Consider the following 55011-nt stretch of genomic DNA (forward strand, 5'->3'; position numbering starts at 1 on the left):
CCACCTGGATATGGATCGAGGCACCGACTCCGCAGGGCGCGGCTTCGGACCGGAACTCGCGCAGTAGATAATTCCGTTGAATCGGCGTCGGGTCGCCAAAGAACCTTTCCACCCCGCGCGCCATCAGCCAGGGGTAGTTTACAGCTTCAAGGTCCCAAAGGTGGTGATGGGCATCGATCCAGCCGGTCATGTTCGCGGTACTTTCGCCATGCGCCCCAATACATCGACACCCTGTTGTTTCCAGAAATGCAGCAGATCGATGAAAACCCAGTTCTCGGCCAGCTTGTCACCCTCGCGACGATAGATGTCGATCACGCGGAAATCACCGGCCTTGTCGGTGGCGGGCATACCCATGAACCCGCCGGTGGGCCGCGCCGTGAAATTCGGCCAGCCGAAAAAGCCACCATAGTGACCCTCAGCCAAGCGGCAAATGTGCTTGGTCTTCGAACGGTCCGTTAAGGATGCGCGGAACGGGCCTGAGTGCTGCTTTGCATAACGCTCAATCGTATAGGTCGCGCCGATCCCGGCGGGTCCCCACCAGATCATGTCTTCGCTCCATGTCTGGCGCAATTCTTCCTCAAGGCTCAGGCCGCTGTTCCATTGGCCGAGATCGGAAATCATAGCATTGATCGTGCCGAGAGTTTTCTCGCCTTCTTCGGCAGGCTGCGGGTTGAACATCAACCCGTCATGCGTCATTGGTCCGGGTTGCACCAGGTGGGCTGCGGTTTGGGGCGGGAAGGGCTGCAACCCGACTTGCATCATGAAATGCGGGATGTCGAAATACATCGCCGTTTCGGCGATCTTGCCATTCTCGATCCTGTTGAACTCACAATAGCGCAAAAACGCCATCTTGCCCGTAGGGGCGATGCCCAGCCACGCATTGTCGAACAGGCCCATAAGGTGCCCCATTGAAACAACCCAGACCGAGGTGAATCCGTCCATCTCGTTTTTTCCGGCCATGAACACGTCCATCCGGCGCTGCATATTCCCTAGGCTTTGCTTCAGGGGATGCCAGAATGCCTGCGCTACGTCATGGGTGCCCCGAAGCTCATCAAACGGGTGGAAACCGCGCCAGAGGTAGTCTTCTGCGCAGAACTCAGACAACATGTTGGCGATATCCGATTCTTTTACGCTGCTGAGCGCCGAGTAGTAATCCAAGATGATCGCTTTTGGGATTTCATAGGACATTATTACTTTCTTTCAGTTCTTTAGTCGCTGTCATGGGGCGAATTGCGAAGAAGATGAAGTCGACGTTTGCACACGCATGCAAAAAAAGCTTGCCAGATGTTTCTTTTGTTGTCTATGGTTTTGCAAGCGTATGCACGATGCGTGCAGCAGGGAGGACAGAATGGCCGAAATTCAACTTCGCAATGTTGGAAAGCGTTGGGGATCGTTTGTTGGAGTTGACAATTTTGACCTGACAATAGCCGACAAGGAATTTCTGGTACTTCTTGGGCCGTCAGGTTGCGGAAAGACCACGACAATGCGCATGATTGCTGGTCTCGAGGACGCGTCTGAGGGCGATATCCTGATCGATGGCGCCCGAGTAAATGACATGGAGCCCAAAGACCGCGATGTCGCGATGGTGTTCCAGTCATACGCGCTCTATCCGAATATGAATGTATATGAGAACATTCGCTTCCCGCTGAAAGTTCGCGGTATTGACCCTGCTACCCATGACGAAAAAGTGCGGCGCGCTTCGGCGATGGTCGAGCTGGATGATTTCCTGCACCGCAAACCGGCGGAACTGTCTGGCGGTCAGCGTCAGAGGGTTGCCCTGGCTCGTGCCATTGTGCGCGAGCCCAACGTGTTCCTGATGGACGAGCCACTATCCAACCTTGACGCAAAACTGCGCGTTTCCACCCGCGCGCAGATCAAGAACCTGAGCCACGAATTGGCGGTCACCACGATCTATGTGACCCACGACCAGATCGAGGCAATGACCTTGGCTGATCGGGTGGTGATCATGAAACAAGGTGTGGTTCAGCAGGTTGGCTCCCCAACCGATATTTACGATGAACCTGCAAATACATTTGTGGCCAGCTTCATCGGCAACCCGGCAATGAACCTTGTCGATGGCGAGGTTCAGGGTGGCGTGTTCCGCGCCCAAAGCACAGAGGTGCACGGGTTGAACGCGCCGGACGGTCCTATCACGCTGGGGTTTCGCGCCGAGGACGCCAATGTTGTAGAAAGCGGCGGCGAGATCAATGCACTGATCTATACACAAGAGCTGTTGGGCGACAGCACCATGGTTTCGGTTCGGATCGGTGGAGCGCTGGTCTCTGTCAAGGCCGACAAAACCTATCGGGCCGAAATCGACGATCAGGTCTCGATTCATATCCATACCGATCACTGCCATCTGTTTGATGCGAAAACCGGGGCTCGCCTGGAAGGCTGAGAACCGCAAACAACACCCGTTGGGACGGGGTAACTAGGGTGCAGACTTCGAAGATGCACCCATCCATCTAGGGAGGAATATTGATGTTTCTGAAGAAAATTGCATTGGCCGGCTCGGTAGCCGCCTTTGCCGCAAGCGCGGGATATGCCTGCGAAATCGGCGCACGTGTCAACATAGTCGGCAATGAATTTGCGGCCATCCAGGCCGTCGCAGCCGGAGCGAAGGAATGCACCGGGGCGTCGGTAGAATCCAACCTGACATCCGAGCACCAGACCATCAACGTGGCTGGCCTGTCGGGCAATCCGTCGGAATATACGACCGCAATCATCGCCAATAGTTCGGTTGTGGCACTGATGAACGAAGACGTTATTCGTCCGCTCAATGATCTGGTGGAAAAGTATGGCCAGGACCTGCAGCCTGGGCAGCTGATCAAGATTGGCGACAACATCATGGCTATCGCCTTTATGGCGAACGCGCAGCATCTGATGTTCCGCAAGGACATCCTTGAGCAAGCCGGTGTGGAAGTCCCGACTACCTATGAGGAAATGCTCGAGGTGGCCGAGGCCATTCGTGCGCAGGGCATCATGCAAAACCCGGTTGGTGGGGCCTATGCATCGGGTTGGAACCTGGCGCAGGAATTCAACAATATGTTCCTTGGTTATGGCGGCAGCCATTTTAAACCCGGTACGGCCGAACCCAACGTGAATTCTGAGGCCGGTGTCAACGCCCTGAACATGATGAAGGCTTTGTCGGAATACATGAACCCCGACTTCCTGACTCATGACTCCAACGCCACCAATGCCGAATACCGTGCTGGCAACGTTGCAATCATGAATATGTGGGGTTCGCGCGCATCGCAGCAAACCACCACCGAAGGTGTGTTGCAGGAGGTAATCGACGGCCATGCGATTGGCGCGCCGCTGACAGTTGGTGGCGGAGATATCCCTGCAACGACCCTGTGGTGGGACGGTTGGACAGTCGGAAAGAACATCTCAGATGAAGAGGCCGAGGCCACCTTCATCGCAATGAAACATGGCATCCGTCCTGACATGCTGAACGATGAAACCACTCCGTTGGCGGTCTGGCTGATTGAAGGCTACCAGCCGGGAAAAGATGCCGAGGGCGTGTTTGCTGCGGCCAAAATGGGCACACCACCCTATCCGATGCTACCCTACATGGGGCTCATGCACAGCGCACTTGGCAACGAACTTGCTGATTTCATGCAGGGCAAGGAAAGCGCGGAACAAGCGTTGGCTGATGTAGAAGCCGCCTATCGTGCCGCCGCCATCGAGCAAGGCTATCTGCAATAAGAAGCCCATTGCGCGGGTGCCTTTGATACCCACCCGCGCAATCCTACTCACGCGAGGATTGCAACATGCGCCATAAGACATTCCTTTGGTTCTTCCTGCCCACAGGACTCGCGATGCTGCTGTTCATTGCAATGCCAATTGTCTCGGTGGTGACTCAATCGATCTTCGCGCCCCACCCGGCCGTTCTGTTAGAGGTCGAAAACTGCACCCCGCTTATCGGATGCACAACTGAGACCACTGTTGATCAAGAGGCCACTGCAGCACTTCGCGCCGAGAAACCTCTGGGCCGATTTGTGGGATTGGACATTTACTTTAACCGAGGCCATCTGGCGATACAGGAAATTGGTCAAATCTGGGCCGCGAATGAAACATGGGGCGGCTTCTTCACCGAGCTTGGTAATCTACCCTTCTACCGGGCGATGGCATTCACGCTGACCTTCGTTGCTGTCGTGACACCGCTCACAATTGTATTGGGGCTGTTGATTGCGTTGGCGGTCAACTCCTTGCACCGGCAACTCAAGGGTCTGATGATCTTTTTCTCTCTTCTGCCCATGATTGTGACCCCGCTGATCGGTTCGCTCATCCTGTTTTGGATGATTGACAGTCGCGGGGTGATCGGCAACGCCCTCGTATATCTTGCTGGAGATCCGGATTTCAGCCTGAAAGCATCAACAGGGCTGATGTGGGTAGCGCTGATGGTCTATGGTGTTTGGCACGCTGCGCCTTTTGCCTTTGTCGTGTTCTATGCTGGCCTGCAAACCTTGCCCCAAGACCAGATTGAGGCCGCACAGATAGACGGGGCGACGCGCTGGCAGCAGGTCAAATTCGTGGTTGTTCCCCATCTCATGCCCCTGGTCACATTTGTTGCGCTGATCCAGTTGATGGACAATTTCAAGGTGTTCGAACCTATCATCGGCTTCAGTGCACAAGCGCATGCGCAATCACTCAGCACCTTCATCTTCTACGATCTCGGTGGCGAGACTCGGCAACTGTCTTCCGCTGCTGCTACCTCTGTGATGACGATTTTCGGGGTCGCCATTCTTCTGTCGCCCGTGCTTGTCCGCACCTGGCGCGATTTCAAAGGAGCAAGATAATATGGCCAGCCGCGCGCAAAGAATGCCTACAAGCCTTCGGATCGCCTCATCCCTGTTTGTGCTCCTATGGTTTATCCTGGCCGCCTTTCCGTTCCTCTGGACGGTTTGGGGCTCGTTCAAGGTCGAACTGGATTTCTTCTCGATCGCTGACTGGACCAATGCCCTGACTGGTGCCCGAACCGAAGCGGTTTATGGCTCGCCGTTCACCACCACCGGATATGAGGGTGCTTGGATTCAGGAAGAGTTCTGGCGCAATGTTCTGAACACCGGGATCGTCTGTTTCTTTGTTGTTACCATCTCACTGACTATCGGGACTTTAGGGGGCTATGCCCTTTCGCGGTCTACTTACAACTACACATTCTGGCTTTTGATCACAGCGTTGATTTTCCGTGCAATGCCGCCAATCACTCTGGTCTCAGGATATCTTCTGCCCTTCTTTGAATGGAATGTTTGGGGGATTCTTCCGACCACCATTATCGTGCTGGTGGCAATCAACCAGCCGTTCACCCTGTGGATGCTGCATTCCTTCTTCAAGAACATCCCAAGCGAGTTGGATGAAAGTGCTAAGGTCGACGGATGCAACCAGTTTCAGGCTTTCCGACGCGTGATCATTCCGGTGATGTGGCCGGGTGTCATTACCACCGGGCTGTTCTCCTTCCTGTTGGCCTATAACGATTTTGCTGTGGGCGCGATGCTGCTGTCCGAAAGCAACCGCACCATGGTGCCTGCCATCGCCGCCTTCCTCGGTACAACACAGACTGAGGGCAACGTGATGTTTGCTGTTGCGGCGGTGGTTTCAGCCACAGTTCCACTGTTCCTCCTGGTGATGTTCTTCCAGCGTCAGATCGTGGGCGGCCTAACCGCCGGGGCTGTGAAAGGCTGACACAAATGGGGCGCACTCATCCTCAGTCCGTATCTGCCCACGCGCACGCAGCCAGCCTGAACTTGGCTGCGCGCCGGGCCCGTCGGCCGGGACGAATTCCATTTGCTTTGATGCGCGCAGGTCCTCGTGCCAGCACACCGTCACAGCGAATAGGAACACGTTCTAAAAAGGAAAGCGCCATGAACAAGCGCGCAAATCGCCCAGCGATGGGTATTGCTACCGGAACCACGTTTGAAAACAAACAGCTTTATCGTCAGTTTCTCGAAAGCTTTGATAAGGGCCTCGGCGAGACCATTGAGACGGCCGCCAGCGAGATTTTCGCCGCAACGGCCACTACCGAAGCGAGCCATCCGATCAATGCAGCCCCCGATGGCAACGGCTACGTCAGCTCTGTCATCTTTGCGATATCAGAGGCGTTCGAGGGGCTCACCCGTCAGAACTATGTGGTCACGGGTGGCGAATACCTGGGAAGCGAGTGGGTCACCTCAACCGGGTATTTCCATGGTCATTTCACGCGACCGCTTTGTGGTATTCCACCCAGTGGCAAACTGGCATTTCTGCGGTTTGGTGAGTTCCACCGAATGGAAGATGGCAAGATCGTCGAATCCTATGTCTTCCTCGGCTTTGCAGAACTGATCATCGCACTCGGCCTCTGGCCTTTGAACCTACAGGGCTATGAAGGTGTCGTGCCAGGTCCGGCAACTCATGACGGCATCGTCATTGGGCCATCAGACCCAGCGCAGTCACGCGCCACAGCAGATCTGGTCGAGGACATGCTAATACAGCTGACGACCGAAGACCAAAGCTGGCGACCTTATTGGGATGACCGAATGGTGTGGTACGGTCCCGGCGGGCTAGGCTCTTATGCGACAGTGGATGCGTTTGCCGGCTTCCAGTCCCCTTTCGAAAACACGTTCGAGGGCTGGGGCGACGGCACGGATGCAGGCGTCACCGGCGTTGGTTCGAATTGCAAGGCCGGGGATGGCGACTATGCGTTCCTGTGCGGCTGGCCGCAGATCACCGGCGTCCACGTCAAACCCTTCCTGGACCTGGAGCCAACGGGAAAGCGCGTTTTTATGCGTGACTGCGACTGGTGGCGCTGCGCAGACGGCAAGATCATCGAGAACTGGTGCATGCTCGATATTCCACATCTGCTGTTGCAACTGGGTTACGACCTTTTTGCCGAAATTTCTGAACAGACCCAATGAGCTGTTCTGCCAGACATAACGCCATTGCGCGCCACCCGGCGCTCAACCGGATGCCAAGGGATTTTCTGACAGCAGGCTGACCTTCCCAGTCGACACAGAAAACCCCTTGGTAACCATAAAAGGAAAAAACACATGAAGGGCTCCCGCCCCGAACAGGCCGTGCTGACACGTGACACGGACATGAGAAAAACCGACGAGACCCGCGCCGTGATCGAGGGGATGGTCGATGGTTTGAACGATCACCGCATCGACGATATCGGCGAATTCTTCGCAGAAGGGTTCCGCTGGATCGGCAACCGGGGCTGCGGCACCAAAACTGGGCTCAAGGAGTTTCAGGAAAACTGGCAACGCCCGTTTCAGGCGGCGTTCTCGGACAAGACCTGCATTGATGAGGCCCGGCTTTATATGGGCGAATGGGCTGCGGCCTTTGGCCGACAGGAGGCAACTCATTCGGGCGAGTTCCTGGGCATCGCTCCGACGGGAAAGCGGGTCGAGATCCGGTACATGGATTTCTGGAAAGTCGTCGATGGCAAGATCGTTGACAACTGGGTGAACGTCGATTTCGCCCATGTCGCCGCGCAGCTTGGCGTTGATCTGTTCAATGGCGAAGGCTGGGAAGCATTTGACCGGGGAGAAAAAACTCCACCCCGGCCCGAAAACTGAGGATAGAGACAATGGCTATTGAATACCTGAAACGCGGCAAACCTGAAGCTGATCGGGCGGAAGACGATGCCAAAACCCGAGCTGTTGTCGAAGCAACGCTGGCGGATATCGAAACCCGCGGCGATACCGCTGTGCGCGAGCTGTCAGAGAAGTTCGACAACTACTCGCCGGAAAGCTTCCGCCTGAGCCAGGATCAGATCGACGAGTTGATCAACTCGCTGACTGAACGCGAACTGGCCGATATCAAATTCGCGCAGAAGCAAGTGACGAACTTTGCGCAGGCACAACGCGACTCGATGCTGGATATCGAGGTTGAAACTCTGCCAGGAGTGATTTTGGGTCACAAGAACATCCCTGTGCAGTCGGTTGGCTGCTACGTGCCGGGCGGCAAGTTCCCGATGGTGGCATCGGCGCATATGTCGGTCGCAACAGCAAAGGTTGCGGGTGTTCCGCGCATCATCGCATGTACCCCGCCGTTTCAGGGCAAACCCAATGCGGCCGTAATCGCAGCGATGCATCTGGGCGGTGCCCACGAGATCTACGTGATGGGTGGGATCCAGGCTATCGGCGCCATGGCGATCGGGACTGAGACCATTGATCCGGTTCACATGCTGGTTGGCCCCGGCAACGCCTTTGTGGCCGAAGCCAAGCGCCAATTGTTTGGCCGGGTAGGTATCGATCTTTTTGCCGGGCCGACCGAAACCATGGTGATCGCAGACAAAACTGCTGCGGACGCCGAGCTTTGTGCGACCGATTTGCTGGGACAGGCCGAGCATGGCTATAACAGCCCCTGCATTCTCGTCACCAACTCGCACAAGCTGGCCCAAGAAACACTGAGCGAGATCGACCGTATCCTCGGAATCCTGCCCACCGCAGGTACCGCCAAAGTCAGCTGGGAAGAATATGGCGAGGTCATCGTCTGCGACACCTATGACGAGATGCTGCAAATGGCCGAAGACATTGCCTCCGAGCACGTTCAGGTCATGACCGACCGCGACGACTGGTTTCTGGAAAACATGACCTGTTATGGCGCGCTGTTCCTGGGGCCGCGCACCAACGTGGCCAACGGCGACAAGGTGATCGGAACCAATCATACACTGCCGACCAAGAAGGCCGGGCGCTATACTGGCGGGCTCTGGGTCGGCAAATTCATGAAAACCCACAGCTATCAGAAAGTTGTCACTGATGAGGCCGCGGCGATGATCGGCGAATACGGCTCGCGCCTGTGCATGCTGGAAGGCTTTGTCGGCCATGCCGAACAATGCAACATCCGCCTCCGGCGTTACGGGGGCATCAACGTGCCCTATGGTGAAGGCGCACCATATCGCGAGACGGCCGAGGCGTCCTCGTAAGCGGGACGAATCTTGCGCCCGGAATCGACCGTGGCGCTACAGAATTTTTTGGATAAGAAGTTAACACGATGCGAGATTTCGCAATGGATACTCACTCTACCCACAAGGCCCTGATCGCGCCCCTGCGCGAGGCTATGTATAAATTCGACGAAGCCGGGGTACGAGATGCGCTGGAGGCGGTAATCGCGCCCGATGCTGCCATCCACATGATGTATCCATTCGGAGATCTGACCGGCCCGCAGGAACTCTATGACACCTGTTATACGCCGATACTAAAATCCATACCCGATCTTGAGCGTCGCGACTGGATCGTCATGGGTGGTCGGACAGAACAGGGCAGCGACTGGGTCGGCTGCGGCGGCCACTACTTCGGCACCTTTGTCGCCCCCTGGCTGGACATCCCGCCGACCGGGCATTTGGTCCATATGCGGTTCCACGAATTCTACCGTTTCGAAGAAGGCAAGGTTGTCGAGATCCAGACACTCTGGGATATTCCCGAAGTCATGATGCAGGCGAATGCCTGGCCAATGGCCCCGTCTCTGGGGCTGGAGTTCTGCATTCCCGGCCCGGCGTCTCTGGATGGCGTTGTATCGGGACCGTGGGATGAGGTGAAATCTCTGGCCTCGTGCAATCATATCGTCGACATGCTGAAACATCTTGAGAAACACCCCAGCCAGGGTGGGCCCGAAGTGATGGAGATGGAGCGGTTCTGGCATCCGCGCATGAACTGGTACGGCCCCGCCGGGATCGGGACAGCGCGCGGTATCGCGGGATTCCGAAACTGGCACCAGATTCCCTTCCTCAACGGAATGCCCGATCGTGGCCAGCACGCTGACGAGATTACCTTTCACTTTTTTGGTGATGGAGACTATGCCGCTGTGACCGGCTGGCCGAACATGATCCAGACCGTCACCCATGACGGCTGGATGGGGATTGCGCCTTCGGGCAAACGGATCACTTTGAAGTCACTTGATTTCTGGCGTCTGGAAGGTGGGCTGATCCGCGAGAATTGGGTGTTGGTCGATCTGCTGGACGCGTATCGGCAATTGGGCGTAGATGTTTTTGCCCGACTGCGTGAGTTCAATAAGGCGCGTGTACCGGGCACCATCCCATTCCCGGTCGGCGAGGTCTGATATGCCACATTTTCCCAGCACCCCCAGTTTCGACCTGAGCGGCAAGCGAGCTTTGGTCGCCGGAGCCTCGTCGGGCATAGGCATGGCCTGCGCTGTGGCGCTGGCGGAACATGGTGCTGAGGTCACTTTGGCGGCGCGCCGTGCTGGTGCGCTGCAGGATATTGCAAAAGATATGTCGGCGCAGGGATGGTCTGCCAGGGTTCTGGAACTGGATGTTTCGGACGTGGCGGCAACCGCTGAATCTGTAGCGCAAAATGGGCCGTTCGATATTCTGCTGAACTCAGCCGGGCTTGCCCGACACGGCAAGGCCGTGGAAACACAGCCTGAAGATTTCGATGCGGTGATAGGCGTCAATGTCAAAGGTGCATATTTCCTGACCCAGGCTGTTGCCAAAGGCCTGCTCGACGTCGGCCGTCCCGGTTCACTGATCAATATCTCTAGCCAGATGGGCCATGTTGGTGGTCGCGAACGCGCGGTTTATTGTGCGTCGAAATTCGCGGTTGAAGGCTTCACCAAGGCGATGGCGCTTGAGTTCGGACCGTCAAAGATCCGGGTTAACACGATTTGCCCCACCTTCATTCTGACGGATCTGACAAAGTCGACTTTCGACGATCCGGATAAGCGGGCCTGGATTCTGGACAAGATAAAACTGGGTCGCCCGGGAGAGATTGAGGACATCATGGGGGCGGTGGTTTATCTGGCCTCGGACGCGTCGGCGCTGGTGACGGGCACGGCATTGATAGTTGACGGAGGTTGGACGGCAGACTGATGGCGACACAAAAAGTTACATCACTGGAAGTTGCCCGTCTCGCCGGGGTCAGCCAATCTGCGGTCAGCCGTGTGTTCACCCCCGGCGCGTCGGCGTCGAAAAAAACCGTCGAAAAGGTGCGCAAGGCGGCCAAGGAACTGGGCTATCGCCCGAACGTTCTGGCCCGCGCTGTGGTGTCCGGGAAAAGCCGGATCATCGGGCTTGTCGTGGCCTATCTGAACAACCAGTTCTATCCCGAGGCGCTGGAGAAGCTGACAAACACGTTACAGGAACGTGGATACCACGTGCTGATATTCATGGCTTCGCATGAGTCTGGAAACATCGACAATGTGGTCGAAGAAATACTCGACTTTCAGGTCGAAGGGATCATCGCCGCTTCGGTGGCTTTGTCCTCAGATTTGTCAGACCGCTGCCGAACGGCCGGTATACCGATGGTATTGTTCAATCGGGCACAAGACGACACGGCGATGTCGTCAGTTACATCTGACAACGTTGCCGGTGGTCGAAAGGCGGCTGAGTTCCTGTTGGCAGCTGGGCACCAAAAGATCGGATATATCGCCGGGTGGGAAGGAGCTTCGACCCAGCGTGACCGCGAAACAGGGTTTGTTGCCGCCTTGCAGAAAGCCGGGGTTACGCTGCACGCCCGTGAGGTAGGAAATTTTTCGACGGAAGAAGCCCGGCAAGCCACGCTGAGGATGTTCGAAGCCGATCCGCCTGATGCTGTGTTTGTCGCCAACGATCACATGGCCATTTCCGTGATGGACACGCTGCGGTTCGAATTAGGGCTGAATGTTCCGGGCGACGTTTCGGTCATCGGGTACGACGATGTCACTGTCGCCTCATGGCCAGCCTACAACCTGACCACCATTCGACAGCCTGCCAATCGCATGGTCACCGAAACTGTCGATATTCTGCTTGGCAAGATTGAGGACCCCGATGCCGGCCCGCGTCGGGTCGAGATTGACGGGCCGCTGATTGTTCGAGGCTCCGCCCGCATACCTGAAGGATGGAAGACATGAAGGGATTTAATCCCAAATTCAAAGACTTTCCCGATTACATAATAGGAATCACCAAAGAAATCTGGGAAGATCGCGGCATTGCGACGCTGCACGACTATTATGCCCCGGACATCGTCGTGCGTTCGCCTGGGTCGGTGGTTGTCGGAAATCAGAATGTCATTGCTGCCACTATGGCGACCCTTGCAGAGTTCCCTGATCGTACACTGTTGGGCGAGGATGTGATCTGGTCGGGAACGCCAGAAGAGGGCATGCTGTCGTCGCATCGCCTTTTATCCACCGCGAGCCATCTCGGTGACGGTGTTTATGGCAAGGCGACTGGCAAGAAACTGATCTACCGCATTCTTGCCGACTGCCACGCAATAAACAACCAGATCAACGATGAGTGGCTCATCCGCGACCAGAGCGCGATCGTGCAGCAGATGGGCTGGGATCTCAAGGAATACGCCCGCGATCTGATCGTGCGCGAGGGTGGGCCAGACGCCTGCGTGCAGCCCCTCACGCCCGCGAACGATAGGCCCGGCCCCTATAAAGGCCGTGGCAATGACAGTGAATGGGGCCAGAAATACGCGGATATCCTGACCCGGATCATGAATGCCGATATGAGGGTGATCGAGGCTGAATACGACCGCGCTGTTCTGTCAGAATATCCCGGCGGCACGACCGGCCACAGTTGGGGGCCGGTTGATAGGTTCTGGATGGGTCTGCGCGCAGCGTTCCCACGTGCCGAATTCAAGATCCACCATCAGATCGGCCGTGACGACCCGATGATGCCGCCGCGCGCCGCGATCCGCTGGTCTTTGCACGGCAAGCATGACGGCTGGGGCGTGTTCGGCGTGCCCACAGGGGCCGAGGTCTTTGTTCTGGGCATCAGCCAGGCCGAGTTCGGTCCGTGGGGTCTGCGAAAAGAATACACCTTGTTTGACGAAACCTCGATCTGGAAACAGATTCTGCTGAAGACCGGTGATCTCTAGAATGTCGCACCGTATCTCAAATCTGGATGCCGGGCAGGCGTTGCGGCGGTACCACGCCCATCGCGCCAGCCTGCGCGCCCGGCGGCTGAACAATCGCCCGCCGGGTGGTTTGGATTGATTTCATCAAACCCAAATCAAAAGGAGAAAAGATATGAGTACCATCGAAAGCCGCATCGTCCGTTATGGCGAACTGAAGCCTTGTAAAACCGCGTTCATCGACGCCCACACGCCAGGTTCAGACCAGAAAGAGAACTTTACAATCATTGGCGGCGGCGTCAGCGAAAGCCCGGATCAGCACGTCCACATCACCGACAAGATCGGGTTCAACATCGGCGCAGCGGGGCAACCGCCGAAATGCCGCAACTCACTGCACAGTCACACTACCGCCGAGGTGTTCTTTGTTGCTAAAGGTCGATGGCGGTTCTTCTGGGGTCGTTATGGCACGGCGGGCGAGTTCATCGCTGAAGAAGGTGACATCTTCAACATCCCGACCGGCATCTTCCGCGGGTTCGAGAATGTCGGCCAGGACTATGGCATGATCATGTCGATGTTGGGGGGCGACGATGCCGGTGGCGGCGTGACCTGGGCGCCTCAGGTGATCGAGGACGCGCAGGCCCATGGCCTGGTGCTGGGCAACAATGGCGTTCTCTATGACAGCAAGAAGGGCGAGGAACTGCCGCACAATGTGCAGCCCATGCCATTGCTGACCGAGGAAGAACTGAAAGCCTATCCCGAGGTTCCCGTTGAGGCGGTGATCGGCAAATATGTCGCCCGCTACTGGGACCTGATGGCGCTGGCAGCGGACAAGCCTGCGGTTGTGATCGGTGAAAACGGCCTGATCAAGGACAAGCCAGGGTTCGAGGTTGATTTCCTGGCCCGTGGCTCGGCCGTGGCCGAACAGATCAAGGCGGACAAACCCGTGGTTCTGATGCCGGCCAGCGGCCATTGGCGCATCAGGATCAATGAGGTCGAGACCACCCTGTCTAACGGCGACACCGCACTGGTTCTGCCCGGCGAAAGCTACAGCGCCGAGCCGTCGATGACCGGAGAAGCGGGGCTGTATCGTATCACCGCAACCGACGATCCGGCAGGCGCGACCTGGACGGGTGCATAAAGCCAAAATTGCGTGTCCCGGTTTCATTCGGGGCGCGCTTAGCGCATCCAGCGCCGGGTTTCCGGCCCGGTGCTGGATCAAGATTTGGAAGGAGATGAAGACATGACCCGCGTTTCAACCACCCATGTGGGAAGTCTGCCACGAAATCAGAAGGTCGTTGATTTCATCTTTGCTCGCGAGCGAGAGGAACCGTTCGATCAGGCTGCATTTGACGCCTGCATGACCGCTGCCGTGTCCGAGACCGTGCGGAAACAAGCCAAGGCTGGGGTAGATATCGTCTCGGACGGTGAGACCTCAAAGATTTCTTACGCCACTTACGTCAAGGACCGGTATACCGGTTTTGCAGGTGACAGCCCGCGCAATGCGCCTGCGGACCTCAAAATGTTTCCCGGATATCTGCAACGTCTGGCGGATGATGGCGGCACGCCCCAATATGCACGGCCCATGTGCGTGGGCGAGGTGCGCTCAATAGGGCAAGTTGAGCTGCAGAAGGACATAGACAATCTCAAGGCGGCGATGACCGAACACGGGGTCGCGCGCGGTTTTATGAACGCCGCCAGCCCAGGGGTAATTTCCCTTTTTCTGCAGAATGACTTCTACCCAACGCGCGAGGCCTATCTGGCCGCGCTGGCCGACGCGATGAAAGAAGAATATGAGACCATCATTGGTGCGGGTCTGGATTTGCAGCTGGATTGCCCGGATCTGGCCCTGTCGCGGCATATGCTGTTCACCGATCTGTCCGACGACGAGTTCGTGAAAATCGCCAACATGCATGTTGAGGCATTGAACCACGCATTGCTAAATGTCCCAGCCGACAAGGTGCGCGTCCATATCTGCTGGGGCAATTACGAGGGGCCACATTGCTGCGACATCGGCATGGACAAGGTGTTTTCGACGCTGATGTCCACCAAATCTCGCTATGTACTGTTCGAAACCTCGAACCCGCGCCACGCGCATGAATGGACGGTATTCCGTGACCGCAAGGGTGAAATTCCGGATGACAAGGTTCTTGTGCCCGGTGTGGTGGACACCACGACCAATTTTGTCGAACACCCGGAACTGATTGCTCAGCGTATCGAGCGGTTTACGAAAATCGTTGGACTTGAGCGTGTAATCGCCGGATCGGACTGCGGCTTTGGCACCTTTGCCGGCTTTGGTGCGGTAGATCCGGATATCGCCTACGCCAAGTTGGGCGCACTTGCCGAAGGGGCTGCCCTGGTCAAATGACGCCACTTGTCCTCCTGCCCGGAATGATGTGCGATGCGCGGTTGTTCGCTCCGCAGATTGACGCTTTATCAGGCAAATACCCGATCCTGTGCCCACCAATCGGAGGCCATGAAACGATGCAGGCGCTGGCCGCCGATGTGTTAGTCTATGCACCCAAACGCTTTGCTCTGGCGGGGCTCTCGATGGGCGGCATCGTGGGAATGGAAATCCTGCGTCAGGCACCGGACCGTGTGGCTGGTCTGGCATTGATGGACACGAACCCACTTGCTGAATTGGACGAGGTCAAAGCCACGCGCGGCCCTCAGATTGAGGCCGTCGGACGTGGCAACCTGCGCAAGGTTATGGCCGAAGAGATGAAACCGAACTACCTGACGGACGGTCCGCGCCGCGCCGCCATTCTGGATTTGTGCATGGACATGGCCATGGATCTTGGCCCGGACGTTTTCGTCAATCAATCCAAAGCCCTGCGTGATCGCCCTGACCAGAGCAACACTCTGCGCAACTTCACCGACACAGCACTCATTCTCTGTGGGCGCGACGATGGCCTGTGCCCCGTCTCAAGGCATGAGTTGATGCACGAGCTGATGCCACAAAGCCGGTTGGAGATCATCGAAAACGCCGGCCACCTGCCGACATTGGAACAACCGCAACAAACAACGGCGGCCCTGATCCGCTGGCTGGAGATGATATGAACCAATCCTTGCTGGACCTGCTGAAAAAGGTCGACACTCCGACTGTTTGTAACGCCATCGAAGTGGCGCAGGGCAAGCGCGGATTCAGTGAATTTACCTGGGGCACGATGTTGTGTTCTGATCCCGATGCGGGGGCGATGGTGGGATATGCCCGTACAGCGAAGATCGCTGCTGTGAGCCCGCCGTCAGAACCGCCTGAGGTGATCCGCCAACTTCGGAAGGACTATTACAGGCATATGGCAAGTGGGAGTGGCCCGGCTGTCACCGTGGTTGAGGATCTTGATTATCCAGATTGCGTCGGCGCCTTTTGGGGCGAGATCAATACGACGGTCCACAAAGGCTTTGGCATCAGCGGCGCTCTGACCAACGGCGTGATGCGGGACCTCGGCGACCTGCCGGATGGATTCCCGGTAGTTGCAGGGTCTGTCGGGCCAAGCCACGGGTTTGTGCACGTAAAAGAGATTGGCACACCGGTGACAGTTTTCGGCCTTGTGATCAAGGATGGCGATCTCGTGCACGCGGACCGGCATGGCGCGCTGGTGATCCCGCCCGAAGAGGTAGGCAAGCTTGAACAGGCGATTATCAAATTGCTTGAAACCGAAAAACTGATTCTGGATCCCGCCCGCGCAGCCGGGTTCGATTTCGACGCGTTCGAAAAAGCATGGGAGGCGTTTGAAGCCTCTCGGACTTAAACTTGGGACCGTCTGGTTCCTCCGCAAGTATCTTCGAGAACTGAAAGGATGGAACTGGAGAGGCGATTATCCTACCAGTTGGTTAAACTGCTGAAACGGGCGGAGCCCAGGCGTGAATTGACCTTTGCGGATTATGTTGACCGGCATTGCCAAGTCATCAGAAGTGGATTGGAATAAGCGTGAGACCGCGCAATCAAGCCGATAGCCCGGTAGCATAACCTTGCCACAGCTTGAACGCGTCGGCTCTGACATGGCGGTAGGAGAGAGTGGAAAGGCGATAGCGGCGGGGACGAAAGATCGTATTGATTTGGTTATGGGCGACGAGAAATCGTTGCTCTTAGGTTAGTGATTTGAACCGACCCATCATCTTTTCCCGCTTTCGCGTCGGCCGGTGTGACCCATCGATCCGGTTGTTGAGCCCCTTGTGCGCCCGATGGTCGGCGCCCGGCGCGATGACCTTGAACGGCTTGGTATATAGCTACGCAGCTTGTCCGTGATAACGACACGTGGTTCGCCATAGGCAGCAACCAATCGACCGAAAAAACGCTTTGCGGCTTTGGCATTGCGGCGAGGCTGGATCAGAATGTCGAGTACATCTCCATTGCCATCGATTGCACGCCACAGCCAATGTTTCACGCCGTTGATCGGGACGACCACTTCGTCCATATGCCATTTGTCGTGCGGCTGGGGCCGGTCTCGTCGGATTCAATCCGCAAACTGAGACCCTAAACGGTTCACCCAAAGGCGAATGGCTTCGCGGCTGACGATCACGCCGCGCTCCCCCAACAAACCCTCCACATCTGCCGAGCTGAGCGCAAACCGATGATATGCCCACGCCGCATAAGCGATGATTTCGCGAGGAAAACGGAAGCCTTTCAGCCGCAGCAATGAAGTCGGTATGGTCATGTTACGCGCTATCCGAAAAGGACAGCGCGATCAACTTGGCAATGCCTGCTGCTCAATTCCTAGTTTGTGGGCCACGAGAATTGTTGACAAGGCCCTTATGAAAATGCTGTTTTCGTCAAAACCAAAAAGGTCATCATCCCCAGCGGTGGCAGGGTTCTTTGCTCTCCGACGGTCAGTGCGTCCTCTTGCAATACTTTGTCGATTTCGAAATCAGAATGCCAACCAATTGTGTTTGCGAGCGGGGCAAAAAACCGTTCAAGGGACGCAATCAATCCCCGCTTTCGTTGGAAGTGGTTGGTGATTACCACTCTGCCGCCCGGTTTGCAGACCCTCGCTATTTCTGCCATCACCCTTTCCGGTTCGGGAACGACGGACAGCACATGCATCGCCGCAACCGTATCGAAGTGGTTGTCCGGAAAATCAAGCGAGCGGGCATCCATTTGCCGCAGCTCCTCGACGTGACTCAGTGATTGGGCTTCCACTTTGTCGCGGGCCTTTTTCAGCATCTCCTCGCTGAAATCGATCCCTGTCACCTGCATCTCGGGCTTGTAGTGTTCCAGTGACAGACCAGTGCCCACGCCGACCTCCAGTACTTTGCCCGGGTGTCTATTGATATAGTCAACCGCGTGCTGCCGCCCAACACAGGTGATGGCTCCAAACGTCTTGTCATAGACGGGCGCCCATCGAGCATAGGAGTTTTGAACGGCTTTTATGTCCATATCAGGTCCTTAACGGTTAGAAGAGACTTCCTTGCCACGCCAGGCCCAGGCAACCGTTCCCACATATCCAATGCAAAGCGCGATCAGCGTGACCCAGGGATAGGTCAGCAGCGCCGCGCCAACAACAGCGACCCCGATGAGAAAGTATTTTGCATTCTCGCGCGAGATCCGCGTCGTCTTGAATGACCAGGTTGGTATCCGGCTGATGAGCAGCAGACCGATGACCACCATGTAAAGACAAATCAATATGCCGGGCAGCAGCGGGGCATCTGCAAAAGCGAAGGAAACATACATTGGCAGCATCACCAACAGCGCCCCCGCAGGGGCCGGGACCCCTTTAAAATAGGCATCGTTCTGATCACAGGCTTCGGATTTGCTACCCACGTTGAAACGGGCAAGGCGCATCACGCAGCATACCGCATAAAACAGGACGGCAAGCCACGCTGCGTTTTGAATATCCTGCAAGGCCCAAAAATGAAGAACGAGCGGCGGGGCCACTCCGAAGTTCAGAAAATCTGCGAGTGAATCTAGTTCCGCTCCGATTTTGCTGTCACTGCTGAGCAGGCGCGCAATACGCCCGTCCAACCCATCCAGCACGCAAGCAGCAATAATGAGCTGCACCGCAAGCACGTAATTGCCCTGTACACCAAATCTGATCGCCGTCAGGCCCGCGCATATAGCTGTTATGGTCAGCGCATTGGGCAACAAATGGATCAGCGCGAACCCGGTCTCTTCCTGCTTAGATGGTTTTGCCACAGATCCCACCACCTATTTTTGTTCAGGTGTGCGCAAACTAGCTAGGACGGTTTCGCCCGCAATCATCGTTTGCCCGACACGCACCTGTGGCACGACACCATCAGGAAGATAAACATCCAACCGAGATCCGAACCGGATCAATCCAAACCGTTCTCCGGTTTGCAGCTTGTCACCGGGTTTTACGAAGCAGACGATCCGTCTGGCAACTAGGCCCGCAATTTGGACAACAGCCAGATCCTGACCGTTTGCCATACGAATACGCAAGCTGTTGCGTTCGTTGTCGGCACTCGCCTTGTCCAGGGATGCGTTGAAAAACTTGCCGGGGCGATAGGCAACAGCGGCAATCTCACCTTCAACTGGCGTTCGGTTTACATGGCAGTTGAAGACGCTCATGAACACGCTGACACGGGTAAGCGGCGCGTCGGGCATCCCAAGTTCGCTTGGAGGTACCGCTGCTTCGATCAGCGAAACCACCCCGTCCGCCGGGCTGACGATCAATCCCTCTTCCGTCGGCGGCACCCGTTCCGGGTCGCGAAAGAAATAGTAACACCAGATCGTGAGACCGACGCCAATCCAACCCAGAATGTCAGAAAGTAAAAACAGGCCGACAGCTATTGCGGCAAAGATTGCGACAAACCGAATACCTTCAGGATGCATCGGTTTGATGAACGTATCGCGCATGCGCATCGCAAGCCTTCCCCCGATCAATTTATTGCACTTTCATAGGAGGATTGGTGAGGAACGCAAGTGTGACGAGCGCAGTCAGATCATCCGTTGACGATATCTGATGCACAAACCTGTTTCGGCCAGTGCCGTCGCTTCTGGCCGACGATGCGTCCCTTGTTCCAGGTTGGTCGAAATGTGCAGACGCCTGGTAAGTTTGGGGTCGTTTTCTCTGATCCACCAATCCGCCATCCTGTTCCAAGTGGCAATCCAATTTTACTGAACGCAGTGAGCCTCCCCTACTGAACTGGTCCACCGTTATGTTTAGGAAACGGAGGACCACGAATGGCAAACAAGAGACGAAAGCCTGAAGAGATTGTCTTAAAGTTACCGCAGGTTGAAGTTCTGATGGGGCAAGGGATGTCCCGTCTTGATGCGATCAGGCAGATTGGTGTTGTTGAGCAAACCTACTACCGCTGGCGGAAGAAATGAGCCGTTGAACGCGCCGTGGGTTCGAGCCCAACGGCGAATGCGGAATGGGTGTAGATCCGTTGAAAGAACTGAAGCGGCTTCAGAAAGTGAACGAGCGGCTGAGGCGCGCAGTTTCAGATCTGACGCTGGACAAATTGATCCTGACGGAAGCCGCAAAGGGAAACTACTGAGCCCCTCTCGTCGTCGTACATGCATCGATCATGTCCGCTGCCAGCTCAAAGTATCTGAGCGACGCGCCTGCCGCGAGCTTGGACAAAACCAGTCTGCGAAACGGTGTGTCCCATAAGGTCGCGCAGACGAAGACCGACTGGTGGCCGACATGATCGAGCTTGCCCGACAGTACGGCCGATACGGCTATCGCCGGATCGCTGCGCTGCAGAGAGAGGCTGGATGGTCTATCAGCGATGGGTGGATTGAACGGAGAGCCATTGATGCGCCATTGTTTCGAGCACAATGGCGAGCGGCGACGAGAAGGGCTGAAAGTGCCAGTGAAACAACCGAAGAAAGGGCGGCTCTGGCTGAACCCTCTCGGGACATTTCTGCGCAAGGTTCTGTCGCAAGTTCCTTGGCAGGCTGAGGAGATGGCGCAGGTGGATCTATTATCCCGCCAGTTTAACAAACTGCGGAAACGGAGAGAGTCTGGGCGTGAACTGACCATTGCGGATCATGTTGACCAGTTCGATACCTGCTAGAGCAGACGCAGCTGACGAGAAAGACTTGAAACCCAATATGGGCCTGATCCGACATTTGATGAAGCGATGGTCTTGTTCAATGATGTTGTTGAGTTACTTCCGTCTGACCGTCTCAATCGGTACCGAGCAACCAAAGCCTTTCAGCATCTTGTTTATTGCTTTGACGCCAGCAGTGTTGGCCCCGCTTTAGTCGATGACAATCTTCCGTGGCAATCCGTTTACCTCAAGCGCACGAGCGAAGAACTTTGTTGCAGCAGCTTTGTTCCGGCGTTTGGATAGCATGAAGTCCAGGGTCTTGCCGTATTTATCGATGGCCCGATAGGGTGTTGTCACGTTAACTTCTGACTCACGAAGAAATCCTGATGCTTGGGTGTCAAGTTGCTCGGGTGGCAGCATTCCAGGCGTCAAATGCTTCGAGGCGGTGATATCGGATTGTTAAGGCGGAGCGACGGCGCACAGGAACACAAAAGCAATTCCGAATGGCTGAATGAGTGGCCACAAACCGCTGCAAGCCTCCTGGAGATCGATGTCCTTGCATCGTCCTTTCCCGCTTTCGGAATGGGAGATGGCTGTTTTCGGCACGGTTGTTCAGCCCTTTGTGCGACCAATGATCCAGACCCGGCGCAACCTCTCGTTTTGCAGCACCATACGACCGCAGCTTGTCCGTGATGATCCGCTTGGGAATGAAACCAAGACGCTTTATCAGGCTGCGCAACAACCGTTTTGCGGCCCGTTTGTCGCGCTTCGGTTGGAGTATTTCGTCCAGCACGACGCCATGCTGATCGACCGCGCGCCAAAGCCAATACCTGCGAGCAGCGATTTTCACGACAACTTCATCGAGATGCCAGACATCACCAGGACGGTCCTGACTTAGTCGCAAGTTTCGAGCCATCATCGGTCCGAACTTGATCACCCAACGCCAGATAGTCTCGTAAGAAACGTCGATCCCGCGCGCAAGCAGCATCTCTTCAACTTCGCGAAGGCTCAAATTGAATCGGAAATACAGCCACACAGCGTGGGCAATGATCTGAGGAGGAAATCGGTGACGCTTGTAGCTGATGGACGACGAATTCATCAATGCGATCTATGTCCAAATCCAGACACGAGCAACCGATCTAGGGTTAACGTGACAACACCGTCCTTTTTCCTCCTAGTGCACTTCCCGTACCTCCAGGCCTTTGCCGACGTCAACAAGCGAACCTCGCGCGTGGCCTCGAACATCCCACTTCTGAAGTCGGACCTTGCGCCGATGTCGTTCACGACGATGGACGACAGCGGCTATAACGACGGGCTCATCGGGATCTATGAATTGAACAACGTCGCGCTGCTGCGCGAGGTCTACATGGACGCGTACATGGCGTCCGCGGAAAAGTACCAAATTCTTCGCGCTGAGGTGGATAGCCCGGAAAAGGCTGCGCTTGCCTATCGGGAATTCGTTCGCGCCGCGGTCCGGCGTTGCGTTCTCGAATTCAAGGAGTTCCGAAACGATGCGGTTGATGAGATGGCTTTGGCTGCTGGCGTGCCCGATGCTGATCGAGCGAATGTTGTCGCTTACGTTCGTGAGCAGATCGCGGGGCTCCATGAAGGCAACGTAATCCGCTATCGGCTGAAACCAGACGACCTGAAAGGAGTGAACCTGCGCTAGATCGTCGATCGAACCGGACCGAAGAACGTCTCGCATCAAAAGCGCATTCAATCATTGCGATAGTCGTTGAAATGATGGGCATCCAAAATAGTGTGGTTCGGAGAGGGCTCTGTTGCACAAATCCGGTGAGGGATTCATCTCGTGAATCCAGCGTGGTAGCTGGGGCACATGAGCAGACCGACACCGCCCGCCTACAAGACCAGGAACTGGCCCGTCTACAACATAGCGCTCAAGCGCCGCAGCTCGCTGACGATCTGGTTCGACCCCTCGATGACCTGGGAAGCCACGCCGACCGGGAAGCGCGGGCGGCAGCCCGACTACAGCGACGCCGCCATCCAGACCTGCCTGACCATGAAGGTGCTGTTCGGCATGGCCCTGCGCCAGACAACCGGGTTCGTCGAGAGCCTGTTGCGTCTGATCGGCCTGGACTGGGCTGTGCCCGACTTCAGCACGCTGTCGCGGCGCCAGAAGACCCTGAAGGTCAACATCCCCTACCGCGGCTCGGACGGCCCGTTGCATCTGCTGGTCGACAGCACCGGGATCAAGGTGGAAGGCGAAGGCGAGTGGAACGCCCGCAAGCATGGTGGCGCCAAACGCAGGGTCTGGCGCAAGATCCACATCGGGATCGACGAGAAATCCCTGGAGATCCGGGCCGCTGAGTTCACCACCAGCGACGTGGGCGATGCCCCCATGCTGCCCGAGTTGCTTGACCAGATCCCACCCAATCAGGAGATCGCCAGCGTCACCGCCGACGGTGCTTTCGACACCCGCAAGTGCCATGATGCCATCGCCGCCCGTGGGGCCGCAGCGATCATTCCGCCGCGGAAGAATGCCAAGCCCTGGAAGCCCGACACCTCAGGGGCGATCGCCCGCAACGAGATCCTGTGCACATCGAAGCGTGTCGGCCGAACAATCTGGCGACGATGGAGTGGATACCACCGCCGAAGCAGGGCCGAGACCAAGATGCACTGCGTCAAACTGCTGGGCCGGCGCCTGTCCGCCCGGGACTTCGACCGTCAGGTCGCAGAGTTCCAGGTTCGCGTCGCCGTCCTGAACGGCTTCACCGCGCTCGGCACACCCAGCACAGAGGTCGCAGGATAGGTCTGTCCGGGGAAAGGGGAGCTCTGCCTCTCACCCGATTTGTGCAACAGAGCCCCGGCCAGCCGGTTCTTGCCCGCCTCCAGGAATTCCTTCGACCAGGAATAATACAGGCTCTCTGCAATACCCTCGCGGCGGCACAGCGCAGCAATGCTTTCCCCGCCCCGCAATCCCGCCAGGACAACCCTGATCTTCTCCTCGGTTGAGTAGTGCTTGCGCGTCTTGCGTTTGATGCCTCTGACCAGCTTGTCAGCGGCATCCTTACTTGTTCCGGATTTCTTGTTCATCTTCACTCCATAAAGGTTACGATGAACCAGAAATCCTCCGTTGCTCAAACCCTTAAATTTGTCCGGTAAGCGCTGATGTCAGACAGCATACCGCACCGGGCTTTGGATTTAAGTCCAGCCAGTTAGGGCGAGCCGGGAAAGCCCGGCAGGGCCGTGGCGCAGGCGGCCCCGCGCTGGCCACCCGCCATCGTCTCGTGCCCGCCCGATCCTCAGCACCCCACGACCCGGTTCTTGCGCATTGGGTCCCACACCCGTGCCAGTAGCAAGAAACGGGTCGATTGGCCGGCGGTCGGCCCGATAGACCCATGGTTATGCAAATAAGTTGAAAGGCATGATCATGGAACTGAAGAACAAGACCGTCATTGTCACCGGCGCAAGCAGTGGCATCGGGGCAGCCGCGGCGCTGCTCTTTGCCGCCGAAGGCGCCAACGTCATCCTTGGTGCGCGGCGGCAGGCCGAACTGGACCAGCTGGTCGGGCAGATCACTCAAAGCAATGGCAGGGCAACCTGCCTTGCCGGGGATGTCACTGACGAAGCTTACTCGAAGGCGCTGGTGGCGCTTGCGCTGGACAAATACGGCGCGGTCGATGGTGCCTTCAACAATGCGGGCATCATGGGCGATATGGGTCCGGTTTCGACGATGAGCACGGCGAACTGGGACGCGGTAATCGCTGCGAACCTGACCAGCGCGTTCTACGCGGCGAAAGCCCAGATCCCGGTCATGGCCGCGCAAGGAAAAGGGTCGATAGTCTTTACCAGCTCATTCGTCGGGTTCAGCAATGGTGGCATGCCGGGGATGGCCGCCTATGCCGCATCCAAGGCGGGGATGATCGGCTTCACACAGGCGTTGGCATCGGAACATGCGGGGGATGGGATTCGCGTCAACGCCGTGCTTCCCGGGGGAACGATGACCGCAATGGCCGGTGACGATCCCGACACGCATGCATTCATCGCCGGCCTGCATCCGGTAAAACGCCTTGCCGAGCCAAAGGAGATTGCCCAATCTGCGCTCTACTTGTTATCGGACCGGGCGAGTTTCGTAACCGGGACGCCACTCGTCGCCGATGGCGGCATGTCGGTCCGGCTGCTCTGAGATCTTGCCGTTGGCCTTCTTATGGCCAACGGCTTCAATTCGGCCCGTTCGGTGGGGATTGCGTTGCTGCGTGACGCCTGTTGCCAAGGCCGGTCACTCCGAATTTCTTATTTTACCAGTTGATTTATTAACCTATTGGTTTAATAAAGTACGTATGACTGACCAGACCAAGCTTGATGCGGCTTTCTCGGCCCTCGCCAATCCGACACGGCGAGCCATACTTGCGAGGTTAGCACAGGGCGAGGCGACCGTGAACGAACTGGCCGAACCGTTCGCAATGAGTTTGCCGGCCGTATCGAAGCATATCCGGGTTCTGGAAGACGCAGGCTTCATCTCACGCGGTAAGAACGCTCAGTTTCGACCTTGCAGGATGGATGCAAGACCGCTGGAGGCCATCGCCGAATGGACAGAACAATACCGCCATATCTGGGCGGCAAGGTTCGATGCCATGGCCGACGTCCTGAAGCAAATCGGGGAGATTTCCGATGAATGAAGTTCAAAGATGGGTTCGCATCGAACGCGAGCTTGCGGCGTCAATCGATGCGGTCTGGAATATGTGGACCGATCCGGCGCTCTTCAAACAATGGTATGGCCCGATGGGCATGACCGTGCCATTTGCGGAAATGGATGTCGTCGTTGGCGGGCAGCGCAAGATCTGCATGGAGATGAAGACGCCTGACCGGACCATGTCCATGTGGTTCATCGGCGTCTACAAAGAGGTCACGGCGCCCACCCGCCTGGTCTATACCGAGAGCATGTGTGATGCCGACGGCATCCTCATTCCGCCCTCCAGCATGGGAATGCCCGAGGGTACGCCGGACGTGACGGACGTCATTGTGGAACTGGCGGAAGCGGACGGCAAGACACGCACGACAATGATCCATATCGGTGTGCCCGAGGGATCAGCGGGCGAAAGCGGCTGGACCCAGGCATTCGAGAAGCTCATGACGCTCGTTGAGGGCGCGCCCTGACTCGATCCAGACTATGACGGTGGATGGCCATCAGACTGCGGGGCGTCATCGCAAATCTCATACCAGTCCGGTTTTTCAAAGACGAATTCGTGAAACTGGTTTCTGACGCTGAACTCCGTATCCAGAGCATTCGCGGCAATCGGAAAACTGTTATCGTCCGAGAGGATTTCCCCAAGCGACGTGCCACAGAACCTGCAGAAGCACCGCGCGTACTTGTAGGGCGGAGCGGGCCGATAGGTCGCCACATGCTCCTTTCCCTGCAGCCAGTTCAGGTCTTCCTTCTTCACGAAGACGATGACGCTGGCGCCAACCTTGCGGCAGCGCGAGCAATGACAGGTGCCCATCATCGACGGCTCGGACGAAAGCTCAAATCTTACCGCCCCACAGCAACAGCTTCCCTGAATCATAAGACGATTCCTTCGTATCAAACAGACAACCTTGATAAGAACATTAAGTGAACATTAGTGTTTGTGCAATGAAGAATTTACCTGGATTCTGCCAACAACGCATATACCGCATTTGATGTGGTATTTCAGGTGTTTCGAGGGCGCTTAACCGCCCAGGAGGAGCTAGATTTCGCCAGTGTGCTCCCGTGCGTTCCCCGGGCGATTTTCGTGAAGGATTGGGACATCTCGGATCAACCGCTTCCGTTTGGTGACCGCGCCTCTCTTGTCGAAGAAGTCAAAGCCGTCCGAAAACATCACAACCTCACTCCCGTTAATGCGATCCAAGCGGCCGCCTGGGCATTGCGGCGGCACAAAAACGCGCGTAATTTCCAGCGGGTGCTCGACAAGCTGCCCCTAGAGGCCCGTGATTTCTGGTACGTCGAAGTCTCGGATCCATCTGAACTGGAACAGCGTATTATCTAAGCAAAAAGTCGCCCGGCTTTGAGAGGAACCCAGAGCCGCGTATAAGGGCCACTAGGTTGCGACCCCACCTTTCAGGCCATCAAGCAGAACGTCGTTTCCGGGCCTGGGCGCAATAAACGATTTCCCAAACACAGGTTGGTCGGAACTGCCGCCGCTCGTTGGCAAGCCGGTCTTCAAGGGTATCGATATCGATGTCAGTCTTCGATGCAATCGAGTATCGTTCAAGGCGCGGAAGCGCCGCGCGGACAATCGAAGCAACCGGATAGCGAGACGAGGGTGTCAAAAGGTTCGCTTCGGCACGGATCGCTTCCACCTCCAGTCCCGCTTCCGAAAGAACGGCGTACATATGGCTGCCCATGTGGATGTCGGCGCCTTCGGTCAACAGCATATCGCGAAGCCAGCCACGGACCCGATCATGCAGCGGCCAAGGCGCTCCGACCTGTTCGATTGTGGCTAGGTCATGCTCATGGAACAAGGCGCGACCACCCGGCTTGAGGACGCGGGCAAGGCTGCTTACCGCTGCCACAGGATCTCGCTGATACATCAGCACACGCCGTCCGATAGTGGCCTCGCAGGTCTCGTCCTTGATTCCAGTCGCGTCAAAACCTCCTTCAGAGAATGTGACGTTGCGCAAACCCAACTCGGCCCGTCTGGCGCGTGCCAATTGCAATGCGCCTGCGTCCCGATCAAGACCGATCACCTGACCGTGCGATCCGACCCGTTCGGCCGCCATGAATGACACCGCGCCGGTGCCGCAGCCGATATCAAGCACGCGCATGCCCGAACCGATACCTGCCGCTTCGAGCAGCCCCATAGTCATCTGGTCAACGTTGTTCACTGCCAAACAGCCAGTTTCCATTGTCCTTACGGCCGAAACTCAAATCGGTGGGCGGTGCGGCATACCCGTACCGGTGTCGAGATAGGCCTTTAAGCTGTCGACAAAAAACCTGTCCCATCCGGCCTCGCATACCTCGTAACAAAGAAGGCTTGGTGAAAGCCCCACATGTTCGAAACGAACTCGCGCGCCGTTTTCTTCGGGCGAGATGGTCCAGATCGTCCGCGTGCCGAGCCATTCTGTCTCGATCTCCTTGGGCTTGCCTTCATGCAGGTGCAGCGCCTCGACGCATTCCAACTCGACCAGTTTTCCGGGAACAAGCCGCCTGGCTTCGAAAGTCCAGTACGACCGGCCCGGCGGAAAGGTGAACTTGGCCCGGTCGCCCTCTTTCCGGATCGGCTGATCAGGTGTGGTCCACCAGTGTTCGAACCCTTTCGTCAGTGCTTCGAAGACCTGTTCCGGGGTGGCCGCGACCGTGAGAGACTTTTTATAGTTTCGCATGGAAGGTACTGCCTCCTGTTCATTCCAATGCGGAGGCAACGTGTCCTCAATACCGGGAAGCTCTCTCATCCGGGCTTTCCACTCGGATACCCGTGGATAAAGATCAGGCGGATAGCCGAAACCAAGCCGGTCCATTACCTTGTGGTGGTTCTCGACCGCCCGCTGGATAAGGCGGATTTCCGGGAAAACGACCGCGTCTGCCGCACTCGGCGTATTCCCAACCAAATAGGAACTATTTGCCAGCAGACCCTCAAGCCAGCGGCATTCAGCATGCAGCTTTTCACTGGCTCCGACCAGTGCCTTGTCTTCTTCGCTGCCCGGCTCCGGGTCGAGCCGCTGCAGCAAGACTGGAACCAGTACGGCGCGATTGGCCTCGCGCACATAGTCGCAAGCTTCCATGGTGACCTGCCAGATTCGCGCGGCCTCGTCCGGTGTTGCGCCAAAGAGTGGAGGCTCGGGATAGCGCCGATCCAGCCAGGCAAGGGCGGCAATTGAATCGCGGATGACGATGCCGTCGGCTTCCAACACCGGGACGGTGGCGCGCGGATTCAGCGACAGAAAGGGTTCGGATTTGTGTTCTCCGGCGGAGGCTTGCAGAACGTGCTGTTCCCAAGGGATGCCTTTTAGGGCGAGTGCCACAAGCACTCGCCAGGGTCGCGGTGCGCCGCTGATTGTGTGGATGGTCAATGTCATGTTTCAGGTCCTAATCCTCAAGTGCGAAATTGTTGCGGGGCGGCACGGATATCATCATTCCAGGATATGTCCCGCCGACTGGTTGAGCATGGTGCCTGCCATGCAAGAGGCGAGATCGGACGCCGCAAAAGCAAAGACCCCGGCGATATCTTCGGCAGATGGCAGGCGTTTGAGCGCGGTCTTGTTCTGCTCGACAAAATCCTTCATGCCCGCGTAGTCGAGACCTATTTGCCCGCCCATCGTCTTGAACGTGTAATCGATGGTTGACGATTCTTGCAACGCTTCGGACCGCACACCCAGAACACGAATGCCTGCCGGTCCCCATTCATGCGCCAGTACACGCATCAACCCCTCAGTCGCAGCATGAGAGGCCGAAGCCGCCGCCGACCACGGGGCTCCGACCTTGGCCAGTGTCGAGGTGTTGAAGATCACCGTACCAAACCCCTGCCGGGTCATGTAAGGATAAGCCGCTTTGGCCGAGATGAACTGAGCGCAGGTGTCGACGGACAGTGGCAGAAGGAACTGCTCGGAGGAAACCTCGACGCTTGGGTTGCCGTGATGATAGTCCAACGGTCGTACGCCTGCGAGGTTCACGACAATATCGATGCGGCCTTGCCTTTCCCAGACCGCGTCCACAAAGTCGGACACCGCCGAAGTGTCGGTGGCGTCAAGATCTCGGTAGTCGGCAAGTTTTTCAGCGATACGTGAGTGGGCGCCGTTTCGACCGGCACCGAACACGATTGCCCCTTCCCGCAAAAAACGCTCGGCGACATGGCGTCCGATATGCCCGTTTACACCGAGGACGATTGCGGTTTTCCCTTCCAAAAGCATGGCTTGATCTTCCCTGTTCCTGTGTGCGCTGCATCAATATGGGATTTTGCAACTTATTGAAAAGAAGGCAGTTTTTCTTTACTTGGTCAGGTTTTTGCTACTATTGGCGGCGATTCTCTGGTCGCGCCTTGGGGCAACCCGATGAATTTCCATACAAATGGTTTGATTTGTGAGCAAACTTACAAAATAATGGTTGGTAGCAAATTAGTACTAGGGAGGCTGCCATGAATGTCATGAAAAACGTCACGGACGAATCACGGCCATCGAACGACGCCTTTGCCGAGCGCTGCCCCATGCCCGATATCGCCCGCTTGATTGGCGGCAAGTGGAAACTGATCATTCTTCAAGTTCTGATCTTCCAGGGCACGAAGCGCTTCGGCGAACTCAAGCGGGACGTGGACGGGATCACGCAGACCATGCTGACTGGGCAGCTTCGGGCGCTGGAGGAAGATGGGCTGGTGACGCGCGAGATATTTCCAGAGGTGCCGCCACGGGTAGAATACACGGCGACCCAAAAGGCGATGGCCCTGACCAAGATGTTTCACGCAATGCACGATTGGTGGCTTCTAGAATGTGAGAAATAGGGATATTTGATGGGCGCGACATGGCCGTGGCGCGCAAACGGCTTGACGGATCGACAATGCCCCGATAGCTAGGTGGCAGGCTGCAGACGCCCGCCGCCGGCATTGCCAAGTTGATCGCGCTGTCCATTTCGGATGGCGCGGTACCATGACCATACCGACTTCATTGCCGCGGCTGAAAGGCTTCCGTTTTCCTCGCGAAATCATCGCCTATTCGGTGTGGGCATATCATCGGTTGGTGTTGTCACGTTAACCCTAGATCGGTTGCTCGTGTCTGGATTTGGACATAGATCGCATTGATGAATTCGTCGTCCATCAGCTACAAGCGTCACCGATTTCCTCCTCAGATCATTGCCCACGCTGTGTGGCTGTATTTCCGATTCAATTTGAGCCTTCGCGAAGTTGAAGAGATGCTGCTTGCGCGCGGGATCGACGTTTCTTACGAGACTATCTGGCGTTGGGTGATCAAGTTCGGACCGATGATGGCTCGAAACTTGCGACTAAGTCAGGACCGTCCTGGTGATGTCTGGCATCTCGATGAAGTTGTCGTGAAAATCGCTGCTCGCAGGTATTGGCTTTGGCGCGCGGTCGATCAGCATGGCGTCGTGCTGGACGAAATACTCCAACCGAAGCGCGACAAACGGGCCGCAAAACGGTTGTTGCGCAGCCTGATAAAGCGTCTTGGTTTCATTCCCAAGCGGATCATCACGGACAAGCTGCGGTCGTATGGTGCTGCAAAACGAGAGGTTGCGCCGGGTCTGGATCATTGGTCGCACAAAGGGCTGAACAACCGTGCCGAAAACAGCCATCTCCCATTCCGAAAGCGGGAAAGGACGATGCAAGGACATCGATCTCCAGGAGGCTTGCAGCGGTTTGTGGCCACTCATTCAGCCATTCGGAATTGCTTTTGTGTTCCTGTGCGCCGTCGCTCCGCCTTAACAATCCGATATCACCGCCTCGAAGCATTTGACGCCTGGAATGCTGCCACCCGAGCAACTTGACACCCAAGCATCAGGATTTCTTCGTGAGTCAGAAGTTAACGTGACAACACCTGCAGAAGAGCTCGATGTATTCGAACTCGTCTTGCCGCGCGTCGTCCTGGGTCGGGTATGTCCGCCGCCTGATCCGTTCTCGTTTCAGCAGTTGGAAGAAACTTTCAGCGACCGCGTTGTCGTGACAATTGCCGCGTCGGCTCATGCTGGGTTCCAGGTTGTGCTGGCGCAGGAATGTCTGCCACTCCCGGCTGGTGAATTGGGAGCCCTAGTCTGAGTGGACCACGACCTTACCTGCGGGTTTGCGCCGCCATACGGCCATCAGCAGGGCTTGCAGAGCGTTTGTCAACGGCGGCAAGAACCGGCCGTTGGGGTGGAGCAAAAGTAGGCCAGTTTGGCGCGGGCGCCTTGCAGCGTGCGACCCTCAAATAGCAAGCACGGTCCAAGGCGCATTGGCCGTCAGGCCAATCCTGTAAAGATCATTTCCGGATTTTGCGAGGCGGGCGCGGCTCTGGTTGAGGCGATAGCTTTCGCCGTTCATTTCCATAATGTTCACATGATGGGTCAGGCGATCCAGCAGGGCGCCGGTGAGGCGTTCGGTCCCGAAGGTTTCCGTCCATTCTTCGAACGGCAGATTGCTGGTGATCAGGGTGGAACCTCTCTCGTAGCGTTGTGAGATCAGCTCGAAGAGCAGTTCAGCGCCGGTTTTGCTCAATGGCACAAAGCCCAGTTCATCGATTGTCAGCAATTTGACCTTGGCCAGTTGCCGTTGCAGCCGCAGCAAGCGCTTCTCGTCGCGGGCCTCCATCAGTTCATGAACCAGCGATGCCGCTGTAACGAAGGCGACCGGCAGGCACTGTCAAGTTATTGGCGCTGATCTGAGATCAGGCGCACGGTCGCCGCTCAGGCCCGGAGATTCTCAACGTATTCCTGCCAGAGGCCGAAGGCGTCGGCACATGCATGGCGGTAAGAGGGTGTGGACAGATGATGGCGTTTGGGGCGGAACAGAGCGGCGATCTGGTCATGTGCCGAGAGGAAGAGCTGCGTCTGGCCGGGTGACTTGAACCGGCCCATGATCTTCTCGCGCCGTCGGGTATGCCGGTGCGAGGCCTCGGCCCGGTTGTTCAGGCCCTTGTGGGCGCGATGGTCGGTCCCGGGGCAGAGCCCCCTCCGGGCCACCCGGTAGCTGCCCAGCTTGTCCGTGATCAGGACCCTCGGCGCGCCCCACTTCAGCATCAGCTTGCGCATGAAGCGCTTCGCCGCGTTAGCATTCCGGCGCGCCTGCACCAGGATCTCGAGGACGTCACCACGTGCATCGACCGCCCGCCAGAGCCAGCGCTTCTTGCTGCCGATCACGATGACCATCTCGTCGAGATGCCACTTGTCGGCCGGCGCCGGACGATCCTCGCGGATTCTTCCCGCGATCTGGCGGCCGAAACGCCTAACCCAGGAACGGACCGTCTCGTGGCTGACCCGGACGCCCCGCTCGGCCAGCAGGTCCTCGACGTCCCGAAGGCTCAGGGCAAATCGATGGTAAGCCCAGACGGCAAACCCGATGACCGAACGTGGGTACCGAAACCCCTTGAGACGCGGCGAAGGGACTGACAGGATCATCGCGCGCCTCTATCGGTGTATGATCGGGCCGTCAACTTGACAGTGCCGTTCTTGCACAGTTCGACGCCTGGGTTGAGGATGGTACGATTAAAACCTAAGCCAGAACGACCTTACAACTGACCCACAATTCCCCGCAGAACCGGGTCGGGAAAAGTTTGCGGCCATTCCTGCCAACCGCTATCAACATCCAGACAAGGATGAATGGCGATCGCTTGATGGGAAATAAAACGGATACTGAAAAAGAAGTCGGACAGACTCTGCAAAGGTTGCGGCAGGAGCGTAATCTGACGCTGGCGGATCTGGCCACCCGGGCGCAGGTTTCAACCGCGATGATCAGCCGGATCGAAAACGGGCATGTATCCCCTTCACTTGGCACGTTGCAATCATTGGCGGATGCTCTGGACGTCGCGCTGATGGCGCTGTTTGCACATTCCGAAGTGGCAGCTGATGTGCATCATGTCAAAGCGGGCGACGGGTTGCCATCGCGGCGCATCACGCAGGGCCACGCACATGATTACATGTTGCTGGGCAAACATGGCGGGCCCGGTGGCACGTTTCAGTCTGCCCATATCACCATCTCACGTGACCAGTCAGAAAGCCTGCCAAGCTATCAGCATGAAGGGTACGTCTTTCTCTATATGATCAGGGGCACGGCGGTCTATCGATGCGGGACCGAGGATTTTACGATGGCCGCCGGAGATACGCTGAGCTTTGACGCCAAGCTGCCTCATGGCTTTCATCAAATCCTGTCAAATGCGATTGAATTCATCACCGTTTCAACACGTCCGCAGTAAGCAGGCATCACATTCCGGCGGCATCGGGCCGTATAACCCACCGGAACCATTTCATATTCCTATATTATGTGAAACTATGAATAATCCGACCGTATATCTCAATCAGGCCTAATCTCGCATGAAGATCACTTTCAAACAGGTTGACGCTTTTCGAACCGTGGTTTCGACCGGAACCGTGACCGAGGCGGCGGCGATGCTGGGTATCTCGCAGCCCGCGGTCAGTCGCCTGATTTCGGACTTTGAGGCCGAAGTTGGATTTCGGTTGTTTCAACGCTCGGGCCGGGTGCTGGTGCCCACGGATGAGGCCCGTCTGCTGGTGGAAGAGGTGCGGCAGGCCGTCAGCGGCATGGAACACATCAAGGAATCTGCGACTGCCATCGGGAAATTCGGCCACGCGCGGCTTAGCCTTGTGGTCACCCCGGGGGTGTCGTCCCAACTGGCCCCCGATCTGATTCAGGAATTCGCCGCCACCTGGCCGCAGGCCATGGCCCGGATGGAAATCGCGCCCAGCGACGATGCGGTCGAATGGATGGTCTCGCAGAATTACGATTTCGGGGTCACAACGACCGAACCCGCCAACCCGTCCTTTGACAGTCTGGTTATCCGGAACAGCGACGTGCGCTGCGTCGTTCCAACTGGTCACCCTCTGGCCGGGAAATCCCTTGTACAGGCGCAGGATTTGGCTGGTGAGAATTTTATCTCATACATGCCTTCCTCGCGGTTCCGGTTCGAGATGGATCAGTTTTTCGAGGCAAAAGGCATTCAACGGCAGATGCAGTATGAGACGCGCACTACCGACGCAGTATGCCGTCTTGTTGCGCGTGGGTTGGGCGTATCGGTTGTCGGAGCCAGCCTGGATTACCTCAGAACAATTCCTGACTGTGTCGCCCTGCCCTTTGCGGCACCTCTGACCTTTCGGGCAGTTCTGTTCTGGTCCAAAAACAAGCCCCTGTCTGCCGTCGGGCAATCCTTTCTAAAGATCGTGCAATCTCAGATTAACGGCGATTAAGCGCCTCGCGGAAACTGGCACGCGCCTGTGCGCTGTGAATATACGTGTAGTCCCGCGGATAGGGGGCACCTGCCGTTAGTTCCATAGAAACAAACTGTGGACCGTTGGATGACAGCACCTGCGGCAGCGCCGCAGAAAACTGATCCAGCGTGGTAAATCGCTGCACTCCGGCATAACCGGCGGCCCATGCCATAGCAGTAAAATCCACTCTGTCCGCGCCGGGCAAAGGGTGCGACCCGTTCACCTCATAGACGCGGTTGGCCGAAAGGAAATGGTAAAGGTTTGTCACTCCCGCATTGGCAATCGTCACCAAAGTTCCCAGATTCATCAGCAGGCTGCCGTCGCCATCCAGCACCATCACACGCCGATCAGGATTAGCCAGTGCCAGACCCAAACCATGAGAGGATGCCTGTCCCATTGCGCCGACAGCCACATAGTTCAGATCGCGCGGGTTCAGGGCAAGCCAGTCGAAACAGTTTTGATACACGGCGACCACGATGTCCTCCTCGCGGACGTGAGGGATCAGGGCTTTCAACGCGGCATCGCGGTGCATTGTCATGGCGCCTCCGGTGCGCGGCCAATCAGGAAAATATGGGGTCTTGAGGCCGCATAGGCCGCTTCGATCGCCTGCGGGATATGGTCTTCATCTCCCGGTTCCTCGATCAGGGAATGTGACAGCTCCATAGCGTCCAGCACCGGCCGGACGATCCGCACCCCGTAAGAGGCTGACTGATCCGGGTGCATATGTGGCTCCTTGCCTTGCAGTCCAACCATCATGACCACCGGCAGTTCATAGTCGACGCCAATGGCCCGGATCGCATTCAGGGAGTCCATCAACCCGGTTTGCTGCATCATCAAGACCGCCCGCGTACCGTTGTATGACATCGCCCCGCAGATACTGACGCCCTCATCTTCTTTACAGATACGGGTCAGGCGAAATACGGGATCGCGTGAGATCGGCCAGAGCAGCCCATCACTGGTAACAATATCCGGCAGCGCAACTATTTCACGAACACCCGCCACCTTGATTGCGGCTATGATTGCGGCGCCGGATGGATGCGCGACCTGCGGAGCATCTTCTGCTGGTTGAGGGGACGCGACCATCAGGCACCTCCGGCCAGAAACGCAGCGATCCCGTCCCGTGCCGCCTGCAATTCATGGCGGTGGCCAATGGTGATGCGGATATAGTCGCGATAGGCGGGCGAGGCGAACCGGCGGACGGCAACGCCGCGCTGCCGCAAGAACCGATCCACCGCTTCGGCAGATTTCCTGGGATCGGGAAACTGAACCAGCACAAAGTTGGCCTGGCTTGGAACCACATACAGGCCCAGTTCCGTTAGTGCGGTCGAAAGCCATTTTCGATTGTTCAGGTTAGTCTCTCGCACAAAACGTGTGTGCGCAGTGTCTTCCAATGCTGCAACTGCTGCCGCAACCGAAGAAGACGCCACGGGAAAGGTCAGACTGATCCGGCGCACGCTGTCGACCACATCCTCAGGCCCGTACATCCAGCCGACGCGTGCGCCCGCCAGTCCGAAAATCTTTGAAAACGTCCGGCACATGACAACATTGTCCGCAGCCTCCACCTGCTTGTGCGCAGGCTCATAATCCGCCGCATCGACATATTCCTCGTAGGCGGCATCAATGATCAGAAGCACATTTTCAGGCAACGCAGCATGAAGACGGCGCAGCTCTGATCCGTTCAGATATGTACCTGCCGGGTTTTCGGGATTGGCGAGGTAAACGATCCGGGTACGTTTAGTCACCGCCTCGATCATTCGGTCGACTGAGGGTTTGAAGGCATCGTCCGCGACCGACACCACCTCGGCGTCATTGGCATTGGCGTAGTTCGGTACTTTGAGATAGCCGTTTGCGCTGCGGATCAACTCGGTGCCCTGCCCCAGATAGGCACGGGCCAGGCGGGCCAGCAGATCGTCCGATCCCTGCCCGGTGGTGATCCGCGCGGCGTCCAGCCCAAATTTCTCGGCGATTGCTGGGGCCAGAATGTGATCGGGGTTTTCAACATAGCGTTCGACACTGCTGATGGCCGCACAGGCGGCGGAGCGGGCCGTCGGGCTGGGACCAAACACACTTTCATTCGAGTTCAGAAGGATCGCAAGCGGCGGAACGTCCATGGACGCCGCACCCACCATATGAGGTTTGATCCTGTCTATTCCAGCTTTAGCACGGGCTATGGCCATCCAAATCCTCCGGCGCCGCCAGTGACGGCAATGGCAATTTCATACATATATCACACAGCATACAATTTTAGACAATTCACTTTCAAAAAAATTATGTTATGAAAGTCGCAGCCCAGTAGAAGAACCCGGATGACCGACACACTTTCACCCCAACCCAGCAGGCTTCACCTGACCATTAATCTGGATGCGCCGGGTCGGCAGGTTGGCGATCTTATGCTGAAATGGTCCGACAATACCGTACCGCTGGGATACCATCCCATCCCGATCATCAGCCTGCGGGGCAAACCGGGGCCGTCTGTCCTGATTCTGGGCGGCACACATGGGGACGAATTCGAAGGGCCCTCAGCAATCCTGCGTCTGGCGGAACAGCTGAACCCTGCCGAACTCTCTGGGCAGGTGATCCTGATCCCGGCCCTGAACGCGCCCGCCTTTCAGGCTTCGTCGCGGGTTTCGCCATTGGATGGTCAAAACCTGAACCGCGCTTTTCCGGGCGATGCGGATGGTGGCCCGACGGCCATGCTAGCGCATTTTGTCGAAACCGTACTGCTGCACCGCGTTGACGCAGCCATAGACCTGCACTCAGGTGGTAAGGCGTCCGTTTTCGATCCTTGCGCACTGGCGGCAAGGGGGGATGACACAGACCTGACCGCAGCCAACATGGATTTGGCCCGCGCCTTTGGGCTTCCGCTGATCTGGGTACTGGGCGTGCATAACGACAACCGCTCGGTGAATGCTGCCGCTGCCCGCGCCGGAGTTCCGATGATCGCAGCAGAACTTAGTGGCGGAGGGGGTGTCGATCCTCATGCCACTGACCTTGCTGAAGCCGGGCTGATACGCTGCCTGAAACATCTGGGCATTCTGCCGGGCGGCTCTCCTGCCCCGGCACCGGCGCAATGTGTGGAAGTCGCCGATCCGCTGCATTCGATCCATGCACCTGCGGATGGCCTGTTCGACCGCCGCTGCGCTGCCGGGCAACAGGTAATCAAAGGTGATCTGGCGGGTACTCTGCACTTTCCGACCGAACCGGAACGCGCAGCTGTCAAGCTTACCTTTCCCGCAACGGGCCATGTTCTGGCCCATGGCAATCGCGGCATTGTACGCCGGGGCGATTTGCTGGCGCTGGTTGCCCAACCCGTGCCCGAGAGACGTTGAATGAAAACCTGCTCTCCGTTCATTTCCGGTGCCTTTGTTGATTGGGATGGTGAAACCCTGCCCAGCATCGACCCCGCCACTGGTCAGGTCTGGTGCAAGGTCGCCCGTTGCGACGCACAAACCGCCGATCAGGCTATCCGGGATGCCGATCATGCTTTCCGGAACGGGCCATGGGCAAAGTCGGGGCCGCCAGAGAGGTCGGATGCGCTCGACCGATTGGCAGACATCTTGGAAACCTGCTGGGAAGAGCTTGTAACGCCTGAAATCCGCGACAACGGAAAGCGCATAGCCGAGGTGCGCGGACAATTTTCCGGGCTGCACAGCTGGTTCAGGTATTTCGCGGCAGAGGCGCGCAAACTACAACCCGAACCGCAAGCCAACAACGTCCCAGGCGTGCAGAGCGTTGGGTACCATTTGCCCTATGGCGTCGTGGTCGCCATCACGCCATGGAACTCTCCGTTGATGATCCTTGCCTGGAAGCTGGCACCGGCATTGGCGGCGGGCAATACGGTGGTTGTGAAACCTTCTGAAATGGCCTCGGCCTCGACTCTGGAATTCGCACGGCTGGCGCACGAAGCAGGACTGCCGCCCGGGGTGTTAAACGTGGTCACCGGACTGGGTCACGAGGTGGGCGAGGCGTTGGTTCGTCACCCCCTGACGCGCAAGGTCACTTTTACCGGCTCGGATTTTGGCGGTCGTAAAGTGGCCGAGGCTGCCTCAGCCGGAGTAATCCCTGCGGTGCTGGAGCTGGGTGGAAAGTCTCCGCAGGTGGTCTTTGCCGACTGCGATCTGGACAATGTGGTCAACGGAATCCTGTCCGGCATCTTCCTGTCGAACGGTCAAACCTGCGTCGCCGGTTCAAGGCTGATTGTTGAGGCCGGGTTGAAAGACAAGCTGGTATCACGCCTGGTCGACCGGGCACGAGCGCTTAGGATGGGTGACCCGATGGACCCAGACACTCAGATCGCACCACTGGCCAACGAGCCGCATCTGCGCAAGGTGACGGCGATGATCGAACGTGCCAAGGCCGATGGCGCAGCCTGCCTGCTGGACGGAACCGCTACGGCAGCGGGTCGGAACGGATTCCATATCGGGCCGACGGTGTTCGACAATGTAAGCCCCGACATGCAGCTTTGGCGTGAAGAAGTGTTCGGCCCGGTTCTTGCCGTAACCTCATTCACTACCGAAGACGAAGCCATCGCGCTGGCCAATGACAGCGACTATGGGCTGGCTGCAGGGGTGTGGACGACCGATGCCGACAAGGGCGCGCGTATCGCCGGGGCTATTGCGGCAGGCTCGGTCTACATCAACCACTATCGCAGCGTAGACCCTGCCAGCCCCATCGGCGGGATCAAGCTGTCGGGCTATGGGCGTGAACTTGGCCCGAACGCCATCAAGGATTTCTGTCAGGTCAAATCGATATGGACCGGCACCGCGCCAGTCCCCGATCCATTCCCCTGACCACCGATACGCACGGAGGATGCCATGAACAATCATTTCTCAACCCCCGAGGGCAATTTCCGCGGTCACGACCAGCAGAGCGTTTGGCAACAAGAGCCCGACCCGGAGCTGACTGAAGTCGGCCCCGGCACGCCATGCGGCGAATATCTGCGCCGGTTCTGGATGCCGGTGGCGATGACTGACCAGATCGGCGACCTGCCCTATCGTCTGCGCATTCTGGGCGAAGATCTGGTTCTGTTTCGCGAAAAAAAAGATGGCAAGCTAGGCCTGACCCATCTGCATTGCTGCCACCGCAATATGAGCCTTGAGTTTGGCATTGTAGAGGAAGGCGGCATCAGGTGTTCCTATCACGGCTGGAAATACGGACTTGACGGCACCATTCTGGAAACCCCGTGTGAACCACCTGCCTCTCAGGTCAAGAAAAAGGCTTGCCTGGGGGCGTATCCGGTGATCGAATACAAAGGGTTGGCCTTTGCCTATATGGGTCCGGCCGTCGCGCAGCCCCTCTTCCCGGTCATGGATACCTTCGATGACGAAGGTGACGAGTTGGTGCCCTATCTCATCAAGTCCCCCTGCAACTGGCTGCAAGTGATGGAGAATGCCTGGGATCCGTTCCATGTGGTCTACCTGCACACTCTGGCTGTGCGGAGCCAGTTCATCGACGCCTTTGCCGAAATGCCGATGATCGAGTTTCACGAAAGCCAGACCGGCGATTTCTACACGAATGTCCGGCGTGTGGAGGATATCGTCTGGGTCCGCATCCATGATCATATGTTGCCCTCGTTCACCCAGAACGGCGGTCATTTCCCGGTGCCGGATGGGCCGCGCTATTTTGGACGCTGCGGGCTGTCGCGCTGGATCACTCCAATTGACGACACCAACACGATGGTCATCGCCTGGCGTCACTTCCGCGATGCGGCGGCGAATGACGATCCCAAGGGTCTGACTGATAAAAGCAAGGTGGGTTTTGGAATGACCGATTTCTACGGTCAGGATCCCGACCGACCGTATGAGATGCGGCAACGCGATCCGGGGGACTATGACGCCTGGGTCAGTCAGGGCCCCAAGAATATCCACGCCCGCGAAAACCTCAGCTTTACCGACCGGGGTGTCGCCAAGGCGCGCCGTCTGCTGCGCAACGCCATTCGCGCTCTGAAGAGTGGCGAAAGACCGCCTCAACCCTCTGACAATTTCGCCGGAAAGATGATACCGACATATGCTGGTGACACCATGCTGCGCATTCCATTGCAGGTGGGGCGGGACGACGGGGCAGTACTCAAAGAGGTCTCGCATCAGGTAGCTGAAATCTACAAATCCGGTGACCACCTTCAGGGTGAGGCTCGCAAGACGTTCATCGTTGATGCGCTGAAAGAGTATGAGGCGAGCTGGTCATGACAGCGCGCATCCCCCATAACCCCGGCCGAGTGGACTGGTCCGGTGAAAACCCGGGCATCTATCTGAAACAGGACCCCGACCAGGATCACTATGACACGCTGGCGCTTTTCTTTCGGGTGGTTCTGTCACCTTATGGTCGCGGACACGCGGCACTGATCCTCGGGGCGCCCGATCAGGCGCAGGGCTGGCCGCATGTGCCAAACCTGGTCATGACCGATAACCAGCGGATGATGCGCTGGATCGTCGATGGATGGGTGACAAAGATGCCGACCTTCATTGGCAAGGCGGGTCTCGGCGCGATGAGCTGGCTGGACTGCGACAGCGTCGAAAAGCGCCCCCGCGATCTGAAGTCCAGATACTCCGAAACCCTGCGCGGCTCAGGCGTTACGGTCGAGATGATCTGGCAGGACATGGGTCCACCATTGCCGGTAGAGGTGACCAAGGAGAACTCGGCTACTAAAGCGCATGAAATGTATTCGGTATTTTTGGAGGCCAAGGCGGCGCAGGTTGTCATCAACGGCACCCGCCTGCCCGGTCAGGTCGCTAGCCGCCAGTTCTTTGGCCGCACCATGTCGACGGCCTTCCTCGCCTTCTCGGAAACCTGGGTAACCCCGCAGGAAGATCTGTGATGCCTTTGAACGAACCTATCACACCCGGCATCGTCGACTGGACAGGCGAAAACCCGGGCATCCTGCTCAAAGACGACAATGACAACTTCTCAGCCATGGCGCTGTTCTTTCGCGTGGCATGGTCTCCAGTCGGTCAGGGTCAGGTGCTCTTGCTTTACGGAACCCCGGATCAGGTGGAAGGACCACCTGAGGCTCCGAACGTAATTCTCAGCGACAATCCTGATCTCACGGCTTTTCTGAAGACCAACTTCATCGGCAAACTGGCCGCTTTCGCCAACGCCCCTGCTTTCGCCACCCTGCCCGAGATTGGCGCGCAGGTTGTGCGTTCCTCAGGCGATCCGATGAGCCATCGCTACACCGAGACCATCGTAGGCGAGAACCTGACCGTTGAGCTGGTCTGGGAAGGGTTCGAACCACCCCGCGCGCTGGAACTGTCGCCGCACGAGGTCGCCTCGGGCGAGCAGAACATGTTCTCGCTGCTGGTGCCTGCCCATTCCGCGCAGATCATCGTCAATGGCCATGCTTTGCCGGGCAAACTGGGTACACGGGTGCAGGCCGGATATAAGACGACGACGGCATTCCTGTATTTCTCGGAAACATGGATCATCCCGCCGGAGGATACGTGATGCTGCACGCCGCAGATCAGCTGGCCTTTGACAAGGCCATGGTGACCCAACCGGTCTGGAACCGGTTCAATACAGCGTCTGATGCGCTGGGTTTGGACGAGAACGTTCTGCTGCATTCAGGCCCCGCCTTTGCCAGCCTCGATCAGATTACTGCACCGATCCTGAATTCTGCCTGCGTCGCTGCTGTCTGGCAGGGGCTTGCGAAGGATTTCGATCAGGCCGAGGGGATGATCAACGCAGGTGAAATCCTCCTGAGACCTGCACAGGATCATAATGTGGTGACGCCGCTGGCCGCCGTGGTCTCGGCGGATATGCCGCTGCACACGGTTTATGACGCGTGGCGCGGGCGGCAGCAGGTTTATGCGCCGATCAATGGGGGTAGCCGTCCGGCAATGCGGCTGGGGCTGCGGTCCAAGGCAGTGCTGGACCATATCCAATGGCTCAATACCCGGTTTCTGGACGTACTTGAGAAAGGGATCGCCGAAGGGATTGCTCTGGTCCCACTCGCCGTGATCGGCCTGACGGGTGGGGATGATTGCCACGGGCGCACATCTGTAGCCGCGCAGGCGCTGATTGCCGAACTCAAGGATCGCACGCCGGGCGGGATCACGGATGACGATGTGCTGGCTTTTATGGATAGCTCACCTTCGCTGTTTCTGAACCTGTGGATGGCGGCAACCAAATGTATGATGAAACTGGCCGAAGGGATTGACGGCTCTAGCTTCGTCACCGCGGCAGGTGGCAATGGGCGCGAAACAGGCATTCAGATCTCCGGTCTGCCGGGCCAGTGGTTCACAATCCCGGCCAGCCCGCCCAAAGGGACGTTTGAGGTAGACCTGTCACAGGAGCGGGCGCTTGGTGCTATCGGTGACAGCGCTGTGGTCGAAGCCTTCGGGTTGGGGGCCATGGCCATCGATCTGAGCCCGGAGCAGAAAAAGGGTCTGGGGGCTTATCTGCCCGAAGATGCGCAGGCACGCATGTCCGGCCTGTCGGTCGGGGCGCATCCCTATTTCCGCGCATTGGATGTTCAATTGGGAAGCACCGCGCGCGGCGCAGTAGAACAGGGTTCAGGGCCCGTGATCGGCCTGGGCATTCTTGACCGGCTGGGCGAAGCCGGACGCCTGGGCGGAGGCATCTATGACATGCCTGTCACGCCTTTTGCCGACGCCCTGAAAGCGCTGGAGGCATGACGCAGCTGAACCATCACTCCGCCCACGCACTGGCTGCAATGATCCGGGCTGGCGAGGTGAAACCATCCGAAGTGATGGCGGATCATCTGGACCGGATCGAAAACCGTGAACCCGTCATCGGGGCTTTTCAGACCCTCGATGCCGAGCGCGCCATGGAGCGTGCAAGGTCTGCCGACGCACTCCCCGTTGGCGGACCGCTCCATGGCGTGCCATTTGTGATCAAGGACATCATCGACACCGATGACATGCCGACCGGTTGGGGTAGCGACCTTTATTCGGATCGCCGCCCTGATCGGAACGCGACCTGTGTGCAGGCCTTTCTGGACGCAGGTGCCATTCCGATCGGCAAGACGGTAACCACCGAATTCGCCTATTTCCGACCCGGTAAGACTGCAAACCCGGCCAACCCGGCGCATACACCAGGTGGATCATCATCCGGTTCGGCCGCGGCTGTGGCTGATTTCATGGCCCCTTTGGGATTTGGATTTCAAACCGCGGCTTCGCTGATCCGCCCAGCCGCCTATTGCGGGGGCTGCGGCTTCAAGCCAACTACCGGACGCTACGATCTGACCGGTGTCATGGGTCTGTCCCTAAGCCTCGATACGTTGGGCATTCTGGCACGCGATCCCCGCGACCTCGCGCTGAGCGACGCTGTACTGTGCGGCTCCGATCTGCTGTCCCCGGCCTCTTCCATCCAGCGCTGGATATTGCGGCAGGCCTGATCCGCCTGCGCACCGGGATCGCCTTCGCCAATCAGTGTACCATCCAGCAAAGTACCAACCTGCCCCTGCATGAAAACAAAGTCACCCCGGGCACGGATTGCCTTGGAATAGGTTGCTTTCGCGTGATAGCGCGTCTGGTACTTGTGGATGTGTGTCCGGGCCAGGGCAGTTGCCTCCTCAGGCCGTTGCGCGGGTCAGAAAGTCGTCAATCATATCCGCAAAACTCTGTTCGACCGCAAACTCAATACCATCCCGACACCGCATCACCAAAGCCTTGAGACCAAAAACTTCGGTATAGGTAACTGCATCTGGCCCGAACACGCTGTCATGCAGGTCCATCGGACTGGCAATTGCCATCGCCTGATCCGCATCCGTTCCTGTAATGCGAAAGAATGTCATGGTGTCCGAGATACGCACGATACTAATATCCGCCGGGCAGTCCGTTGGCTTCAGCTTTGCCTCCAGCGTATCTTCCTGTGCCAGCGGGGCCCGGGTGACCCAGTGGTTACGACCGATGTAAAACAGCTCGGTGTTGTCTTTATTCACGCGGGTGTTCGGGCGATCCGGCAATAACGGCAGAGCGTCCCCGACCCAATTCGAAACCGCGTCAGGCGCTCCTTTGAGGTCGAATAGGGCCATCAGGCTGCGTCGTTCTATTTTTACGTCATAACTCATCTCAGGACCTCAGCAACTTGCCCTCGGGGTCGTGGAAGACCGGTCTCGTGACAGTGACCGGGATCACATCGTCCTTCAGCCGGACATGGGCGGTTTCGCCCTGTCGCGCGTGACCGTTTTCCAGCAACGCCAGTCCGACCCATCGTTTATTGACCACACTCCAGACGCACGCCGTGACCAACCCGTCGGTGGCCTCTTTGCGTCCTTCAGGGGTCAAGGGTGCACCTTCTGGGATTTGCCGGTCAGGGTCTTTCGGCAGAATGCCCACCAGCTCGCGCCGCGTCCGACTGCCCGACCGGCGCAGAGCAACCGAGCGTTTGCCGAGATAATCGGGCTTCTTCTTCGACATTGCCCACCCCATTCCGAGATCGAATGCATCGACCGTTCCGTCAACTTCGTGACCCAGCGACAGAAACCCTTTTTCGACCCGCAACACGTGGCTGGATTCTGAGCCTACGGGCAGAATACCGAAAGGCGCTCCGGCCTCCATCACCTTGTCCCACAGCTGCGCCATATCACGAGGGGCAACGTTGACCTCAAAAGACAGTTCACCGGTGAAGCTGACCCGAACCACCCGCGCCGGAAGTCCGGCAACAGTGCCATCGCAGAAGGACATGAAGGGAAACACCTCGGGCGAGAGATCGATGTCGGTGCCAAGCGCCTGTAAGACGTCGCGCGCCCTGGGGCCGCAGATGGTAGCGTTGTTCCACTGGCTTGTGACCGTGGTGATCATCACCTGCCAGTCCGGGAATTCGGTCTGCAACAGCTTTTCCATATGCTGATTGACCGCATCCGCGTGCCCCGTCGAGGTCGAAACCAGCCAGCGGTGTTCGTCCAGCCGGAAGGCAACGCCATCATCCAGGATCAGCCCGTCATCCGACAGCATCAGCCCATAGCGCCCGTTGCCCGGTTTCAGGCTGGACATGATGTTGGAGTAGATGAAATCGAGGAATTGCGGAACATCCCGACCCTTCAGTTCAAAGGTGCCAAGGGGCGAGCCATCATAGACGCCAACTCCTTCCCGCACCGCTCGACATTCGCGATTGACGGCCTCTTGCAGACCTTCGCCCGGTTTCGGGAAGTATCCCGGTCGCCGCCAACGCGCGCCAGCCTCATACATGACCGCGCCGTTGTCCTTGTTCCACTGGGTCACAGGGGTATGGCGATAGGGGAACAGCCCCCAGCCCTCCCGCAACCCGCCAATCGCACCGAAGGAAACAGGCGTATAGGGAGACCGGAAAGTGGTCGTTCCAACCTCTTGCAGCGGCACGCCTTTTTGCATCGCAATAGTGCCGATGATGTTGATATTGCCGGTCTTGCCTTGGTCGATCCCCATGCCGCCGGTGGTATAGCGCTTGACGTGTTCGACATTGTCATAGCCTTCGCGCAAGGCCAAATGCACATCACTGACTGAGACATCGTTCTGCACATCCAAAAAGGCTTTGCCGTGCTGGCCCGGCACATCCACCCGCCAGAGCGCTTCAATTGCATAAGGCAGATCGTCGCCACCCTCAACGATCTTGTTCAGCGTCAGATCTCCTGCCGCTGCCCCCACCGCGCGGCACTTCTGAACCGCCTGATCAGGGACAAATGCTGCCAGATCCCCATCAAACCGCAACGTGCTGCGGGATTGCGACCACAGGTGCACAGTTGGGCTCCACCCACCGGAGCAGCCCAGCACATCACAATGGATCCAGTGACCTGCTCCTCCGGTCATGGGAACGGCTTTGACCGCGCGAACCCTTTTATGACCACGTACATCACTTGCAACTGTTGCAGTGTGAACCGGGACATTCGGAACCTGATCCAATACCTCAGACGGGACAGTCTTGCGGCTGTCCAGAATGGCCATAACCTGCGTACCTGCCGCTGACAGATCAGCCGCCACAGCATAAACACTGTTGTTGTTGGTAAACAGCACCACACGCTGCCCAGGCGTCACGCCCCACCGGTTGACGTAAGCCTGTACGGATGAGGCCAACATCACACCGGGCCGGTCATTGCCGCCAAAAACCATGGCGCGTTCAGTGGCTCCGGTAGCAATAACAACTTCGCCGGCCCGCACGCGCCAACTGCGTTCCAGAATACTGTCCTGTTCCGGCTCGCGTTCGTTCACCATTATCAGATTGTGTTCGCGATAGGCCCAGACAGTTGCATTTTGCAGATGGGTGACATTGTCCATACCGCGCAGCTCAGCCACCGCATCCGTGACCCAGTCCATTGCGGGACAGCCACCGATCGAAAGATTGCGGTTGAGCAGACTACCGCCCGCCTCGGTGCCCTCATCCGCCAGAAACACACGTTTACCCGCGCGACCGGCCTCAAGCGCAGCTTGCAGACCGGCTGGGCCAGCTCCGGCGATCAGTACATCGGCGTGGGCGTGCCGGGCCTCAAAATGACCCGCAGCGGGAGGGTTGGCTGGGGCCGCCGCCAGCCCTGCGGCCCGACGGATCGAGGGTTCAAACAGGTGCCAGTCCGGCCATTTGAACGTTTTGTAGTAGAACCCTGCGGGGATAAAGCGCGTCAACAGCTGATTGATCCCACCCAGATCGAACTCGGGCGAGGGCCAGCAATTGACCGACCGCGCGCTCAGCCCGTCGCGCAGCGGCACCGTTGTCGCAGGACGGTTGCCCGAAGCATCTTCGCCATCCAGTTCCACCAGTGTTGCGGGTTCTTCGGGCCCGTGCCCCATGATACCCCGCGGGCGATGATACTTGAAACTGCGGGCCGTGACCCGAACCCCGTTTGCCAACAGGGCTGAAGCCAGCGTATCTCCCTCGAACCCTTCATAGGATTTGCCATTGAATGTGAATCGCAAAGGGCGGTTTCGGTCGATGCGCCCGCCCGAAGCGCGGCGGTTACTTTGTGCCATCGGACGCCTCCACAATGTCATGGGTCCGTGTGTCCCGCCAGATCGTGAACCATTCACCGCATCCGCGCGCGTGCCACCATTTCTCCTCAACCGGACCCAATGGGTTCGGCGTCACCGTCAGATATTCGACCCATTGTTCATCGCTGACAGCATTGGCGTCAGGGCGCTCCGCCCCGACCGGGCCGCCAAAAATAAACTCGTTTTCGTTTCGCTTGCCGCAGAATGGGCAGGGTAAAAGCATCATGATCCTGACCTTTCCTATCGCGCCGTAGTGGTTCCGGCTTCCATCACGAAGTCCAGATGCCGGAACCTGCCAAGAGTGAAGGGCGCCATAAGCGGGTGCGGTTCCCCCTTTGCCACCAGATGAGCCAGCGTCAGCCCCCCTGCTGGAATGGCCTTGTAGCCGCCCCACCATCCGGCGGTGACAAACAGCCCCGGAATCTCTGTCTGATCCATGATCGGCGAGGCATCATGGGCAATATCCAGATGCCCGCCCCATTGCCGCATCAGTTTGAGCTTCTTGAAACTCGGGAACAGGGACAGCATTGCGGTCACCGTGTCTTCGAATACGTGTTGCTTGATGTCACGGCGGAAACTCTGCCCCATGTCGGGCGCACCGCCGATCACCATCTCGCCCTTGTCGGATTGACTGAAATAGAACCCGCTGTCCGGGCAGTTCACGATCACATCGACCAACGGCTTGACCGGTTCGGACACAAACGCGGTCAGGTTCATCGTCCGCAGCGGCAGTTTCAACCCGGCAGTTTCAGTGAGCGTGGTTGTGTGACCCGAGACGGCCACAACCACCTTCTTTGCCCGGACAACGCCCCGGTTGGTCTCAACCCCTTCGATCGAGCCATCTGCCCCGCGCAGCAGGGATTGCACCGCCGTCTGCTGATGAATCTCTACTCCAAGCGCGTCAGCCGCACGGGCATAGCCCCAGGCCACGGCATCATGCCGGTTCACGCCGGCATCCGTATGCACCATGCCGCAGATCACCGGCAGCCGCGCATCCGGCCCGCCGCCAGTCAGCGCCGGAATGCGGCGGCGCAATTCCTCGGTGCTGATCTGTTCATAGGTCGATCCGTAGATATCCATCACCAGCTTTCGCCGCCGCAGTTCGCGCAGCTTGGGCCAGGTCTGAACCACATCCACCATGGTTCGTTTGGAATGCATCATGTTGAAGTTCAGCTCATCCGTGAGACCTTCGTACATGGCGACGGATTTGACGTAGAATGGGATCGATTCATCCCGCATGTAGTTTGATCGGATAGTCACAGTGTTCCGGGCAATGTTGCCGCCACCCAACCAACCACGTTCCAGCACAGCCACATCGGTGATGCCAAACTCTTTGGCTAGATAATAGGCGGTGGCCAGACCGTGCCCCCCCGCCCCGATCACCGCTACATCGTACCGATTCCTCAGCGGCGGACTACGCCAGGCTCTGGGCCAGTTCTTATGCCCGGTCAGTGCGTTCCGGGCGAGCGAGAAGATGGAATACTTTTGCATGGTAGTAATAATATTGATTAATACGCACATTCCGTCAATAGACTTATGGCCATGTAAAACGATCCGTCATGTGTTCTATGCCAATGCGAAAAATTAGGTTAAGTTGGCTGGTGAAAGGTGCCGCAATGAGCCTTCGCATTGAACAGTTCCATCGACGTCTTGCCGGCAAATGGTCGGCCCGATCGCTTTGGCCCTGTTTCATTATAAACTGCCGCAGCTCACCCATCACGTAACGCCGGACAAACCGGGTGCAACGCGCCTGCATACTGCAACCGCCTCAATGGAAGAGGCGTTGAATTGGACGTTACATGACACAGACATCTGACCTGAAGATCATTCAGGAAACCTATGCACGCGACGGAGTCGTGCTGCTGAAACAAATTCTGTCGCAGGATTGGCTTACCAAACTACGCAAGGCCGTAGATGAAGAGGTTTCTAAAGGCGAGCGCTATTTTGCCTATAAGAACATGCGCGAAAACCCGGGCGTATTTCAGGATTATTGCCTGACATCGGATATCGGCCAGCGCGTGGCTGAGGTGGCGGGCAGCCCGTGGACTTCGCTTATCTATGACCAGATTTTTGCCAAAGAGCCGGGGACAAAAACCCAGACGGGCTGGCACACCGATCAACCCTATTGGCCGGTGGCCGGACCAATCATGACCATATGGATCGCTCTGGACCCGGTTGACCCAGACAATGGCGCGCTGGAGTTCGTTCGTGGATCACACGATTGGGGTGCCAAGTACCGGCCTTTCAAAACCGACCAGCTTGGGGCGTTCCTGCACTATCTTGAGGAAGACAACCCCGACTATATCGACATGCCTGATTTCGAGGCCAACCGTGCCGCCTACGACATCTTTCACTACCCAAAGATGGAGCCCGGCGATGCGCTGGCATTTGACGGCATGACAGTGCATTCGGCAATGGGCAACCGCACCTCAACTCGGCGCAGACGCGGCTATGCCGTCCGATTTGCGGTAGAGGGCGCCATCTACCAGCCACGCGATGCCGTGACAGAGTGGCTGCATGACGACAGTTTGCGCCCCGGCGCACCCTTTGCCGGAGGGCGTTTCCCAGTGATCTACGGCGCGGCGTAACCGGCGGCGGACACCGGTCCTCTGACCGCACAGTGAATAACTTGACGTTATTCTGCTATCGTCACAGGGTTAGGCCATTATCGTCTTGGCCCAACCCCGCGGCACATATTCCAACGCGCCCTAAGCAGTGCGACCGTTGATGTGTAGTTAGAAAGTGCCGCCACAGCGCGGCATTTTTCATCTCGCTTCAGTAGCAAAGAAACAGGAGGCAAAGATGAAACCTACCATCTAGGACCCAAAGGTGCATATTGGGGACGCGGAGCCGGATAACATGCCTTTTCTGCTGCAAATTATCCGCGCTCTGGCCGCACATCACGACGATGTCCCAAGCATCAACGCTGCAGTGTTAGAGCGGGATGTGTTCGGCAATCAGCCATGGGTCTATGTGCTGGTTGCCGAAACGAAAGGCGAGGTCATCGGCTATGTCGCCCTGAGCCCGCTCACACAGTTGCAGCTAGGCCGTCGCGGTATCGTCATGCACCACCTTTTCATTGGACGGCTGTATCGCCGCATGGGTGTCGGGCGGCAACTTATCGAAAGCGCAAAACAAAAGGCGCGCGCGCTGTCCTGCTCTTACATGATGGTCGGCACCCACCCCGACAATTCAGAAGCCCAAGCCGCCTACCTGGCTGAGGGTTCGAACGACAGGACGCAGCGCATCCCCGGCTTCACGTCCCCCTCGATGCCTAGTGGGTTTCGGAACCGGCCAACAAACCTTACGCCCGCTCAACCATGTTGATCGGAAAAGCCTCAGCCTCAATCGCGCGGTCCAAGGCTTTGCGGAATAGTTTGGCCCCAGCGTCCAATCCCAGATCAATGTTTGGCGTCTTGGCGTTTTTCATGCCCAGATGAACCTTCTCCAAAACCTCCTTGTCCTCAAGAAACGCCATCCGCGCGCCATCATTCATGAATTTGGACACCTCGGAATTATCGGGATCGGAATTGCGGTGCTGGAACCAAAAATACCGGGTCCGATCCTCATCAATCGGGGTCATGAAATTGTAAGAGACGTTGACGAAAGTCTCGGCAACGGGCGGTTTGTCATAGCCGCCGGTTCCGACGGGCGTATAGATGGATTTGTTCAGCCCTATCGCGGGCATACACATCTCGTAATGCTGTAGCCTGTCGCAATCACCGTCAAAGGCCACCAGCTTCGCATAATAGGGCGACGGCGGCTTGTTCTCGATCCAGCGCGAGACAATCACGCCGCGGTCGGTTCGTTCGACATTCAGCGGCTCTTCGTCCGTGCCAGCCCCGGCAAAGGACGAGACATGCACCCAGGCTACATGGCTGGGGTCCAGCAGGTTGTCGCAAACCCACAAGTAGTGGCAGTCGATATCCATCACTCCACCATCAGTCATGCCCCAACTGGCATCGTCGAAATTCTCGATCAGGAAAATATTGTCAGGGTCCGCCTGTTCCGGATCACCCATCCAAATCCACAGGAACCGATACCGATCCACTACCGGATATGATCTTACCACTGCCCGCCGCGGGGTCATGCCACGCTGGGTCGGGCTGTCCGTGCATTTGCCCGAGCAGTCGAATTTCAGGCCGTGATAACCGCATTCCACCACATCACCGATCAGATTGCCTTTGGACAGCGGCAGCTTACGATGCGGGCAAGCATCTTCCAATGCGACCGGAGTGCCGTCCTCCCGCCGGTAAAGCACGATGTTTTCACCCAGAAACGTTTCGGCCTTCAGTTCGCGACCGATATCCTTGCTCCAGGCAGCGACATACCAGCAGTTTCTCAGATACATTGAAATGCTCTCCAGATCGTCAGATGGCTTGTACCAGTATGGGCAGAGAGACGTCCTTGCGCCATGTCGGAATGGTAATGACTCATATAAGCCAGGCTAATTATAAGCGTCGGCGGATGGCGGGATGTCCGGTTGCGCTTCTACTTCAGCACTGATCCAGTTCAGAAACTCACCGACTTTCGGACTGTCCTTGGTTTCGTGTCGCCGAACCAGCCAGTAAGACAAAGGGGACTCGGTCAGTTCTGGAAAGGGTCGAACCAGACGCCCGTCACATAACGTATCGATCACCAGGGGTTCCCGACCCAGCGCGACACCCAGCCCTTCAATTGCAGCCTGAACCACCAGATTGGATTGGCCAAATCGCCGTGTGCGCAAGGGTGACGGCAGCGTCAGACCGCATTGCCGTGCCCAGAAATCCCAGGTTGGGCTTGCAGGACCATGATGCAGATTCTCATCTACCAGCATCGTGTGCTTCGCAAGATCCTCGACCCCGCGCAGGTTGGGTATCAAAGATGGTGCGCAAACAGGAAACAACTGCTCGGTCATCAGCAGATCCACCTGGTAGCCGGGGTAATCACCCAGCCCATAGCGGATTCCGATATCCGCATCCGCGCCGGAGAACGGATATTGACCAGTATCCGTAGCGATCGAAATCGATAGGTCCGGGTGGGCCAGATCAAAGTTCAAAAGACGCGGAAACAACCAGTTGAACGCAAAACCTGGCAGGCATGAAATCACGATGGTCCGGTCGTTGCGGGTCTTATCCCGCAACTGGGTGCAAACACCTGAAATGCGCCCCAGCCCTTCGGAGATGGCCAGCGCCAGCAGTTCACCCTCTCGGGTTGGGCGCGATGACCGCGCGCCGCGTACCAACAGATCGCGACCCAACCATTCCTCAAGCGTCCGCACATGCTGACTGACCGCACTTTGGCTAACACCAAGTTCGGCCGCAGCAGGGGAAAAGCCAGAATGACGGACAACTGCCTCGAAGGCACGCAGAGCTGAATAGGGCAGATTTACAATCATATTAGTCACCCTAATGTCAGACATAATTACTTTCAAATAGATTAGGCGCATGGTGCAGGCCTAATCTGTACGGGCTTGAATCCGTAGGAGACGCGAATGTCGGACATCACACCCGAACGCGGCGCGCGAAATCTTTTGACGAACTGCGCTCACGCAGCGGTGGGTGACCGACTTCTGATCGCTTACGAACCCCCCGAGTTTGGTTATTTTGACGCGGACAGTGTCAAGATCGTATCGGACGTCGCGCAATCCATGGGGTTGTCGGTTGATGCAGTGGATGTAGGATTCAATCCGGACAATCCTCACCTGTCCCCGGATCTTCTGGCGCGGTTCGAAGCAGCCGAGATAATCCTCTTTCTTGCCCGTCTTGGGGATCAGCTACGGTTTTCGGAGATGCCCCGGGGCAAAAAAATCATCGTCAGCTTTGCGCTGAGCCGTGAGCTGTTCGGGTCGGGCTTTTCCAACGGGCACCATGATGCCTTTCTCGACATCAAGGCGGCGATCAATGCCGTCCTGAACGAGGCAACCGATGTGCGGGTCACCTGCCCTCTGGGCACGGCTTTTCAGGGGAAGCCGGAGATGAACCTTGATCCGGCGGGCGATACGTCGATCCTGAGATTCCCCATGTCAGTTTTCACGCCAGTTCCGGCGCACAGTTTTTCAGGGCGGGTGGCGCTGAAGTTTCTGACCGGAACCGGATCAAGATACTATGACGACTATACGATCGAGTTCGACAGCCCGGTGTTTGCGTTGCTTGAGAACGGACGCCTGACCGGGTTCACGGGCGAGCCCACCGATGTCGCCCGGGCCGAAGCGCAATATGACCGGGTCGCGGGCCAGTTCGGTATTGACCGAAATTTCGTGCATTCATGGCATGCTGGCATTCATCCGGGCTGCGGATACCCTTGGGACATGCGCGAGAATTTCGAACGCTGGGGCGGTTCTGCTTTTGGCAATCCGCGTATCCTGCACTTCCACACTTGCGGCGCATATGCTCCCGGCGAAATCAGCTGGAACGTGTTTGATCCGACAATCAAGATCGATGGTGTGACCTATTGGGAAGATGGGGTTTTTCATGCTGACCGCCTGCCCGGTGGAGCTTCCATTCTGGACAAACACCCCTGTGCGGCAGCACTGTTTGCCGACCCCGATCCGGATATCGGCCTTCGCCGAACCGGCTGATCATTCAAGCTTGATAAAACGCGTGCCATCACGCTAATCTGGTAGCAATAGAGTCCACCCGACAGGACCCTATGGTGCGGAGCACTCCCGTCTCCGGTGCCGGAAAATGCGATGAGGGCGCGGCCCCCGCACCGGCAAATTGTGTGGAATTCACATGTCACAAGCAATCGTAACGCCCCTGTCTCAGGCATTGGCCGAAGGCAAGCTCACGCGTGAAGAGCTGAAAGGTTTCATGCAACGGTCTAACGGTCCCGGCTTACGCCATCTGGCGCTTTGGGTTCTGGTGCTGGCCTGCACGACCACCCTTGTTACTCTGGCATGGAACAACTGGCTGATATGGCCAGCAATGTTCCTCCAGGGTATCGTTCTGGTACACCACTTCTCGCTGCAGCATGAATGCGTGCACTATACCGTATTCCGTACGAGGTGGTTGAATGATCTGGTTGGTCAGATCTGCGGCCTGATCATTATCCTGCCGCATCGGTTCTTTCGCTATGAACATTGCGATCACCACACTTATACGCAACTGACCGGAGAAGACCCTGAACTGATCCCGTTGCCCGAGACGTTGGGGGAGTACCTTATGTACCTGTCCGCCCTGCCCTACTGGCGCGGTAAATTCACGGAACTTTTTCGCCATGCCAGCGGCAACCTCAGCGAGACCGAGCTGCGATTCATCCCGAAAGTGGAACATCAGGCGGTGTATCGCGATGCGCGCAGAATGCTGGCCATCTATACGGCCATCTTTCTGGGTATGGCCATCACCGGCTGGTGGGGACTGATCTGGTACTGGATAATCCCTTTGTTTTTGGGTGAGCCGGTGATGCGCTTTATCCGGATGACCGAACATGTCGGACGCCCCACCGTGGCGCAGATGTCCGAAAATACGCGCACCAATCTGGTATCCGCCCCCTGGTCCTTTTTGTGCTGGAACATGAACTACCACGC

At 57.5% G+C, this 55011-nt stretch carries 57 protein-coding genes and 8 pseudogenes (2 of these 65 running past the window's edge); 38 read left to right on the plus strand and 27 right to left on the minus strand.

Going from position 1 to position 55011, the window contains the following annotated elements; all coding sequences use genetic code 11:
* On the minus strand, positions 1-190 hold the start of the coding sequence (locus tag ACR3FC_RS19295; RefSeq protein WP_480477918.1) for an amidohydrolase family protein. It extends 695 nt beyond the left edge of the window; the window shows 190 of its 885 coding nt (coding positions 1-190); its start codon is at positions 188-190; its stop codon lies beyond the left edge, outside the window.
* Positions 187-1188 (minus strand): ester cyclase, encoded by a 1002-nt coding sequence (locus ACR3FC_RS19300; protein WP_480477920.1) that lies wholly within the window; start codon positions 1186-1188, stop codon positions 187-189. The genes ACR3FC_RS19295 and ACR3FC_RS19300 overlap by 4 nt, the downstream gene beginning before the upstream one ends.
* 160 nt (positions 1189-1348) lie before the next feature.
* Here ACR3FC_RS19300 and ACR3FC_RS19305 point away from each other — a divergent pair, with 160 nt between their 5' ends.
* From ACR3FC_RS19305 to ACR3FC_RS19375, 15 genes are all read left to right on the plus strand, one after another.
* Positions 1349-2398, plus strand: a complete 1050-nt coding sequence (locus tag ACR3FC_RS19305; RefSeq protein WP_480477922.1) for an ABC transporter ATP-binding protein — start codon at positions 1349-1351, stop codon at positions 2396-2398.
* Between the two features lie 83 nt (positions 2399-2481).
* Complete coding sequence (locus ACR3FC_RS19310) at positions 2482-3708, plus strand: ABC transporter substrate-binding protein (protein ID WP_480477924.1); 1227 nt, start codon at positions 2482-2484, stop codon at positions 3706-3708.
* A gap of 65 nt (positions 3709-3773) precedes the next feature.
* A complete protein-coding gene (locus ACR3FC_RS19315) occupies positions 3774-4802 on the plus strand; it encodes a carbohydrate ABC transporter permease (protein ID WP_480477926.1) in 1029 nt (342 codons plus the stop codon).
* A gap of 1 nt (position 4803) precedes the next feature.
* Positions 4804-5685 (plus strand): carbohydrate ABC transporter permease, encoded by an 882-nt coding sequence (locus tag ACR3FC_RS19320; RefSeq protein WP_480477928.1) that lies wholly within the window; start codon positions 4804-4806, stop codon positions 5683-5685.
* A gap of 179 nt (positions 5686-5864) precedes the next feature.
* Entirely contained in the window at positions 5865-6893 is a 1029-nt protein-coding gene (locus tag ACR3FC_RS19325; RefSeq protein ID WP_480477930.1) for an ester cyclase, read from the plus strand.
* A gap of 132 nt (positions 6894-7025) precedes the next feature.
* Entirely contained in the window at positions 7026-7556 is a 531-nt protein-coding gene (locus ACR3FC_RS19330; protein ID WP_209507348.1) for an ester cyclase, read from the plus strand.
* Positions 7557-7567: 11 nt separating this feature from the next.
* Complete coding sequence (gene hisD / locus ACR3FC_RS19335) at positions 7568-8908, plus strand: histidinol dehydrogenase (protein ID WP_480477932.1); 1341 nt, start codon at positions 7568-7570, stop codon at positions 8906-8908.
* Positions 8909-8991: 83 nt separating this feature from the next.
* Positions 8992-10041, plus strand: coding sequence for an ester cyclase (locus ACR3FC_RS19340; protein ID WP_480477934.1), 1050 nt, complete (start codon positions 8992-8994; stop codon positions 10039-10041).
* A gap of 1 nt (position 10042) precedes the next feature.
* Positions 10043-10810 carry an SDR family NAD(P)-dependent oxidoreductase gene (locus ACR3FC_RS19345; protein WP_480477936.1) on the plus strand — a complete coding sequence of 256 codons (768 nt, stop codon included), beginning with the start codon at positions 10043-10045 and terminating at the stop codon, positions 10808-10810.
* Positions 10810-11829 carry a LacI family DNA-binding transcriptional regulator gene (locus ACR3FC_RS19350; protein ID WP_480477938.1) on the plus strand — a complete coding sequence of 340 codons (1020 nt, stop codon included), beginning with the start codon at positions 10810-10812 and terminating at the stop codon, positions 11827-11829. The genes ACR3FC_RS19345 and ACR3FC_RS19350 overlap by 1 nt, the downstream gene beginning before the upstream one ends.
* The gene (locus ACR3FC_RS19355) at positions 11826-12800 is read left to right on the plus strand and encodes a nuclear transport factor 2 family protein (protein WP_480477940.1); all 975 of its coding nucleotides are present in this window, start codon (positions 11826-11828) and stop codon (positions 12798-12800) included. The genes ACR3FC_RS19350 and ACR3FC_RS19355 overlap by 4 nt, the downstream gene beginning before the upstream one ends.
* A gap of 151 nt (positions 12801-12951) precedes the next feature.
* Positions 12952-13914 (plus strand): cupin domain-containing protein, encoded by a 963-nt coding sequence (locus tag ACR3FC_RS19360; RefSeq protein ID WP_480477942.1) that lies wholly within the window; start codon positions 12952-12954, stop codon positions 13912-13914.
* A 102-nt stretch (positions 13915-14016) separates the two neighbouring features.
* The gene (locus tag ACR3FC_RS19365) at positions 14017-15141 is read left to right on the plus strand and encodes a cobalamin-independent methionine synthase II family protein (protein ID WP_480477944.1); all 1125 of its coding nucleotides are present in this window, start codon (positions 14017-14019) and stop codon (positions 15139-15141) included.
* Complete coding sequence (locus ACR3FC_RS19370) at positions 15138-15833, plus strand: alpha/beta fold hydrolase (RefSeq protein ID WP_480477946.1); 696 nt, start codon at positions 15138-15140, stop codon at positions 15831-15833. The genes ACR3FC_RS19365 and ACR3FC_RS19370 overlap by 4 nt, the downstream gene beginning before the upstream one ends.
* Positions 15830-16525: an RraA family protein gene (locus ACR3FC_RS19375; protein WP_480477948.1), complete on the plus strand. Its 696-nt coding sequence runs from the start codon at positions 15830-15832 to the stop codon at positions 16523-16525. Before ACR3FC_RS19370 ends, ACR3FC_RS19375 begins: the two co-directional genes overlap by 4 nt.
* 66 nt (positions 16526-16591) lie before the next feature.
* Here the strand turns inward: ACR3FC_RS19375 and ACR3FC_RS19380 are convergent.
* The 5 genes and pseudogenes from ACR3FC_RS19380 to ACR3FC_RS19400 form a co-directional block, all read right to left on the minus strand.
* Positions 16592-16666, minus strand: a pseudogene (locus ACR3FC_RS19380) (IS6 family transposase); the annotation flags it as partial.
* Between the two features lie 52 nt (positions 16667-16718).
* A pseudogene (locus ACR3FC_RS19385) lies at positions 16719-17431 on the minus strand (IS6 family transposase).
* Between the two features lie 95 nt (positions 17432-17526).
* Positions 17527-18150: a class I SAM-dependent methyltransferase gene (locus ACR3FC_RS19390; protein WP_480477950.1), complete on the minus strand. Its 624-nt coding sequence runs from the start codon at positions 18148-18150 to the stop codon at positions 17527-17529.
* A 9-nt stretch (positions 18151-18159) separates the two neighbouring features.
* The gene (gene pssA, locus ACR3FC_RS19395; protein WP_480477952.1) at positions 18160-18855 is read right to left on the minus strand and encodes a CDP-diacylglycerol--serine O-phosphatidyltransferase; all 696 of its coding nucleotides are present in this window, start codon (positions 18853-18855) and stop codon (positions 18160-18162) included.
* A gap of 63 nt (positions 18856-18918) precedes the next feature.
* A complete protein-coding gene (locus tag ACR3FC_RS19400; protein ID WP_480477954.1) occupies positions 18919-19593 on the minus strand; it encodes a phosphatidylserine decarboxylase in 675 nt (224 codons plus the stop codon).
* A 321-nt stretch (positions 19594-19914) separates the two neighbouring features.
* Here ACR3FC_RS19400 and ACR3FC_RS19405 point away from each other — a divergent pair.
* A pseudogene (locus ACR3FC_RS19405) lies at positions 19915-20585 on the plus strand (transposase family protein); the annotation flags it as partial.
* A gap of 75 nt (positions 20586-20660) precedes the next feature.
* Here ACR3FC_RS19405 and ACR3FC_RS19410 read toward each other — a convergent pair.
* Positions 20661-21074: pseudogene (locus ACR3FC_RS19410) on the minus strand (DDE-type integrase/transposase/recombinase); the annotation flags it as partial.
* A gap of 52 nt (positions 21075-21126) precedes the next feature.
* Positions 21127-21828: an IS6 family transposase gene (locus ACR3FC_RS19415; RefSeq protein WP_480477956.1), complete on the minus strand. Its 702-nt coding sequence runs from the start codon at positions 21826-21828 to the stop codon at positions 21127-21129.
* A gap of 51 nt (positions 21829-21879) precedes the next feature.
* Here ACR3FC_RS19415 and ACR3FC_RS19420 point away from each other — a divergent pair, with 51 nt between their 5' ends.
* Together ACR3FC_RS19420 and ACR3FC_RS19425 are read left to right on the plus strand one after the other, a co-directional pair.
* Positions 21880-22398, plus strand: a complete 519-nt coding sequence (locus tag ACR3FC_RS19420) for a hypothetical protein (protein ID WP_480477958.1) — start codon at positions 21880-21882, stop codon at positions 22396-22398.
* Positions 22399-22566: 168 nt separating this feature from the next.
* On the plus strand, positions 22567-23499 hold the full coding sequence (locus ACR3FC_RS19425; RefSeq protein ID WP_480477960.1) for an IS5 family transposase: 933 nt from the start codon (positions 22567-22569) through the stop codon (positions 23497-23499).
* Between the two features lie 53 nt (positions 23500-23552).
* Here ACR3FC_RS19425 and ACR3FC_RS19430 read toward each other — a convergent pair.
* Positions 23553-23783: pseudogene (locus tag ACR3FC_RS19430) on the minus strand (transposase); the annotation flags it as partial.
* Between the two features lie 337 nt (positions 23784-24120).
* On the opposite strand from ACR3FC_RS19430, the gene ACR3FC_RS19435 reads away from it, so the two are divergent.
* The 3 genes from ACR3FC_RS19435 to ACR3FC_RS19445 all read left to right on the plus strand — a co-directional run bounded on the left by ACR3FC_RS19435 (position 24121) and on the right by ACR3FC_RS19445 (position 25847).
* Entirely contained in the window at positions 24121-24876 is a 756-nt protein-coding gene (locus ACR3FC_RS19435; RefSeq protein ID WP_480478207.1) for an SDR family oxidoreductase, read from the plus strand.
* Positions 24877-25030: 154 nt separating this feature from the next.
* On the plus strand, positions 25031-25369 hold the full coding sequence (locus tag ACR3FC_RS19440) for an ArsR/SmtB family transcription factor (protein ID WP_480477962.1): 339 nt from the start codon (positions 25031-25033) through the stop codon (positions 25367-25369).
* Complete coding sequence (locus ACR3FC_RS19445; RefSeq protein WP_480477964.1) at positions 25362-25847, plus strand: SRPBCC family protein; 486 nt, start codon at positions 25362-25364, stop codon at positions 25845-25847. The genes ACR3FC_RS19440 and ACR3FC_RS19445 overlap by 8 nt, the downstream gene beginning before the upstream one ends.
* 11 nt (positions 25848-25858) lie before the next feature.
* Here the strand turns inward: ACR3FC_RS19445 and ACR3FC_RS19450 are convergent, their stop codons facing one another.
* Positions 25859-26254, minus strand: coding sequence for a GFA family protein (locus ACR3FC_RS19450; RefSeq protein WP_480477966.1), 396 nt, complete (start codon positions 26252-26254; stop codon positions 25859-25861).
* Between the two features lie 81 nt (positions 26255-26335).
* On the opposite strand from ACR3FC_RS19450, the gene ACR3FC_RS19455 reads away from it, so the two are divergent.
* Positions 26336-26716: a DUF2267 domain-containing protein gene (locus tag ACR3FC_RS19455; RefSeq protein ID WP_480478209.1), complete on the plus strand. Its 381-nt coding sequence runs from the start codon at positions 26336-26338 to the stop codon at positions 26714-26716.
* Positions 26717-26795: 79 nt separating this feature from the next.
* Here ACR3FC_RS19455 and ACR3FC_RS19460 read toward each other — a convergent pair whose 3' ends face one another.
* The 3 genes from ACR3FC_RS19460 to ACR3FC_RS19470 are packed head-to-tail and all read right to left on the minus strand — an operon-like array spanning position 26796 to position 29576.
* Complete coding sequence (locus tag ACR3FC_RS19460) at positions 26796-27575, minus strand: methyltransferase domain-containing protein (RefSeq protein ID WP_480477968.1); 780 nt, start codon at positions 27573-27575, stop codon at positions 26796-26798.
* A gap of 18 nt (positions 27576-27593) precedes the next feature.
* Positions 27594-28745: a glutathione S-transferase N-terminal domain-containing protein gene (locus tag ACR3FC_RS19465; RefSeq protein ID WP_480477970.1), complete on the minus strand. Its 1152-nt coding sequence runs from the start codon at positions 28743-28745 to the stop codon at positions 27594-27596.
* Between the two features lie 54 nt (positions 28746-28799).
* Positions 28800-29576, minus strand: coding sequence for an SDR family NAD(P)-dependent oxidoreductase (locus ACR3FC_RS19470; RefSeq protein WP_480477972.1), 777 nt, complete (start codon positions 29574-29576; stop codon positions 28800-28802).
* A 224-nt stretch (positions 29577-29800) separates the two neighbouring features.
* On the opposite strand from ACR3FC_RS19470, the gene ACR3FC_RS19475 reads away from it, so the two are divergent.
* Together ACR3FC_RS19475 and ACR3FC_RS19480 are read left to right on the plus strand one after the other, a co-directional pair.
* Positions 29801-30160, plus strand: coding sequence for a winged helix-turn-helix transcriptional regulator (locus ACR3FC_RS19475; RefSeq protein ID WP_480477974.1), 360 nt, complete (start codon positions 29801-29803; stop codon positions 30158-30160).
* Positions 30161-30456: 296 nt separating this feature from the next.
* Positions 30457-31158 carry an IS6 family transposase gene (locus ACR3FC_RS19480; RefSeq protein ID WP_480477956.1) on the plus strand — a complete coding sequence of 234 codons (702 nt, stop codon included), beginning with the start codon at positions 30457-30459 and terminating at the stop codon, positions 31156-31158.
* A gap of 55 nt (positions 31159-31213) precedes the next feature.
* Here ACR3FC_RS19480 and ACR3FC_RS19485 read toward each other — a convergent pair.
* The 3 genes and pseudogenes from ACR3FC_RS19485 to ACR3FC_RS19495 all read right to left on the minus strand — a co-directional run.
* Positions 31214-31489, minus strand: a pseudogene (locus ACR3FC_RS19485) (DDE-type integrase/transposase/recombinase); the annotation flags it as partial.
* Positions 31490-31573: 84 nt separating this feature from the next.
* A pseudogene (locus ACR3FC_RS19490) lies at positions 31574-32002 on the minus strand (ATP-binding protein); the annotation flags it as partial.
* Between the two features lie 50 nt (positions 32003-32052).
* Positions 32053-32763, minus strand: a complete 711-nt coding sequence (locus tag ACR3FC_RS19495) for an IS6 family transposase (protein ID WP_480477977.1) — start codon at positions 32761-32763, stop codon at positions 32053-32055.
* Between the two features lie 215 nt (positions 32764-32978).
* Between ACR3FC_RS19495 and ACR3FC_RS19500 the strand changes: the two genes are divergently transcribed.
* On the plus strand, positions 32979-33557 hold the full coding sequence (locus ACR3FC_RS19500; protein WP_480477979.1) for a helix-turn-helix domain-containing protein: 579 nt from the start codon (positions 32979-32981) through the stop codon (positions 33555-33557).
* A 118-nt stretch (positions 33558-33675) separates the two neighbouring features.
* Positions 33676-34566 (plus strand): LysR substrate-binding domain-containing protein, encoded by an 891-nt coding sequence (locus tag ACR3FC_RS19505; RefSeq protein ID WP_480477981.1) that lies wholly within the window; start codon positions 33676-33678, stop codon positions 34564-34566.
* On the opposite strand, the gene ACR3FC_RS19510 is transcribed toward ACR3FC_RS19505, so the two are convergent.
* The 3 genes from ACR3FC_RS19510 to ACR3FC_RS19520 are packed head-to-tail and all read right to left on the minus strand — an operon-like array spanning position 34553 to position 36764.
* Entirely contained in the window at positions 34553-35125 is a 573-nt protein-coding gene (locus tag ACR3FC_RS19510) for a thiamine pyrophosphate-dependent enzyme (protein WP_480477983.1), read from the minus strand. The genes ACR3FC_RS19505 and ACR3FC_RS19510 overlap by 14 nt on opposite strands.
* On the minus strand, positions 35122-35670 hold the full coding sequence (locus ACR3FC_RS19515; protein ID WP_480477985.1) for a decarboxylase: 549 nt from the start codon (positions 35668-35670) through the stop codon (positions 35122-35124). Before ACR3FC_RS19515 ends, ACR3FC_RS19510 begins: the two co-directional genes overlap by 4 nt.
* Positions 35670-36764, minus strand: a complete 1095-nt coding sequence (locus tag ACR3FC_RS19520; protein ID WP_480477987.1) for a pyridoxal phosphate-dependent aminotransferase — start codon at positions 36762-36764, stop codon at positions 35670-35672. Before ACR3FC_RS19520 ends, ACR3FC_RS19515 begins: the two co-directional genes overlap by 1 nt.
* 129 nt (positions 36765-36893) lie before the next feature.
* Here ACR3FC_RS19520 and ACR3FC_RS19525 point away from each other — a divergent pair, with 129 nt between their 5' ends.
* The 7 genes from ACR3FC_RS19525 to ACR3FC_RS19555 are packed head-to-tail and all read left to right on the plus strand — an operon-like array spanning position 36894 to position 43939.
* Positions 36894-37916 (plus strand): succinylglutamate desuccinylase/aspartoacylase family protein, encoded by a 1023-nt coding sequence (locus ACR3FC_RS19525; RefSeq protein ID WP_480477989.1) that lies wholly within the window; start codon positions 36894-36896, stop codon positions 37914-37916.
* Positions 37917-39377, plus strand: a complete 1461-nt coding sequence (locus tag ACR3FC_RS19530; RefSeq protein WP_480477991.1) for an aldehyde dehydrogenase — start codon at positions 37917-37919, stop codon at positions 39375-39377. It begins immediately after the preceding gene.
* Between the two features lie 24 nt (positions 39378-39401).
* Positions 39402-40772, plus strand: a complete 1371-nt coding sequence (locus tag ACR3FC_RS19535; protein ID WP_480477993.1) for a Rieske 2Fe-2S domain-containing protein — start codon at positions 39402-39404, stop codon at positions 40770-40772.
* Positions 40769-41401: a hypothetical protein gene (locus tag ACR3FC_RS19540; protein ID WP_480477995.1), complete on the plus strand. Its 633-nt coding sequence runs from the start codon at positions 40769-40771 to the stop codon at positions 41399-41401. Before ACR3FC_RS19535 ends, ACR3FC_RS19540 begins: the two co-directional genes overlap by 4 nt.
* On the plus strand, positions 41401-42027 hold the full coding sequence (locus ACR3FC_RS19545) for a hypothetical protein (RefSeq protein ID WP_480477997.1): 627 nt from the start codon (positions 41401-41403) through the stop codon (positions 42025-42027). The genes ACR3FC_RS19540 and ACR3FC_RS19545 overlap by 1 nt, the downstream gene beginning before the upstream one ends.
* On the plus strand, positions 42027-43217 hold the full coding sequence (locus ACR3FC_RS19550; RefSeq protein ID WP_480477999.1) for a YlbE family protein: 1191 nt from the start codon (positions 42027-42029) through the stop codon (positions 43215-43217). The genes ACR3FC_RS19545 and ACR3FC_RS19550 overlap by 1 nt, the downstream gene beginning before the upstream one ends.
* Entirely contained in the window at positions 43214-43939 is a 726-nt protein-coding gene (locus tag ACR3FC_RS19555) for an amidase (RefSeq protein WP_480478001.1), read from the plus strand. The genes ACR3FC_RS19550 and ACR3FC_RS19555 overlap by 4 nt, the downstream gene beginning before the upstream one ends.
* Before the next feature lie 11 nt (positions 43940-43950).
* On the opposite strand, the pseudogene ACR3FC_RS19560 reads toward ACR3FC_RS19555, so the two are convergent.
* From ACR3FC_RS19560 to ACR3FC_RS19580, 5 genes and pseudogenes are all read right to left on the minus strand, one after another.
* Positions 43951-44010 (minus strand): annotated as a pseudogene (locus tag ACR3FC_RS19560) (RidA family protein); the annotation flags it as partial.
* A 106-nt stretch (positions 44011-44116) separates the two neighbouring features.
* Entirely contained in the window at positions 44117-44614 is a 498-nt protein-coding gene (locus tag ACR3FC_RS19565) for a sarcosine oxidase subunit gamma family protein (protein ID WP_480478003.1), read from the minus strand.
* Position 44615: 1 nt separating this feature from the next.
* On the minus strand, positions 44616-47486 hold the full coding sequence (locus ACR3FC_RS19570; protein WP_480478004.1) for a 2Fe-2S iron-sulfur cluster-binding protein: 2871 nt from the start codon (positions 47484-47486) through the stop codon (positions 44616-44618).
* Positions 47473-47730: a sarcosine oxidase subunit delta gene (locus ACR3FC_RS19575; RefSeq protein ID WP_480478006.1), complete on the minus strand. Its 258-nt coding sequence runs from the start codon at positions 47728-47730 to the stop codon at positions 47473-47475. Before ACR3FC_RS19575 ends, ACR3FC_RS19570 begins: the two co-directional genes overlap by 14 nt.
* 14 nt (positions 47731-47744) lie before the next feature.
* Positions 47745-48995 carry an FAD-dependent oxidoreductase gene (locus ACR3FC_RS19580; RefSeq protein WP_480478008.1) on the minus strand — a complete coding sequence of 417 codons (1251 nt, stop codon included), beginning with the start codon at positions 48993-48995 and terminating at the stop codon, positions 47745-47747.
* Positions 48996-49164: 169 nt separating this feature from the next.
* On the opposite strand from ACR3FC_RS19580, the gene ACR3FC_RS19585 reads away from it, so the two are divergent.
* The 3 genes from ACR3FC_RS19585 (at position 49165) to ACR3FC_RS19595 (ending at position 50831) form a co-directional block, all read left to right on the plus strand.
* Positions 49165-49320 (plus strand): hypothetical protein, encoded by a 156-nt coding sequence (locus ACR3FC_RS19585; RefSeq protein ID WP_480478011.1) that lies wholly within the window; start codon positions 49165-49167, stop codon positions 49318-49320.
* Positions 49304-50092: a phytanoyl-CoA dioxygenase family protein gene (locus tag ACR3FC_RS19590; RefSeq protein WP_480478013.1), complete on the plus strand. Its 789-nt coding sequence runs from the start codon at positions 49304-49306 to the stop codon at positions 50090-50092. Before ACR3FC_RS19585 ends, ACR3FC_RS19590 begins: the two co-directional genes overlap by 17 nt.
* A gap of 271 nt (positions 50093-50363) precedes the next feature.
* A complete protein-coding gene (locus tag ACR3FC_RS19595; RefSeq protein WP_480478015.1) occupies positions 50364-50831 on the plus strand; it encodes an N-acetyltransferase family protein in 468 nt (155 codons plus the stop codon).
* Here ACR3FC_RS19595 and ACR3FC_RS19600 read toward each other — a convergent pair.
* The gene (locus tag ACR3FC_RS19600) at positions 50809-51855 is read right to left on the minus strand and encodes an aromatic ring-hydroxylating dioxygenase subunit alpha (protein WP_480478017.1); all 1047 of its coding nucleotides are present in this window, start codon (positions 51853-51855) and stop codon (positions 50809-50811) included. The two genes, ACR3FC_RS19595 and ACR3FC_RS19600, sit on opposite strands and share 23 nt — an antisense overlap.
* Before the next feature lie 96 nt (positions 51856-51951).
* Entirely contained in the window at positions 51952-52881 is a 930-nt protein-coding gene (locus tag ACR3FC_RS19605) for a LysR substrate-binding domain-containing protein (RefSeq protein ID WP_480478019.1), read from the minus strand.
* A gap of 96 nt (positions 52882-52977) precedes the next feature.
* On the opposite strand from ACR3FC_RS19605, the gene ACR3FC_RS19610 reads away from it, so the two are divergent.
* The gene (locus ACR3FC_RS19610) at positions 52978-54063 is read left to right on the plus strand and encodes a hypothetical protein (RefSeq protein WP_480478021.1); all 1086 of its coding nucleotides are present in this window, start codon (positions 52978-52980) and stop codon (positions 54061-54063) included.
* Positions 54064-54217: 154 nt separating this feature from the next.
* Positions 54218-55011, plus strand: partial view of a fatty acid desaturase family protein gene (locus ACR3FC_RS19615; protein ID WP_480478023.1) — the 5' portion only. It continues 148 nt past the right edge of the window; the window shows 794 of its 942 coding nt (coding positions 1-794); the start codon lies at positions 54218-54220; its stop codon lies off the right edge, out of view.

Source organism: Ruegeria sp. AF3 (assembly GCF_056536285.1).

Bases quoted from the DNA above. Each gene is read 5' to 3' on its own strand.
- ACR3FC_RS19300 (WP_480477920.1), bottom strand. From the start codon at position 1,188: ATGTCCTATGAAATCCCAAAAGCGATCATCTTGGATTACTACTCGGCG.
- ACR3FC_RS19305 (WP_480477922.1), top strand. From the start codon at position 1,349: ATGGCCGAAATTCAACTTCGCAATGTTGGAAAGCGTTGGGGATCGTTT.
- ACR3FC_RS19310 (WP_480477924.1), top strand. From the start codon at position 2,482: ATGTTTCTGAAGAAAATTGCATTGGCCGGCTCGGTAGCCGCCTTTGCC.
- ACR3FC_RS19315 (WP_480477926.1), top strand. From the start codon at position 3,774: ATGCGCCATAAGACATTCCTTTGGTTCTTCCTGCCCACAGGACTCGCG.
- ACR3FC_RS19320 (WP_480477928.1), top strand. From the start codon at position 4,804: ATGGCCAGCCGCGCGCAAAGAATGCCTACAAGCCTTCGGATCGCCTCA.
- ACR3FC_RS19325 (WP_480477930.1), top strand. From the start codon at position 5,865: ATGAACAAGCGCGCAAATCGCCCAGCGATGGGTATTGCTACCGGAACC.
- ACR3FC_RS19330 (WP_209507348.1), top strand. From the start codon at position 7,026: ATGAAGGGCTCCCGCCCCGAACAGGCCGTGCTGACACGTGACACGGAC.
- hisD (WP_480477932.1), top strand. From the start codon at position 7,568: ATGGCTATTGAATACCTGAAACGCGGCAAACCTGAAGCTGATCGGGCG.
- ACR3FC_RS19340 (WP_480477934.1), top strand. From the start codon at position 8,992: ATGGATACTCACTCTACCCACAAGGCCCTGATCGCGCCCCTGCGCGAG.
- ACR3FC_RS19345 (WP_480477936.1), top strand. From the start codon at position 10,043: ATGCCACATTTTCCCAGCACCCCCAGTTTCGACCTGAGCGGCAAGCGA.
- ACR3FC_RS19350 (WP_480477938.1), top strand. From the start codon at position 10,810: ATGGCGACACAAAAAGTTACATCACTGGAAGTTGCCCGTCTCGCCGGG.
- ACR3FC_RS19355 (WP_480477940.1), top strand. From the start codon at position 11,826: ATGAAGGGATTTAATCCCAAATTCAAAGACTTTCCCGATTACATAATA.
- ACR3FC_RS19360 (WP_480477942.1), top strand. From the start codon at position 12,952: ATGAGTACCATCGAAAGCCGCATCGTCCGTTATGGCGAACTGAAGCCT.
- ACR3FC_RS19365 (WP_480477944.1), top strand. From the start codon at position 14,017: ATGACCCGCGTTTCAACCACCCATGTGGGAAGTCTGCCACGAAATCAG.
- ACR3FC_RS19370 (WP_480477946.1), top strand. From the start codon at position 15,138: ATGACGCCACTTGTCCTCCTGCCCGGAATGATGTGCGATGCGCGGTTG.
- ACR3FC_RS19375 (WP_480477948.1), top strand. From the start codon at position 15,830: ATGAACCAATCCTTGCTGGACCTGCTGAAAAAGGTCGACACTCCGACT.
- ACR3FC_RS19390 (WP_480477950.1), bottom strand. From the start codon at position 18,150: ATGGACATAAAAGCCGTTCAAAACTCCTATGCTCGATGGGCGCCCGTC.
- ACR3FC_RS19400 (WP_480477954.1), bottom strand. From the start codon at position 19,593: ATGCGCATGCGCGATACGTTCATCAAACCGATGCATCCTGAAGGTATT.
- ACR3FC_RS19415 (WP_480477956.1), bottom strand. From the start codon at position 21,828: ATGAATTCGTCGTCCATCAGCTACAAGCGTCACCGATTTCCTCCTCAG.
- ACR3FC_RS19425 (WP_480477960.1), top strand. From the start codon at position 22,567: ATGAGCAGACCGACACCGCCCGCCTACAAGACCAGGAACTGGCCCGTC.
- ACR3FC_RS19435 (WP_480478207.1), top strand. From the start codon at position 24,121: ATGGAACTGAAGAACAAGACCGTCATTGTCACCGGCGCAAGCAGTGGC.
- ACR3FC_RS19440 (WP_480477962.1), top strand. From the start codon at position 25,031: ATGACTGACCAGACCAAGCTTGATGCGGCTTTCTCGGCCCTCGCCAAT.
- ACR3FC_RS19445 (WP_480477964.1), top strand. From the start codon at position 25,362: ATGAATGAAGTTCAAAGATGGGTTCGCATCGAACGCGAGCTTGCGGCG.
- ACR3FC_RS19450 (WP_480477966.1), bottom strand. From the start codon at position 26,254: ATGATTCAGGGAAGCTGTTGCTGTGGGGCGGTAAGATTTGAGCTTTCG.
- ACR3FC_RS19460 (WP_480477968.1), bottom strand. From the start codon at position 27,575: ATGGAAACTGGCTGTTTGGCAGTGAACAACGTTGACCAGATGACTATG.
- ACR3FC_RS19465 (WP_480477970.1), bottom strand. From the start codon at position 28,745: ATGACATTGACCATCCACACAATCAGCGGCGCACCGCGACCCTGGCGA.
- ACR3FC_RS19470 (WP_480477972.1), bottom strand. From the start codon at position 29,576: ATGCTTTTGGAAGGGAAAACCGCAATCGTCCTCGGTGTAAACGGGCAT.
- ACR3FC_RS19475 (WP_480477974.1), top strand. From the start codon at position 29,801: ATGAATGTCATGAAAAACGTCACGGACGAATCACGGCCATCGAACGAC.
- ACR3FC_RS19480 (WP_480477956.1), top strand. From the start codon at position 30,457: ATGAATTCGTCGTCCATCAGCTACAAGCGTCACCGATTTCCTCCTCAG.
- ACR3FC_RS19495 (WP_480477977.1), bottom strand. From the start codon at position 32,763: ATGATCCTGTCAGTCCCTTCGCCGCGTCTCAAGGGGTTTCGGTACCCA.
- ACR3FC_RS19500 (WP_480477979.1), top strand. From the start codon at position 32,979: ATGGGAAATAAAACGGATACTGAAAAAGAAGTCGGACAGACTCTGCAA.
- ACR3FC_RS19505 (WP_480477981.1), top strand. From the start codon at position 33,676: ATGAAGATCACTTTCAAACAGGTTGACGCTTTTCGAACCGTGGTTTCG.
- ACR3FC_RS19510 (WP_480477983.1), bottom strand. From the start codon at position 35,125: ATGACAATGCACCGCGATGCCGCGTTGAAAGCCCTGATCCCTCACGTC.
- ACR3FC_RS19515 (WP_480477985.1), bottom strand. From the start codon at position 35,670: ATGGTCGCGTCCCCTCAACCAGCAGAAGATGCTCCGCAGGTCGCGCAT.
- ACR3FC_RS19520 (WP_480477987.1), bottom strand. From the start codon at position 36,764: ATGGCCATAGCCCGTGCTAAAGCTGGAATAGACAGGATCAAACCTCAT.
- ACR3FC_RS19525 (WP_480477989.1), top strand. From the start codon at position 36,894: ATGACCGACACACTTTCACCCCAACCCAGCAGGCTTCACCTGACCATT.
- ACR3FC_RS19530 (WP_480477991.1), top strand. From the start codon at position 37,917: ATGAAAACCTGCTCTCCGTTCATTTCCGGTGCCTTTGTTGATTGGGAT.
- ACR3FC_RS19535 (WP_480477993.1), top strand. From the start codon at position 39,402: ATGAACAATCATTTCTCAACCCCCGAGGGCAATTTCCGCGGTCACGAC.
- ACR3FC_RS19540 (WP_480477995.1), top strand. From the start codon at position 40,769: ATGACAGCGCGCATCCCCCATAACCCCGGCCGAGTGGACTGGTCCGGT.
- ACR3FC_RS19545 (WP_480477997.1), top strand. From the start codon at position 41,401: ATGCCTTTGAACGAACCTATCACACCCGGCATCGTCGACTGGACAGGC.
- ACR3FC_RS19550 (WP_480477999.1), top strand. From the start codon at position 42,027: ATGCTGCACGCCGCAGATCAGCTGGCCTTTGACAAGGCCATGGTGACC.
- ACR3FC_RS19555 (WP_480478001.1), top strand. From the start codon at position 43,214: ATGACGCAGCTGAACCATCACTCCGCCCACGCACTGGCTGCAATGATC.
- ACR3FC_RS19565 (WP_480478003.1), bottom strand. From the start codon at position 44,614: ATGAGTTATGACGTAAAAATAGAACGACGCAGCCTGATGGCCCTATTC.
- ACR3FC_RS19570 (WP_480478004.1), bottom strand. From the start codon at position 47,486: ATGGCACAAAGTAACCGCCGCGCTTCGGGCGGGCGCATCGACCGAAAC.
- ACR3FC_RS19575 (WP_480478006.1), bottom strand. From the start codon at position 47,730: ATGATGCTTTTACCCTGCCCATTCTGCGGCAAGCGAAACGAAAACGAG.
- ACR3FC_RS19580 (WP_480478008.1), bottom strand. From the start codon at position 48,995: ATGCAAAAGTATTCCATCTTCTCGCTCGCCCGGAACGCACTGACCGGG.
- ACR3FC_RS19585 (WP_480478011.1), top strand. From the start codon at position 49,165: ATGGTCGGCCCGATCGCTTTGGCCCTGTTTCATTATAAACTGCCGCAG.
- ACR3FC_RS19590 (WP_480478013.1), top strand. From the start codon at position 49,304: ATGACACAGACATCTGACCTGAAGATCATTCAGGAAACCTATGCACGC.
- ACR3FC_RS19595 (WP_480478015.1), top strand. From the start codon at position 50,364: ATGCCTTTTCTGCTGCAAATTATCCGCGCTCTGGCCGCACATCACGAC.
- ACR3FC_RS19600 (WP_480478017.1), bottom strand. From the start codon at position 51,855: ATGTATCTGAGAAACTGCTGGTATGTCGCTGCCTGGAGCAAGGATATC.
- ACR3FC_RS19605 (WP_480478019.1), bottom strand. From the start codon at position 52,881: ATGATTGTAAATCTGCCCTATTCAGCTCTGCGTGCCTTCGAGGCAGTT.
- ACR3FC_RS19610 (WP_480478021.1), top strand. From the start codon at position 52,978: ATGTCGGACATCACACCCGAACGCGGCGCGCGAAATCTTTTGACGAAC.